Origin of the sequence: Wolbachia endosymbiont of Armadillidium vulgare str. wVulC, assembly GCF_001027565.1 — a bacterium.
Classification (GTDB): domain Bacteria; phylum Pseudomonadota; class Alphaproteobacteria; order Rickettsiales; family Anaplasmataceae; genus Wolbachia.
In genome coordinates, this window is sequence record NZ_ALWU01000002.1 from 1 (window position 1) to 43,553 (window position 43,553).

Consider the following 43,553-nt stretch of genomic DNA (forward strand, 5'->3'; position numbering starts at 1 on the left):
AAAATATAAAAAAAAATTTTTTTGTATTATTATATATTGTTTTTTTGTTTAAAATTTTTTTTTTTTTTTAAATATAAAATTTTTTTTTTAAGAGGGCAGGTAAAAAATTTATAAGTGGGTTTTTTTGGGAAAAAGTGTAATATTTTTTTTAAAAAGGAAATGTTATTAACCCTTTAATTTTGTTTTGTCCCCATTTTTTTAAAAAACAAAACCGTTTTTTTCCCGCCCCCTTTTTTTTTATCGAAGGGAAAATGGTAAGAAAATTTAAAATTGTTAGCAAAGATTTTTCTGTTAATCTAAAAAACTTTTTGTTTAAGATAAAAGTTTTATTTTTTAGTTTGCTCATTTTATTTTTATTTTCGGGAAGTTAGGGGCATTGAGAATTCAAATGGAGATTTACAATAGTTATTTGTTTTGAATAGAATAAATTTATCTTGTTAAATATTGTGCCGTTGGCGAAGCACATGATTGAATTATCATATGCGTTGTCGTTACAAGGACAGTTGTTGGTAAGGTTATAGGTTATCATGAGACGGTGTAATCCCGATAATTATATCCAGAGTGTTCGGATTAGTTAATAAGTGGTCCTATAGTAGAGATAGATGTACAGTATGTGTGGAATGAGTGATTTAAACAGAGGAGTCAATGACAATTTACTTAGTGATAGATTAGTATTATGTTGTCAGATGTATTGATGTGTGATGAGGCAGAAGATATGTTAATCACAAGAGTAGATGTTAATATAATCGTCATGATGTTAGGTGAAAAGAGCAATATGAAAGAGGTTGTAGACATTTGGATACTAAAGAATGGAATGTGAAGATGGCATGCGGTTTTCTTAGGAGAAGATTCAATTGCTGTTAGTATACAAAGTCCAGAGTGATGGAGTCGTAGACATTTTGTTGGTAAAAGAAATAGAAGGAGATAAGTCAGCGGATTTCTGAGAGAATGATTCAATTGCTGTTAGTATAAAAAATGCAAAAGGATTGAGTCGTTTGCGTTTTGATGGTGAAAGCATTAGTAAGGAGGTAGTAGAGGATATGTTAGAAAATGGAGTAATTGACGTTAATATGAGAATGACGGATGAATAAATTCATTTACATTTGGAGGAGGCAGACAATAGTAAAGTTTTGTTCGTGAGCCATTCGATAGATAATGAAGGAGGTTTAGAGGAAGATGTTGGGCAAGAAGGTAATGTCCAGCCAGTTATACAAGAACAAGACCCAGAGGAAGAATCACAGAAGATCAGTGCAGAAGAAGGAAATGATGTTAATATAAAAAATGCAGATGGATGGACTCCTTTCGATTTAGTTGAGGATGAGGAAATAAAAACTCTATCAAAAAGAGCAGTAGAAAAAGCTGATGAAAGTTTAGTTCATGAGCCATCGACAGATAATGAAGGAGGTCTAGAGGAAGACGTTGGGCAAGAAGGTAATGTCCAGCCAGTTATACAAGAACAGGACCCAGAGGAAGAACCACAGGAGATCAGTGCAGAAGAAAGAAATGATGTAAAAATTGAAGCTGTGAAGCCTGATAATGGACGTTCTACTGATACAGCACCTACACAAAATGATGTTAGTCTACGAAGTGAATCATTAACAAGTGAAGAACAGTCGAGCTCTTTCTTTGGTAATTTGTTTAGTATACTTATGAAGCCTTTTTCTTTAATAGGATCATTTTTGGGTGGCTTTTTTTCGTGGTTGTTTGGATCTGATCAAACAACTGAGCCAGAACCATTGAGTAATTCAGGAGGAGATGAATTATCAACTAAACTTGATCAAACAACTATGCAAGAATCACTGAGTAACTCAGGAGGAGAGGGGCTAAAAAACTATCAAGAGGGTGACAAAAATTCCTTTGATATTATATAAAAGAGTATCTTAAAAAATTCTGCGAAAAGTTAGAGGTTGTCCATAAATTAGTAGAATTAAAGAAAATTCCTCTTTATCATAACCCTAGTCATAGGGAGTGTTAAATAAACCATAGGCGTCAAGTTAAGGAAAAGTGGCATAAGAAAGAAGAGAAGCGGTAAAAATTATTTTAGACATTAAACGATAAAATTAGTAATTTATAGACTCTTTAAAAAAAATTATCTTATTTTAGATCAAGATTTCTTAAAAAATAAATATAACAAATAAACCTTAAATGGTTGCTATATTGGGTGTATTCTCTTAACTTGATGCGTATGCTTTTTTGAACATTCCCATCTATGGCGCTTTAATTTTAATTATAGCCCTTCTTATAATAGTCCGAACGTGGGTAAAAACGTCTTTATAGCTATTGTAAGCCAGGAGGCCAGCAGTGTGTTATTATGATCTGTTCGGATTATTGTGAAAAGAGCTATAGCTTGCCGAGTAGCTGAATTAACGTATAGCTCTTCTCATAATAATTCAAACAAGTTAAGACATGGACTTATGGTAGTGGGATTTGTATGCCAGCAGAGTATAGTTACGACTTAAGGAAAAAAGCATTGGATGAAGGAGAAAGTAGAGCCCAAGAGATTTAAAATTGGAAAAACGACTCTATATGAGTGGCAGAAAAGGCATAAGGAAACGGGAGATTTTCAGTCAAAAAAGCCTGGAAGCGTAGATAAAATTACCGACTGGAATGTTTTTACCAAATTTGCAAAAAACCATGGTGGCAAAACTCAGTCAGAGATGCTGGGGCAATATCAGTCGACAAACGAGCACTTAAAAATATTGGATTTACAAGACCTGCAGATATAAAGAAAGAAATGAAGAAAAGCGAGCTCAATTTTCAAAGGTTATAGCAACAAAACGTCATGAAAATCTTGTATATATTGATGAATCTGGAATAGACAATACAGAACATACGGATATTGCAGAAAAGGAGAGAGGTTTCATTCACAAAATCAGGTAAAAAAACTCAGCGCGTCAGTATAGCTCTAAATAAAAAGAAAATCATTGCTCCATTGACCTTTACTGCAATAAGGATGTTTTTGAGGCTTGGTTTGAGCAGTTTTTAACTCCAATTTTAAGGTCTGGCCAAACTTTGATAACGCTACCTTCTATAAATCTAAAATAGATGATCTTGCTAAAGGAGTTGGTGCTGAACTTCCTCCATATTCTCCAGACTTTAACGAAATTAAGCATCAGTGGTTTGCTATAAAGAACAGAGCTAGAAAAAATATCCCTATTTTTAAGTCTTTCCGTCAAGCTGTTGTTTCTGCTTTTTTATTCTGACTATTATGAGAAGAGCTATACTTGTTTCTTTCTGATAGCTGAGCAAATTTTAGCTAGGCCGAATAATAGGGATAATATTCTGCATTCTTTATGCACACTTCTTATATCATAAGTTGCATCTTCTCGAATAGAACGAATGTTATACTTATCACTGATTTCCTTTAACATATCGCAGATCGATCAGAGCAACACCACTAGTATGCTTATTGCTTTCTTATCGTTTGTGTTTAAAACAACGTATAGCTTTCTGTAACCATTGTATTTTCTTTCTCGAATATTAAGTTTACTATGGCCACCGTTGTTATTGTAGATACTAACTCTCGTGCTATCTATGGCAATTTCAATACTTTTCCAATCACATTTGTTGATTCTATGATCATCAATTTTCAAGTTAAGCTTTTTGAATCTTCTAGAAGCTTGAGTATAGCTAATGACTTTGAAGTATTTTCCCATTTGCTTTATACAACCTTTTACAAAACCAACTGCTTGTCTCAAACCAATCCTAAAAAAATGAACCACTATGTGTATCAAAATCACAACCTTGTCACTATAAACATTCTGCCATTTTGGAACCATTTTCGTACCAATTTTCTATGGCTTCATTGACGAAATGAAAAATATTTTCCCTTTTTTCAAGGAATTTGTTACACTTGTTCTAGTTACTGACTTTTGTCCTTTGTGGCATGATTTTTCTTTAAGCAGTTAAATGGTTATGTTATAATAAATTTTGTTAGCAGCCACCGGATTTTTTTGATTGCTGTGCAACAAGGCCCTTTTCAGTAGCCTTAGAGAGAGTATTAGGAAAAGTTTGGAAATTTAATGATAAATTCTTTTAGATCCCATAGTAAGCAAATTCGTGAACCATTTAAAGATATTGGGAGTTTTCTCCCACATAAAAATAGTTACATATCTCCTGAAAAAGGCCGAGATAAGGAAAATTGTGCACCAAGTGTAAGTCCTAGTAAGTTTACTCATAAAACTTTGGAAGAAAAAAATTATGAAGAGCTATTGAAACAAGAAGATATTGCTCGTATTGCACGGCTTAAGTATGGATGGCATGGAGGCGGCAATATACTGTTTGAAGTAATTGGATCAGCAAGTCATTTAGAAAAGCAGATACAAGGCTATATTAAGTTGAAAGTTAAAAAGCCTGCTATTTTTATAATCAACAAAAATGCCAATCATTGGGTAACGCTAGTTATAAAAACAGAATTTACTGCTTATTATGCTGACTCTTTAGGTTATGATATTTTCTCCTTTCAAGAGAGTGCAGAGAATGTTGGATTTTTTAAGGATAGTAATTACAACAATCTTCAAGAGCTGTTAGAGTCAAAACTGAGTGGTATTCAAACTCAATCTTTTTGTATTGAGCAACAGAAAGATGGTTACAATTGTGGAATATATGCCTTAAAAAATGCAGAAATAATTATGGACAAGAATCATGAGTTAGAGAAAGTATTAAATTACGAGTTAAGTGAGCAGGAGTTAAAGGAAATAAGGATTGAGTTCTCGTGCTTGTTACAAAAAGAAAAATTTGCAGAGCAGAAACCTCGAATCAAAGAAGCTAACAATAATGATGATTATCAATCTAAACCAAAGCAGAAATATCAGCCAAAACCTTCTGTCAATAGTTCAGTATTTTATTGTAACGAATTTAATGAGCACGATTTAGGTGATAATGAAAACCCTTTAAGAAGAAAGTTCAATGCAATAGTTAAAGACTTAGAGGAAAACAACAGTACAAGCCAAGGAAATATAAAGTTAATAAAAGGTGATGGGAATATTGAATATTTTCGAGCTAAATTAAGTGATAGTGACAGATTATTATTTACGAGTACAAAGCATAATGATAAAGATGCTTTTGTTATTTTAGAAGTAATTCTGAGTCATGATTATCGTAAGTCTAAATTTTTAACAAATAAAGAAAAAATAAAAAACATAAAAATAATAAGTGAAGAAGGTTCTGATAGCGCAAATACAGTAGAAATTGGAGATGTTCCACAAGTTAGTTATCTTGGTAAATTTATTACTTTTAATGCAAAGCAGGAAGATATAGTTGAAAGGGTTGGAAAGTTTGAATTACCTTTAGTTATTAATGGAGCTGCTGGTAGCGGAAAGACATCAGTGGCTTTAGAAAGCCTTAAAAAGATGGAAGAGAAGTTCAAGGGAGGAAAAATTCTATATATTACCCAATCTGAATATCTTATAAAAGAGTCAAAAAAAATATTTGAATACGAATATTACGATGAAGATACTCGTGAGTTCAAGATTGATACTCCAAAGGAAATCGAGTTCTTATCTATTCATGAATTTTTTGAAAAGGTAGCAAAAAAAGATGTAGAAGGAAAGAAATCGATCAATAGAAATAAGTTTTTTTCATGGTTCAAGAAAATATGCGAGAAAGGTAAATTTAAAAAGTATAAAAAAGACGGAGATAAAATATTCGAAGAATTTACAGCTGTGATAGGTGGAGGAAGTTTATTAGGAGAAGATGGAAAAGATAGATATGCTAAATTAGGAAATAGACAATCTATATTTCCTATAGATAAAAGGAACAGTGTTTATGATTTTTTTGAAGAATATAGGAAATTTATAGAAGGAGATCAAAAGTATTATGATCCTAACCTTATTGCTCATAAGTGTACTGAAGCTAAAGAATACGATGCGGTTATTATAGATGAAGTGCAGGATTTGACTGAGAGCACATTGGATTTAATATTAAAAAGTTTAAAAGATGAAAGTAAGGGTAATTTTTTATTATGTGGTGATGTTAATCAAGTGATACATCCAAGTTTTTTTTCTCTGTCTAGGTTAAAGTCTTCTCTCAGTAATAAATATGAGAAGAATCAAAAGTTAAAACTTTGTAATCTTGAGAAGAACTATCGTAATAGTAAGCAAGTTATTGAATTAGCCAACCGTATACTACACTTTAAGAATTATTGTTTTGCTTCAGAAGATAAGATGACAGAAAAGGAAAAAGAGCTTTTTTTTATGGAGAGTGATAAAGAGAACGATGGTAATGTCGGCTTTGTTGCTAAGGATAAAGAGCAGGAAATGGCGGAAAAAGTATCTGGCTCTACAAATTGGGCTGTTTTAGTTCTGAATGATGAGAATAAAGAAGATGCTCGTAAATTATTTGATACTCCACTTGTGTTTAATATACATGAAGCCAAAGGCTTGGAGTTTAGGAATGTGATTCTTTGCGAGTTTACGTTCCATAAAGCTTATAATGAGATATGGAATATAGCATGTCCTGATAAAGATGAAGGGAAGATTAAAAATACTATTAAGGAAATCCGTGATTTGTACAATGCAAAGAATGCAAAGACTTCAAGAAATAAGAATAAGGAAGATAAATCTTTTGAGGAATATAAATTTTATATAAATGCTCTGTATGTCGGAATTACTCGCGCTATTGGTAGTGCCTATATTATGGATGATGAAAAAAAGTGTAATTTATTGAAAGTAATAAAACCGAAGAAAATGGTTAGTGTAGATATTAAGAAAGAAGAATCCACTCCTGAAGAATGGAGAGATATGGCACTAAAGTTAACAGATGAAGGAAATGTAGAGCAAGCTGAAAATATAGCAGTGAAATTGCAACTCAAGGAAGAAAAAAAATATGCTCAAGAGATCACAGATGCATTAAAAGCTAAAAAGTGCCGTATGGGAGAAGTAACAGATGGTGTAGTACAGTCTCCTTTAGACAATGATAAATCAAATTCAGAGTTAAAAATTGATATAAAAAGTAGCCAGAATAAGGCAGTAGAGTTAATGGATGAAGGAAACAAAAAGCAAACTAAAAATATAGCGATAAAGGCTCAAGAAAAGCTTTCTTTAGACAAGAATGAATCAAGGCGAACAGGAGGGAACGTTTTAAAGAAAGACTGCCATAAGGCAAAGAATAGTTATGACAAGGATATTAAGGGTCTTTTTGACGCTATTGAAAGAAATAACCTGAGACAGGTTAAGAATGCAATAAGTAAGGTGGGTAGTAAACATGGAGGATGATGTTGATGTTCAGAGTAATGATGGTTCTACTCCTTTATCGGCAGCAGCACAGGGAGGTTGCGGTGGTGTAGTTAAGCTTCTTCTGAAGCATGGAGCTGGTGTTAATGCTAAGAGTAATGAAGGTCTTACTCCTTTACATGTAGCAGCACAAGGAGGTTATGATGATGTAGTTGAGCTTCTTCTGGATCATGAAGCTGATGTTAATGCTAAGAATATTCAAGGTTTAACTCCTTTACATGCGGCAGCATTGAAAAGTTGTGATAATGTAGTTGAACTTCTTCTGGATCATAAAGCTGATGTTAATGCTAGGGGTGATGATGATTTTACTCCTTTGCATTTGGCAGCACAGAGAGGTCACGGTAGTATAGTTAAGCTTCTTCTGAAGCATGGAGCTGATGTTAATGCTAAGAGTAGTCAAGATTTAACTCCTTTGTCGTTAACACTAAATGATTGTCCTGAGGTAGCTAACCTTCTGTTTGCTGACCCAAATATTAATGTTAGTTGTGTAAAGATTTTGTCTATTAAAAAGAAAGAAGACAAAGAAAAATTTCTCCAAAAATTATCTCAAGATAATGAGTTGTTTAATCTGATAAAACAAGCAGCAGAAATAGATGAAAATAAGCTAGATAAATTGCTTAAAAAGATAAAAGAGCTACTAGAATCAAAAACTGAGTACGGTTTCAAACCAAGCTTAAACTACTCTCCAGATGGTAAGGATGAAGATACGACTATTAAAATTGCTATTAAAGTTGGTGGAAAGGTATTGCAGCTCTTACATGATTATGCGGAGAAGAATATAGATACAGACACTGAAATATTTAAAAAACTAAAACATGCTAAAGAAAACTCTCAGTTTAAGAGAGATCTTTGTAATGTTTCTGTCTCTAATCATTCTACTTTAGCTCAAAGCTTCTAATTTGATAGTATTAACTTCTTAACTCTTTAATTTCATCTACCGAAAGGCCAGTGATTTCAGCAATAACATCAATAGAAACACCGGCCTTGAGTGAGTTTTTTGCAACTTCGATTTTCTCTGCTTTTCTGCCTTTTTCATGACCGATTTGGATGGCTTCTCTATTTATAGCTGTGGTATTGTGTAGCAGATTATCCAATCTGGTGCTTCTCTGCCATTTTCCCACTTAGCAAATCTCATCTTTTCCTTGAGATAATATCCCTTATAAGCTTCCACAGCGCTGCTACATTTATACTGATCCGGGCAGTGCTTGTATAAAAGCTTGCATATCAGTTGATTGAAAAATGAGTAAATCCTTATTACTATCACACCAATCTATTACTTCCTCTGATTTATGTTTTCTTTTGTATCGCCAGGTGTACTCTTTACATAATTCTTTTCCATATCCTATCAACCAATAAAAATTTCCTTTCGACTGTCTAGCCCATAGAGAGCAAGGATGGTTTTTGTGAGTAAGTTTATATGGAATTTCTATATTTTGGTCTGTAATGCTGACTAAAGGATTTGGCGCTTTTAATGCTATTGAAAAAACACTGCTAAGTAATTGAGCAGTTTCTAATGGCATTTTCACTATATGCTTATCGCATAACATTTGTGCTGCAATTATAGGATTTTCGTCTAATACAAAGATATTCATCCAGAGATAGAATTAACCTAGGCCTTTAACTTCATTAACCGTAAGACCAGTAGTTTGAGCTATGACATCAATAGAAACCCCTGCTTTAAGTAGATTCTTTGCAACTGCTATTTTAGCTTGCTTTTCACCCTCTGCTCTACCTTTTTCATGGCCGATTTGGATGCCTTCTTGTCTACCTTCTTGTCTACCTTCATGTTTAGCATCATCGAGTTTTTGTTCCAAAATAGCCTTCTCTTTCTGTACACTCAATATTCTTTCCTCATATGCGATCAAATCTTTTTCATTCCAGCGAAACCTGTCTAATTCATCATATGCTAACTTTATTATCGGAGCTTCTGCTGCTATCTTTTTCAAATCTTCTTCAGTTGTTTCTTCTGCGTATTTAAAAAAGAAACACCATCTCTCTGTAGTATTCTCTAATTGCTCTACCTTATTTTTTGTAAATTTAGGCAACTCAATAAAGACAAATTGTAGATCTTTTAAGTAATGACCATTGGTTTTGATATCGCGTATATTATGAGTAGAAATATAGTCAACTTCTTCAGGCAGAAGGTTACAATTGGAAATAGCAATAAAGAAGACTTTCTGAAGATCAATGTAATTACCAGATTTATCTAATTGCCGTGAGTAAGCCTTAGCAGCATAAAGTTGAGCACGTTTTTCAAAGCCTTTATCACGAGCGAGCTGCATTTCGATGACAAATCTATTACCAATAGAGTCCTTGCAAAGAACATCAACAATGCTTTGCTTGTCAGAGGCAATTTCAGGGTCCATAATAGTGCTGAGGAATTCAATTTCTATTATTTGATCAGAAGTAGAAAAGTCCAAGATATTGTTCAGGAAGCAAATGAGGATATTTTTATTCTTTTCAGAGCCAAATATTTTCTTAAAGCTAAGGTCGTTTTTTGGATCAAGAAATTTAGAAAAAGCCATGACGAATTAACCTAGAAAGCATTAATAATTATACACAATTCTGTAGAGATATTCAACGTTTTTGTGTTTAGTCTATTAAAGTTAGCAAAATTTCAAGAATTGGCAAAAAACTACCTTCATAGATAACCCTAGAATGCTACTACGTACCTTAGACGCCTTTTGTAGATCTTTTCTATCAATTCTTCTATAAGGCACATTAAAAGGCCAACAACATGATTTAGCAGCCTCAAAGATACCTATTTAAAGTGTGAACTTCTCGTTTTAGCTTGTCACAGCATAGGCATTTAATATACTAGTTTTCAACAAAGGTCTAGCAAAATTTCTATCAAAACTTCTAAAATGGCAGGCTACGAAAAAGAATGACCGTTAGCTATACTAATTCTTTAGATCACGAAGTGGGAGAGAAAGTAAGAAGTTGGAGGTTAAAGCGAGGTTATACTCAAAAGGATTTAGCAGAGAAAATCGGTGTAACATATCAAATAGTACTACAATATGAAAAAGGAACACGTAAAATTTCGATTAAAAAGTTGTGCGCTATAGCAAAGGTGTTATCAATTAATATTACGGATCTTATTCCTGTATCAAATGAAAAAATCTGTTTTGAAGATAAGGGAGAGGAGATATTAAATCTAGTAAGAGAATATAAAAAGATTAATGATCAGGAGTTACGTAGAATGTTTTGTTTGCTAACCAAATTTGTCCAAGTCAGTGAAAAAAGTAGTAGAAAATCGGAAAAAATAAAAATTGCAAATGGTCTGGTTAAAGCAGGAATTTCTGTTGATATTGTTTCACAAGCAATTGGCCTCTCTGCTGATGAATGTATTGAAGAAAAAACGGGTTCTATCTACTACAAAATAGGAAAGAAGATAAAAGAATGGAGGCTAGTGAGAGAGTATACTCAAAAAGATTTAGCAGAGAAAATGAATACAACACGTCACGAAATAAGCAACTATGAACAAGGAAGGACTGCTGTTCCACTTGATAAATTATATGAAGTGGCAGAAGCATTATCGATTAATATTACGGATCTACTAATAGAGGAAGGGAGTAAAGTGAAAAATGAGCTACCTGATTTGATTAAAGAATACAAAGAAATTGAGAGCCAAGAACTACGCAATGCACTAATAAGATCTTTATTTGAAGGCATAAGGATTTGTGAGGAGAAAGTGAGAGAGATAGAAAGGATTAAAGTTGCAAAGGATCTAGTAAAAGGTGGAATTTCTATTGATATTATTTTGCAAGCGGTAGGTTTACCTGTTGATGTAGTTTTAGATGGGTAGCTCATGAAAAAATTATAGCAATAAAGTTTTTTTCTTAAATGGAGGTATATGTGTTTGTTTCTGCAAGCAATGTTAGCTATGGAATAGGGCAAAGAATAGAAAATTGTAGGTTAATGCAAGGTCATACTCAAATAGGATTAGCAGGTCAAGTAGGTTTAACATACCAAGAAGTGAACAGCTATGAGAATGGTTATACTCCTATTCCAATTGGAGTACTATATGTAATAGCAAGAGTGTTGTCAGTTAATGTTGTAGATCTATTACCTAAACCAATAACAGTAAGAGAGTATGAAGATGAAGACGAAGAAATACTCTATCTAACAAAAATATATGAGAATCAAAAGTTAGGCAAAATAGTACCTTCATTAGTCAGGTTTGTTCATATTAGCGAGAAAATCAATCAAGAGGAGGCAAGATTAGAAGTAGCAAAAAATCTAGTTAAAGAAGGAGTGTCAGTTGACATAATTTCCCAGGCAACGGGTTTATCTATTTACGAGTATGATAGTACAGAGAGAGAAATCTGCACTGATTCTATATATTACAGAATAGGACAAAGAATAAGAGAATGGAGATTGATAAAAAGGTATACTCAAAAAGATTTAGCAAACAAAGTTGGTTTAACACTCAAGGAAATACACGAATATGAAAGAGGGTATACTGCTATAACATTTGATAAATTATATGAAATATCAGATGCATTATCAGTGAATATTAAAGTTCTGCTACCTAAAACAAGAGAAAGCAAAAAGCTATTGAGTTTAATGGATGAGTACGGAGAACAAGAATCATTAGTCAAATCTCTATCTGAAGATATGAAAAGTGGCAAGGAAAAAGTTAAAAAAACAGAAAGGATCAAGGTTGCAAAAAATCTAGCAAAGGCAGGTGTTGCTCTTGATATTATTGTGCGAGCAAGTGACCTAACTGCTGATGAGTTGAGTGATTGTGAAAATTGAATTGTATTTAAGATATAAGTAAGAATAGTTAATATATTATCTATTCCAAACCCTTGTTTAGCTCTGCAGAATTTGCTAACCAACTTTTTTGGCTCAGTTGAATTTTGCTTGGTATAAATCAAGATATGAAATCGCAAAGTTTATCTATTAATTTCTGGTTATCCTCTATCATTGCCTTTGCCTCTTGCTGAAGAGATTTGATATTTTTTGATGTAATATTATCCATGTCGGGTGATGCTATTTTTAATTGCGATTGTATTCGTATATATTTATCACCTATAACTTGATTAAGTTGATAGTTTACTGCATCTAAACTTGAAGCAAACATCACATTCAGTAGTGGTTTTATCCAGCCTATTTTTCCAAATCTCCTTGAATTAGCTATGCTCCTATCTGTTCTGCCAGTACCTATTGATAACAGTATAATCTCATCATTTGGAAACAATTTCTTACCACTTGCATATGCACAAGCTGCTGGATTATTTGCAAAAACCCCGCCATCCACTAATACCATTTCCTTGTGGTTGATTTTAAGATATTTAGGTGTAAAGTAAGTAGGTGCAGCCGTTGCAGCTCTGAGTGCATCTTTCAGCTTAATATTACCTTCTTTCCAGCTTTTAAAGAAAAATGGGCAGTGATTCTGAATATCGTAACTCGTAATCAACACATTACTTAAAGTGTTTTTAAGGATATCATCGCCAAAATATTTATCCAGTACAAATTCAATATTTTTATGTGGGTATTGTGCGCAATTAAGCCAAGAAAATACTGATCTTCTCAAAAATGAAGATTTAAAAATATATGACCCGTATTTTTGGTAAAGCTCGACTAAATCGTTGGCTGAATATTGAGGGTTTCCTTGTTTATCTTTTTTACATAATCCTGCTACAACAATTCCACCGGTTGAGGTTCCTGCCATTAAGTGAAAGATTTCAGCTATAGTTCTTCTTGTTCTTTTTTCTATTTCTGCTAGTATAATAGCTGGTATTATGCCTCTTATGCCTCCGCCGTCAACTGAAAGGATGTATTTTTTCATATTTATTAGTTCTGTTAACTTGCTCACTTTTATCAGGTTGTGTTTCTTGCCCAAAAACTACAGTTTGCTTCACACCTAGAGAAAATTGTGCCGAACAAATAACCAATGCTATAGATCAAGCTCAAAAATCCATATTAATTCAGGCATATCAATTTACTTCAAAGCCTATTGCACAATCTTTAATTAGAGCAAAAAAACGTGGTGTTGATATTAGGGTTATCCTAGATGAATCACAGGTCAGCTCAAAATACAGTGTCATCAATGAATTATTTAGGCAAAAAATACCGATATACATAGACTATAAACCTGCAATTTCACACAGCAAAATTATGATCATTGATAATCAAAAAATCATAACTGGATCTTTCAATTTTTCTGACGCTGCGCAGAAAAGAAACGCTGAGAATCTACTAATTATAACAGGAGATCCTCCATTAGTTGAGCAATACATCAAAAATTGGAAAGATCGTCAATCTCAATCTGATTCTTACACACCAAAAGTAGAAGAATGATTACTTGTACTTCAAATTGTTATCTAAGTGAGGAAAGTCACCTCTCCCCACTCGACTTCAAAACCGGACTTGATAGTTTCCCATCATCCGGCTTCTCTCTAATTTGGCGCTTTTCATGCATACTCCCATGTAATTCGTCGTGACAATGCCCATGCAACAAGGATAAATTTTTGCTCATATTATTACGTCTATTCCGGTCTTTATGGTGTATCTCTAGGATATCATCATTTTTGAACCAAAGTTGACATTGATCACATTTACCTTGTTGCAACTTCATTAATTTTATTACTCGTGGTGATTTTCCTGGAACTTTACTTAAGCGATTTGCCCAATATAACCAATCTCCGTCATATAAAGATCTAGATCCTTTCACTTTGATATGCCTTCTTATGGCATGATCTACGTGCCTAACAAGCAGTAAATTGTTATTCGTCATAAATCTCCAATTATCGTTATCTTTCTTTCGAAAGTATTTTCTCTTAATCCAATGCTTCCCTTTGTTACAGTGTCTAAAGACTGCCCATTTCCAAAGCTTTCCATGCATATCATGATCTAAAGAACTAAATACTTTATGTGACACTACCGAAGAGTAATACTGACTCCATCCTCTAATAACTGGATTAAGGTTTTTAATTACTGCTTCTTGAGGTGCTGCACGCATTTCTTTAAGTTTTTGCTTAATGATTTTAGCATGTTGTTTTATAGAGAGGCGACTTGGTTTAATTAATAATTTATAACCTTTCTTACTTTGTTTTGTTAAGTATTGTCGTATTGTGAACCCAAGAAAATCAAAACCTGGTATTTGTCCTCCATAAGTTTTTAACGTATGAGATATTTTTGTCTTTGATGGCTTTAACTCTAATCCAATGGTATTTAACCATCTTTCCGTTAGATTTTTTGCCTTAAAAACAATTTCCTCATTTTCATGGAGAATCACACAATCATCTGCATAAGTAATCACACTTAGTGATTGACCAGCATGTTTATGTGAAGCTTTACCATATTTTTTCTTTTGATAATCAAATAGTTCCTTTCTCAATGCCATTTTTAGGTAATATTCTAACCCATGTAGAGCTATACTTGCTAACAAAGGTGAAATAGTTCCGCCTTGTACTGTACCACTCTTTGTGGGTCTAAACGCTTTACCTTCCATAACTCCTGCTTTTAGCCACCTTTTTATAACTTTAGTTAATGTTGGTGTGGTGTTAAGCTTTTTTTTGTAATGCATTATGGTTGATGTTATCAAAGCACCCTGAAATATCTGCATCCAGTAAAAATGCTGTTTTCTGTTTTAGTGCTATGAATATAGCTTCAATGGCATCATGACACGACCTACCAGACCTAAAACCATATGTGTTTGGCTCAAATTTTGCTTCCCACTCCGGTTCTATCACCATTTTTACAAGTGTTTGTTTTGCTCGATCTGATATTGTAGGAATACCAAGCGGGCGATACTCCGATGGCTTGCCAGGTTTTGGAATCCAAACTCGTCTCGATGGTTTTGCTTTTTCTCTTATATCCAAAGAATATACTAATTGTAACCTTTCTTTTTGATTAAGATTCGCTTTTCCATCTATACCTGCAGTCTTTTTTCCTCTGTTATCCTGAGTTACCTTTCTAACAGCGAGCGTTCTTGCACTTGTTGATCTGAGTAACAATCTCTGAAGATTATGCATCTTTTTGATATCATTACATTGTGAAGCTCGGTAAATTCGTTTTTGTAGCTTAAATGAAGATTTCTCCAGCTTGCGCCAAGGAATTTCATTCCATTCATACCTAACATTTTGTTGGCTCATAACATATTCACTACTATTCACAACTTTACCTTCCAAACTACAGTGTCTACGTTTGCATATCCTAAACATTACCTTAGGCATTAGCTTCTTAGACAATCCCTCTACATAGGAGCATTCGGCTGGCTACCTTCTTAGCTATCCTTTTGAAAATAAAGAATAATAAGAGCTTCCATGTGGTTACTCCGTTCCATAAAACCGTTTCTCGTTAAACTTAGGCTCTTACTATCTGCCGGAAGGTTGGAAGCATCTTAATCAGGAAAAGCCGATCCTAATTACCCTTTTCTTCATACCTTTTGGTATATGCGTATTCAACCTTATTTCGCATATTTGAACTAACGACAGTTCAAACATAAGTTTCTTTTCGTAGCCATATCTAACTCTTCTCGAGAGGATTTATCATAAGGTTTGATATTACTCCCTTTTGATCCATGCTTACACCATGAGAACTTGCCACTTTCTTAAGGTGTGGATCATGATTTTACCCAGATGCTATGGGAGATGGAATTTAACCATCACGACATTTATGACCTTCGGGCCGCACAGCTTTAAGTTCATCCAATTCCTCAGAAAGATTTTTTACCCTTTCCTCAAGTACTAACACTTTTTCCATTAAACCATATTCAATGAGTTTATCGTGAAATTGTACCCTTGAGTCTAACTTGGATAACCACCATATCAATGCTACGGTTTGGATTAATATGGTAATAATTACCGTAATTGGGATTTTTTGCTTTTTCATGTGAAAATATTAACTTGTTATGGATAGTTTTAGAAATTTATGTATAGATTATAGAAAACTTACAGCTTTAGTGATTACTTTTTGTTGATTCGTATTGATCCTCTGCTTTAGCAAGTAGCTTTATTATTTCTCTGTAAGGTTTATCTTTGTTGTGCCTTGATTCTATTACAGCTACATCCCGAGGGTTTTTTCCATCTGTATCTCTAATATTAGGATTAGCACCTCTTTCTAATAAGAACTTAACTATCTCTAAATTGCCTCCGTATGCGGCAGAATGTAATACTGTCCATCCTTTATATCTACCTGTATCATTTATATCAACTCCTTCATTCACTAGAAATTTTACTAATTCTAGACATTTTCCTTCTGCTGCACAATGTAGCGCTGTTAATCTAGGAATTTGTGTGTTAATGCTCAATAGGTTCTTTACTGAAAACTTTACTACGTCTAGGTTACAATTTTCAGAAGCAATGCGTAAGATTGTTTTATAATTATCTGTAGCTTTAGATTTTTGATAGCAATATGTAATAATGACACATACCATTAATATTATAAACCATACAAAATGTATTTTATTCTTTTCATTATATTTTAATTGACTCATATTCAGTAGTTTCTTTACATTGAATAGACTATGTACTTATTTTTCCTTAACATTACTTACTCAAAGATGCTGATAACATAGTAAGGTAACCCGAGCTATTTAAAGTATGCTCCGCTCTATTAACTATCCACTCACCATCTACTGCTTGATTAAAATCTATAAGATTAAGTTTAGCTTCTGCAAATAACTCTGGATTACCAGGCATAGTTATATCTAAAGTTTCATTGTTACGCTTCAATTGTTTCAACTTGGCATTTGCTGCACTCAGCGCTGACTCTGCATTTGAGTAAAGTTCCAGCATAATATAACTTGGCTCGCTACTACCAACTGTTTCTTTAATAGTTTCGCCCTTTTCATAGCTGTGCCATTTTGCCACTACTGAATTATACTTATCACGTACGGTAAAATGCACTTTCCAATTAATTGTGTCTTGAGGTCTAATAGTCGTTGTTCCTAAAGCTTTTCCTGTGGCTGATTTTGCCATATTTTTTGAAATAAACAATATATACCCACCAGCTAACTTTGCCATTGCTTCACGCTCTGTTGCAATCTTTGTTAACAGACTTATATCACTTTCATCTACCTGATTAATGTGGGGTATTAATACATTCTTAAATTCCTCAGCAACTTTATGTCCATATCCATGTTTTTGAGCTATTTCTTTCACTAAGTTTTCTATGGTAATTTGATGCCATTCTTTTGATACTTTTGCCTTCAAAGATATTCTTAAATTTGTTGCATGAGCTTTGATTAGTAGAGTCTTAGGTGGACCTTGTATCGTAACTTCGTTGACTGTATATATACCCATTGGAAAGATTCCAGTTTTCTTATAACCTAGTGCTATGTTCAATTCATTTGGAACTTCTACATTTTCATTGCCATAATCAACGCATACCTCTGCAACATCATCTATAGTACCAGATTCATCAGTAAGATGCACTGATATTACATGATCTTTTATTCCTTCAATGCTAAATTCAGGTTTCATTTATTCCCACACTTTTAACTTCGATTTTCTTAATTGCTCTTGTATTAAAGGCAGTTTAATCCTTAACCCAGATGGCAAAGAACCACTATACTCTGCAAGACCAGGATTAGCCTCTAAAACTACTTCCACTACTCCTCTAGTTGCTCCATAATGCCTCCAGCAAATTAGATCTATCATCTCTCCTTCCTTACTCCAGTAATATGTTGCCATTTTTAGTTAAATCTCCTCAAACTTAAACTAAACTCAACCTTTTTTGGTAATCCACAAGGAAAAAATGATGTTTGTTTTTTCTCTATCCGTACAATCACAAACCTCCCTAAAACATTACCTAAACTGTCTACTAAAGTATGTGGTTCTTCTGCTTCTTTCATACTTTTTAATTGATTTAAATCATTGAGATTATGGAAATAAATTACTCCTTCTAAGTCTATATTTTCTGTGCCTTGGCCAATATTTTGTAATGAAGGTATTTTACCAATGCACTCAATAGTACTCCAACGATTTTCTTTACTGTACCTTACTCTTGTTGGAGAAAGCTTATGTTGACCAAACGATAGCATTAGTAAATCGGCTCTATTGAATCAAATAGAACGTCACGTGATTTTTCCCTTATTCTTTTTATTACTGCATCAGCAAGAATACGTACATCTTGGTTAGGCTCTGCTTTAATACTTATATTAAATGTAAAAGTTTGATTGAAAATTTTTTGTTCACACTTTTCACAGTCTTTTAAAACTTTCTCTGAATTATCTGCTACAGAACTTTTTTCTGTAATCACACTTTCAATAATATTCGTTCTACTATTCGAAATTCTACTAAAAGCATTATTATTTAATAAAGGATTTCCTTTACTAAAAACATTTCTATTTTCACTAGTTGCACTGCCTATTTTTGCTTCTACTGGTTTCTCTAATGCTTTTATTGGATTATCATTAAACAATTTTCCTATACCAATCCAATTTTCTATAGGTTTTGCAATTGATTTCCAGATACTTGAGAAAAAGTCCTTCACCTTTTGCCAATTAGCGATTACAAGTGCTGCACCAACTGATAGTCCAGCAATAGCAGCTCCTATAGGATTGGTTAGCGTTAAAGCTTTCAGTCCCATGATCACTGCTGGAATTACTCGCGCTGATAACGAAGTTAATACTGGCAAAAGTGTTCCCTGCAAAATAGCCTTAAAAGTTAATATTCCACCTCCAGCCAATGCAAATGCATAACCAAAACCTACCACTGCAATCTTACCAACAATAAGAGCTGAAATTATGCTCATAACTCCTGTAGTCAAAATTGGACACTTCTCTGCGAACCAAGCTATACCTGTAGATATAGACCTCAAAATCTTACTTATCCAATTTAAAGGAGGTAGCATTACTGAGCCCAAGTTCATTCCTAGCTCTGCTATTGTATTTTTGAGTAGCTGCAAATTATTTGCTGTAGTACTTGCACGATTATTAAATTCCTTTTGCATAGATTTGTTATACTTTTCTTTATCAGCCACAAAACCTATTGCTTTTTTATATTCTTCCAAACTTCCAACTATCAATGCAATATCATCTTGATATTCTTGACCAAAGAGATTGAGAAGGATTTGTGAACGTTCCTGTTTATCTACTTTTTCTAGAGTTTCAAAAAAATAAAGTAGAGCGTTTTGCCCGTTTTGAGCAACCTTTTGTGACATTTCCTCTGCAGTGATACCTATCGATTCCAATGCTGCTTTGAACTCTTTTCCTTGTCCCTCAGCAGTTTGGAGCTTAGAAAGTAAAGCGTTTATGGCAGTTCCTGCTTTTGCTGGTTGTTTACCTAAACTAACGAAGGCATTTACTAAACTACTTGTCTGATTAATATCTAAACCAAATTGTTTTGCGGTACCACCAACTATTGCTAGAGCTTCAACCATATCTTTTGCTTTGGCAGCAGTGTTATCTGAGAGGTGATTTATAACGTTGCCAACTCCTTCCATTTTTTCTTCTGCAATTCCATAAATGTTAGCGAGTTTGGCAATAGAATCACCAGCTTGTTCAGCAGACATGTCAAATGCTGTAGCCATTTTAGCTACTGTTGTTGTAAATCCAATTAACTTATTTTTTTGAATCCCAAGTTGGCCACCACTTGCAGCTATTTGTGCTAACTCTGCAGCTGATAGCGGTATTTCACGAGATAATTCTTTTAGCTTCTTAGCAAACTCAATAGCTTCATTTGTGTTCTGAGTAAAATTTACTACCTTCTTAACATCAGCCATAGCACTTTCAAAGTCAATAGCAACTTTAATCGGCGCTGTAAGTGAAAGCCCTAGCCCTACAGTCTCCATTACTTGTGACCTATAGTACGCTTTTTTTGCCAAAGCATTTTGCTGTTTTTGTATTACAGATCCTAATTTACTGTATTTCCCTTTGAGTACTTCAACAGATGAACCAAGTTTAGTTTGATCTCTCACTAAAGATTTAATATCCTTTCCACTTTTCCTTATTTCTTCATTTAATGTGTGAAGTGCATCTCTCTTTTTAATATAAGCCTCTTTTGCCTTTGATGCCGATGCTTTCAATTTTTCAAATTCATTTTTTAGTGCTTTACTTGGTTCTTTTTTTTCCTTTTTTTCTTTAGCAATTGCTGCAGCTGATTCTTTTGCTTTCTTCTCCGCTTCCTTCCAATTCTTCATGGCTTCAAGGGCATCATGATTTAGTTGCTTAAATTTGGAAACAGATTTCATTGACGAATCAAGTTGCCTTATACTATCACCCAACTTAGAAAGCTTTGCTGCACTACCTGTCATTGCACTATTAAAACTGCCATCTAACGTTGCACCTATTTTTATTGAAAGCATTGACATTTTTTTGTTACTCCTTCACTTACTTCTAACCACTTTAGAAACTCTTTTGTACTCATATTAATAATTTGCTCAATTCCACTTCCTGTTGTTGAGCTAAGTTTTAAAATATTGAATCTTAACTCCTCTGTTCCAGCGGCGACAAAAAACCTTTTAGCACCTTCTGTATTTCTACATAATCTTTAATACATAAATCTTCAACTACTTCTTTTGGTACGGATGCTAGATTAGCAATTAAAGCTACTTCTTTCAAAGCTTCTCCTTCTATGCGTTCTATAGCAAGTAAATCTCTTACTTTAGGTTCACGCATCGATAATTCTGAGACAGAAATACCATCAACTGTTATTGGATTATCAAGTTTTACTGTTGTCATACTTTCTCCTAAAAAATAAAATTCTAAAATCTTTTTAAAACTAAACCTAAATACCTAAGACCGCTTGTAACAAAGCCATCTGATCAACACCATTTATCTTTCTAATCATATTTTCAGCATCGATTTCTATTAATTCATTACCACCTATAGTAAGTTTGTAGTAATAGGCAGCTACAGTACACTTCAGCGTTGCTTTTTCAGCAGGTTTCCAGCTACCAAAATCAAATTCTTTGAATATTCCTCTGAGGTTGATAATTACTCCTTCAATATCATTGCTACCACTTCCTTGCATTCCTCCACGGAGCGTCAAAGATACTGAGTTTCCATCTATCAAGCCAAAAAGTCTAAATAGTTCTGAATCATACTCAGCGAAAGTAAAGTCTGCTTCAAGCTTTTCCATGCCCATGTCAATATTTATTGGGATATCCATACCACCAGCTCTATATTCTTCAGTTTTTATGGTAAGCTTTGGTAGGGTAATTTCATCTATTTTTCCTGCGTAACCCCGACCATCTACGAATACGTTAAAATTCTTTAAAATCTTCGGTAACATTTTTTCCTCTTTTTTATAATATTGTACCACTCACAAGATGTGACCTGAAAGTAATCTGTTCTGCTGGATATGGTGGTGTAAACTCAAAGTCAAAGTATACTTTTCCACTTGCAATGTTTGTTGGTGTATTGAGTTCTGGGGTTGCATAACATTTTCCGCTAATAATCGCCCCTTGTGCTTTTAAACTTGCCAGATAAGAATTCACCCCCTCAATTACATCATCTATATAAGTTTTGGTGATATTGCGATCAACTGCCCATAAATGAGCTCGAAGTAAACTATCATTGATTAAATCTGCAGTCCTTCTCACTGACAGAAAAGCCCATTTTGAGTCATTTGAACATGTTCTATTTCCCCAAAGCCTATAGCCATTTTGATGAATTATCGTTGTTACTTCATTTTCATTCAAGTGGTTTGCTCTACAATTTGTATTACCGAGCGTAAAATCAATAGGCCTGCTTGTTCCAACAATACCATTTATCTCTTTGTTTGAAGGTGAATGCCAAAATCCTTGGCTCACTATCTACTTTCGCTATTAAACCAGCTACAAATGGGCTTACTGGCAAAATTTCTTCTTTTCCTTCAATAAATACCTTAACCCAAGGATCAACTACGTACACTCTTGAGCTGCCTACACTTTTTCTCCATTTTATTACTTCTTCATCATTGGTATTTGATCCATCTGCTACTATTATTGCTCTTAGCTTTTCTGCTATAGGAATTAAAGCGCTAACCACTGGATTTCCAGCATCTCCAGATAATTGATGAGTAAACTGAGGTGCAATTAGTATTCTTGGCGCAACATGAACTATGCTTTCACTACTGAGGAATGCCTCTATCCCTTGATACTCTCCAGTCTCTTTATCAACACCGCCAATTATATTTTTCAGCGTCTCTTCTTCTTTTAATTTTGGATCGCTGTTTTCACTTTCTTCAACTCTAATTACTACTATTGTTGCACCAATTTGGGAAAATATTCCGTTTATTGCAGAAGGTAAACTGCCACTCTTTCCAAGCTTTGCTGCTTCCTTCAAGCTTCCTGCAATTAACACTGGTTTATTCAGTGGAAATTTTTGCCCATCTGCTTCAGGTGCGGTACCAATTACACCTATCACTGATGATTTAGCTGTACGTACTGTTTTTGCCCCTGAGGTTACCTCTATAACATTTACTCCGTGTAAAAATTCTTCAGCCATTTCTTTGTATCTTTTGTTTAAAATCGTTTAGTAAGTTCTCTAGCTCATTTTTACTTTTGGCTTCTGCAATTTTCTTCTTGGTAATGTCTTCCAACTCTTCACATTTAATTATTTCTTTTACTGCTTTTTTTGCTTTTTCTTCAATTATTCTTGCCATTTCAATAACTGTAATACCACGGACTTTTGCTAATGGTTCTATAATTTCTGTATCCTTTTTACTTATAGACTCTGGTGCTGCTAGAATGCTTTTTGCTGCTTTTTCTTGTATTTGATACGATTTAGCTTTTTGGTGAGAATTTCCAGCGTATTCGTTAGTATAGTTATCATAATAAGCACGAAGATTAGAAAGTGCAGAAAACTTCGCATTTTCGAGTAATTCCACCTCCATATCTTCTTGACTACGCTGAGCAATTTCTCCTCCTTCTGTTAGACAATAACTTTTTTGCCAATCAAAATTCTTTGGCGCCTCGTACCAATCATTTCCAGTTGGTTTACTTTCAAGCGTTGTTGTTTCAATTTGTTTGTGATCTTTAAATCTTATGTAAATTGGCATGTTTTTCACTCCTCATATTATTGCCATAACTCATAGGTATTTGTAAGTCCTGGACACTGCCAAGCCCTGAGCGTCCTTTCCACATCTACTTCAAGTCCTGTAGTTAGAAAATTGCTACGTATGTTATAAATTCCCCACTGAATAAATTGACCATAGGTGTACACATCACCTGAGAGCACACCTTCACTAACTTTTGTTCTGGAATATAGATAAGATGATGTATAAAGTAATATTGCAACTGTTTTTCCTGCTGGAATTTCCACATTACCAGATCCGGCTAACTTGCCACTAGAACTCGTGTATTGGTAAACATTTTTCCATATTATTTTCGAAATTCTTGATTTATTAGTATTATCAGGAGTTCCCACAAATAATCCTGCACCACCATACTCTGTACTCGAATACGATGATCCAACAAATTCTATTGCTTTATTTATGTTCACATTGGTTGTATTTTTTACAAATACTACTCCAAGTGCAGCATATGGGTAGTAATATATTGAATCATGACTACTCGAAAAACTGTTTGTATATAACTCTCCGTAAATAAATGTTCCTTTATTTCCCTCTATAAAACTTAGTTGTCTTGGCCGATAAAAACTAACGTAATCTGTATCGTATATATGGCTACCTGCTAGTAATTGCAACATATAGTCGGTTTTTGTTATATCACTACTCCACTTTCCAAGCTCTGTCATAAAAGTTCCGTGGCCAAAGTAATTATTTTTTCTTCCAAGTACACCAAATAAGAAAGGTAATGACCCTGATTCAACCATGTTGCGCTTTCTTATTTCATTTATAAGAGACGCTTTTAACTGTTCATCCCGAGTTTTTACCTCATTAGAGATGTTTTCAATTCGAGTTTCTATTTCTCCTATAATTGATGAGCCAGGTGGTACATTATTAACAGCACGAAAATCTTCTACTAAACCTTTAAGACCATCTTTATGACTGTTACTAATGCTATTTATTGCTGCAATATTGGCATTCTTTCTCGTATCAAGTAGCGATATGTGCGAATCTGATGATGCTTTTAAAGTATTTAAGGAATTATCCCTAAGCTTGTTGATTTCATTAACAGACTCTGTTTTTACTGCAGTTATTGCTGATATTGAGTTTGTTTTATTGCTGTTTATATCATTTAGGTGTTTTTTTGCACTATCAAGAAGTTCTTTTAGCTTACCATCAGTCATTTGCACAATTTCAGAAACCGCACTTTTGTCGATTATTGATTCCAGTGCTTTAGCAAGATATGCTAATTGATCTGGAGTACTGTTTGCTACTAAATCCCTAAGCCTTTCTTGTAGTGCATCAATTATTTCTTTTACTTTAGTCATTTGCGCAATATCAGAAATAGCTTTTTTACCTATCATCGATTCCAATGATTTAGCAAGGTACGCTAATTGATCAGGTGTGCTATTTGCTGCTAAATCTTTAATTCTTTGATGCAATGCATCTATGGCTTCGTTAGCAATGGTCATTCCACAAATTCAAAAAAGTTTCAAAATTCAGTCGTTCAAATGCTTTTTTAAGCTGATTGTGCTCATTTTCTCTTTTAGCGATATCTTCATCTATTTTCTCAATTGTGGTACGGATACGAACAACATCTTCCACCGCAATATTCTCTGGATGAGGTAGTGAATATCCTCTGCTTGTTTTATCATTTGGCATTTTCTTACGTTATAACAATCCGCAAGTTTTTTACCTTTGGCCGATAGATAACCGTACCACTCAAAACTAATTTTACTCTAGTCTCACTAGCATTAAAATTTGATAGTACATGAGTTCTCTCTACCCAATTTTCCCCTATTGGTTTTCCCGAGGTTAAATTTACTAATTGCCATTCTTTGACGCTTTTCTGCACATATGCTTTTACGTCTGCAGTGCCAGGTATTAGCGCATCATATGTTATGGTAATTTTAGTATTAGCTCCTGCTGTAATGCTCCTTGTAACATAATCTCCGGACTCTGAAAGATTACCCATAACTAGCTGTAACCCAGGATAGAGAACAGGACTTCTTTCTTTTGACCCTTTTAAATTTGCCTTTACTGTTAACTCTCCGCTGATTCTTTCACGAAGTGCTAATGGCAAATTATCAGACAAAAAGTTTTCTTTTCCTTCTTCATCTGTTAAAATAAATTCTACATTGGTATCAAATGCTACTTTTTCGACGTTCGTCAAAACAATTAAATCTGATACGTTATTTGCAGTAACCTTGCCAAGATCAATAATGTGATAAACTTCGCTAAATTTTGCAGCCAAAAGCCGAAACGTTAAATCTAAGTTCTGATGTGGAGTCCAAGTACTTGCGTTGCTAGATGAGAGTAATACTCCTACTTGATATGGCTGGCTTGTTACCCAACGGCTATTTACTGCATCATATTTGCCAAGCTCTGCTACCTTTACTGCAGTACCCGGATCATCAGTAAGTAGTACTATTGCATACTCCTCTCCTGTATGGCAAAACACTGGTGACCACTCTATACGTGTTGCTGTGCCATCTATCTTTATATCTTTTGGCTCAATATAACTTTCAGCAATGACAGTCTGCGAGGGCATTCCCACTGCTGTTGCTCTAATCTGCACAACAACACGTTTTTTGCCGCTATTTGTGAACCATATCTCTACACCTCCTATGTGTCTGCTTTCATTTGGTGTAAATGTCTGGGCTAACTCTTCTTGCTGCGATAACTCTTCTTCTTTCTTCTATGGTAATAGTTTTTTTACCAGTATAAGTTGCTTCTCCATAACTACCTTTATCACCGAAGAACTGCACTAACTTAGTTCCAGCAGGAATGTTTCTTGGTACAGTAAATCTTCCTTTTATTTTTCCTCTGTTATCAGCAATAAATGTTGCGATCATGTTTTTCTTTCAAATATTTTCTATGCTTGAGGTTGAATAAAAATTCCATCAAACTTTATCTCTTTAAGCTTCTCACTTGGCTCAAAACCTTCGATCTCAAAATTCTGTATTGCTTCTCTCATAAATTCAGTTTCATATGAAGTACTTGACAGCAGCTCTGTTGTTTCTTTAACATTAAATACTCTTGTTACTGGACTTTTCCAATTAGTGGTAACCTCTGTCCAGTGGTCTATATTTTTATTTAGAGTAATTTGTGCCGGAACTGGATCAAAAGCTTGATACGGGTTAATCTTTTCTCCTTTAGTCTGTAAAAGCTGCTCCAGTACTGGCTCAAGTTCATACGGCAAAAGATATCTTTCCCCACCTTTTTCAATATCTGCAACTTCTACATCTATTGGCAGAACTAGCTCTCTATTTACTATCGCTGCAGACTGCGAAATTCCTTGATCACGCATATCATCATCAAAAAATGAATCTACAAATACTCCTTTTTTGGTGGTAGGTTCTCTTGAGTTTGCATCACTGCGTAGACGTTCCTCTGCAACCAGCGCATAAAGATCATTTATTCCTTTTTTCATTGCTTCAAGCTCATTCATCGGTACAGCATGAATAGCATTATTCACTATTTTTACCCCTTCGCCTTTTTTCCACGTCTGATGAATGTAGCAGAGCAAAAGTTGTCCGCTAGGTGCTTTAGGCATCGATGGTCGCCAAGGGTGAGAAATTCCTTTTATTCTTCTTACCACTCCTTTGCTATCGATAGTAATTAAATCAAAGCGTGGCATTTTCCAGGTGTAATCAATCAAAACCAGACTGTTATCAACTGCTCCTTTTACTTTGCATCCCTGTTCACTTATATCTTCAGGGCTTACATGAGTACGACAGCGATAGGTTATCAGGTAACTACTTCCAGGAGCTGGCTCTTTACCTGGTAATGACCAATCGACGTTTCCTGCGTTTAATTTGTAATCTATACTATTTTCATAAATAACATTGCCTTGTTTAATTTGAATAATCTCAAGTACTGCAGAGTCAGGTATTGGATCAACAGCTCCTGAGTATGAAACGTGAGTAACAGTAATAGTTTTTTGAACAGTTATATCTACTTTTTTAATTTCACTGATTGGAAAATCATTAACCTTCAGTTCCATTACCCTTTGGCTATTTGGCTGAAAAGTATGTGGCTCTGATTCAACTGATTTTATATTCGGATCTTGATCAAAAGAAATGCGAATACTGTGAGGTAACTCAATTTCATAACCATCAACATGAGCTTTGCCTTCATTAATCACGAATACTTGTTTTTTGCCCTCTTCTTCCTTTTGCAAAAACATTACTTCTAGACCGTTTACTACGTAAGATCCATTTGCTTCTTTGTCATAACGAGCAAGAGCTGTAGTTACTATATTTGCTTGTGGTGGCGGTGAATGTTCTATCAATACTCCATTTTCAATGTTATAGATTGGATAAAACTCCCCTTCAGAAAAACGTGGAAAAAAACCTTCAGATTGATAACCCCAAATGGTGGAAACTTTAAGTCTTGCTGCTCCTACTTCCTGATAGTTTCTTGTACCAACAGCAGGATCACGAAGGTTTTCATCCTCAAGTTCTGTAATGGTAGATTCTACATAATAAACACCTATGCGAACTATAGTACTCAGTGGAATAGTAAATTCTTCTTTTTCGACTTTTCTAACTGCTCCACGAAGATAGATTTTTCCTGATTCAAGCGTAACTTTACCAGTTTCTCTATCTATAATACAATTGCTTCCTGTTATAACATCACCATCACGAAATATTGCATCGCCTATGCCTTTAAGCTTAGAGAGAGCATACTCCTGAGTCTCGTTTAATTCTGCAGACTGTAGACCTCTTCCTGCAAGAAACAAGCTTTTTTCGTATTCTTTATCAGGATTAAAGCGGTTATAATAACTATTTAAGGTCATTTTGTTTCAAAAAGTTACAACAAATGAAAAAGTCTCTCTTGTGGCAGATGTTCTAATAAGTGGTACTGTATGTTCTAAAACTAATAAGATCCCTGGGTCTTCTATATCTTGAGGTTCAAAATATCTCTGTCCAGGAGGCAACTTTTCTTTTACCTTTGTACCAACCATAACTCCTAATTCCCGTATAACTTGATTTGCTGCGTCCGTGAAATCGAAAGTAAATTTAAGGTATAAATTATTGGTTGGTACATTTGAGGACCTAAACCTCCCTGTTGGAGTCAAAAGCTCTCCATTCTCATCACCTGTGCAAAAGAGAACCTCATCTGCAGTACGTCTGCCAAGCTCATTGAGCAGTTTTTCAGAAGTTATCAGCTCTGGTGGTGTGCTTTCAGTATACTCTATAGTAACTGCACTATTTGCCGTGATAGAGCTATTTTCCGTACGTTTTATTACACCACTACTGCTATCAACTATATAGTCAATACTGGATTTATACACTGTTTGTCCTGTAAAAACCCTTACGTCTTTAATAGTGTGGTGATCTAGAGCTATTTCACCCTCAACAAAAACTTTTTCGACCTGATGGCTACTTCCAGAGCTTGAATCACCACTTCCCCAAGCAAGATGTAGAGATTGCTCTTTTATGCTGGCTGCTATTGCTGCTCTACCTGATTGTGTAAGAATTGACATTTGAAAATTTGACTCCTGTATATATATTCACCAAAATTACAAAAACTGTTCAGTTTTTTTAGGAAAATTCTTCTTTTTTTCATAATAAATTTTTGTTGACTAATCTTTAATCTATTTTAGACATAATATATTTACTTTTAGATATATGATAGCTAGTGAGGAGTTTTGGGAAAGCAGTTTAGAAATGCCAGTATCCTTTTTGCTTAAGGACTTTCAAAATCCAAGTTTACGTGAAAGTTGGCTTGATTCTCTTTCTGGTAGACAATTAAGTGTGATCTTTAACCATTACTTTCAGAATAAACAAAACAGGCAATTATTTAAAGACTACGAAAAATGCGATGATATTTCAACTCAACAAAAACGCAAGATGCTTATTAAAATTTCTGAATCTCTGTTTGATTATTATTTAGTCAATCGTTTTAGTCGTACAAAATCAGAAACAACTATAGCTGAAGTAGCACAGTCTGTATTAGGCCAAGATCTTCTGAAGTCATTTCTGCTACAAAATAACAAATATGACAAAAAGTCCTTGTTGTTCACTCTCTTTATAACTAATCGTAACTTACTAAAACAAATTTTCTGCTTTAATCAAGTACAGAAAAAAGGGTTTTTACCTTTCATATTAAAAAATCCTCCAAGACAAAAGGCCACTTCATTTAAGGATTTTTTATCAGAAAGTACAATACAGCAAATATTAAAACAGCATGATCTATTTGAAAATGATAGTTTTGAAAGTCAATTTCAAGAACTCTTTTACTACCAAAATAGTATTTACTTATTTATACGACGTGCTAGTAAAGATGAGGATTTATTAATCAGTTCAAATAAGGTAATACACGGTTATAAACCTAGTAGAATTATTATTGACTTTGCTTTAAACGCTAACCAAGTAAACTTATCTATTCAAAGTTTTGATCAAGGATTAAAAATAGCAAATAGAATAGTAAGCTGTTATTTTCAGCGAGAATGTTCATTTACTAACATGCGCCACCAAAATACAACAGCACAAGTGAGGACTTTTTTGAATGACTGTGTAAAACAACATGTACCTGATATTCACCTATTTGAATTGAAATTTGGTCCATCTAAATCTAAAACTAATCTTACGTTAAACACAGATAATATTGAAGAGTGGTTACAGAAAATAGAGCCTTCGGTTGGTAGTGTACTGCATGATATTTCGCTTGTTCAGCATATCAAAGTATTGTTTAAAAGTAAAAAAGTTACTTTATCCTTTCAGACAGACACGCAATACGCAAATTATATAGAAATTGATTACTCAGAATATGTTCTCAATAGAAAAGAACGAGATGATTTTAAGTCTTTAATTAGAGATAGCTATGGAATTACCGTTTTGTCGAAAACACTCTCAAGATATTGATACTATGTTAGTAAATAGGTCCTGGGTAAATCCTAACGAGAACTATATAAAGGCTGCAGAGCATCTCAGTCAGCTTGATTTTGTTAAACTTGAGAAGTATTATTTTGTTATTTGTGCTAATGATTTAGATCTTGATTTTCCAAATATACAAAATCCTTATTGCAAAAATGAGGTTATCATTTCTCATGATTTTGATGAAGATTGTGATGATCTAGCTTGCGAGGATTGTGGTCGTGATATTTTTCCTGATACTTACAAAAAACAGAGTTATCTTGTGCTTTCAATTAAACTTAATACAGAAAAAATTATAAGTTGGTTTGAAAAACTATTAATAGGACTCATATGGGAAAAGGCGGCAAATGGGATATATCATATAAGCTTTAAAAGTAAAATAGTAAGCATTATAATACCAACTTTATGTACTGATAAGTCATATTTAACTGTAGATAGGTTAAGAGCTAATGTTGCTGTTCTTATAACTTTTGGAAAGGAAGACTTAAAAATATTGTTAAGCCTATATACTGTTTCCATGGCTGATTTAATTTGTGAATATCAAACTCTAAATCAAATACTAAGCGAAGCAGTTGAAAAAGGAGTACCAGAGCTATTACCTAATGTTTCTTTTCAAGCATTCCCTTATGTTCCACTGCAAGAAATAACTCTTCCAGAAAAAAAGATACTGCGATTAAAAGTTGAAGATAATATTATTTATGTTAATGATATTGAAATTATAGGCAAACAAGCAACTTCGAGCATCCGTATTTTTAGAGTGTTACTTAAACAATTTTTGCGTGACTTGGAAGCAGTTAAAGAATATAAATTTCTTAGTATCATTCAAATAGCAGATAGTTTAGGTATTGAAGACCCAGAACAGCAAGTACGCAGACCTCTTAACAGAATGCAAAAAACAATAGCAGAAAAGCTAGCTAGCACCTTGGGACTAAATATAAAACGCGATGATGTGATACAAGCGTGTAACTGGTCAGGCTATCGGCTTAATCCATCTACCATTAACTTAAGTGCTAGCTAAGCTAATGTTGGACAGAAAACGCAGAAGGATACTTCTTTACAATATACCGATACAATTCTTCAGCGCTTTTTTTGTCACCTGCAATGAAGGTAAAAAATTCAACTACGTCTTCTTTAATTTTAGCTACAATCTCCGGCTCTTTCTCCTGTTGTCTCAACTATTATTTTATCTCCACGTGAATCTCCAATGTAAAACTTACTTTTGTAAAACTCACCACCAGGTAGTAAATAGAGTAGGTATTCTTCAATTCTATCAATTACTAACGCTTTTATTTCTTCTAGAGATCTATTCATAAAAGGTGCCCTCCAATAATTTATGATAAAAAAATGATTCTTTTATTTACTTAGAAAGGTATCCAATCAAGCTCAGTATTTTGATGTTGCTCTGGGATAATAACCGTAGCAATCTTATTTTTTTCTCCATATCGATCAGCTTCAATACCAACTTTTGCAGTAAACTCTAACCCATTAAAATCAGCTATAGAGTTGACTTTTCTAGCAATAACTGCTTTTTCTGAAGTGTCATTTGAATGAATGTTCCGTGCTGACTCTAAAATACTTCTAAGCATAGAACGTCCAGATTCTCCCCAAACATCTTCTCCTTCAACGCTTGCTTTGCCACTTTTGACACCTATAATCTGAAAAATCTTGCGTTTTGCATATGGACCTTCAGTGACAGTAAATTCAACGTTTAAATAGATGCTGCCAGTAGTGTAGCTTTTAATGAACCAATTTTCATAATCTCCTGGTTTAATTGCCATTTTTACCTTGACTATTGTACCTTTTGGTATTAAATTACTTTGTAATTTTGCAGTATTAAAATCAGTTAAAAAATCTGATAACATATTGTCTCCTATAAATTAAATGAAAAAAAGAAATCAACTCCATTGGTCTGCAAGCTTCCAACGACTATCTATCTTATCAACAAGCTTACTTGCTACACGTTCACCATTACGAAGCTCAAATACTATTTGACGGACAGTGCTTTCCTCATCATGAGCAAACATCACCATGCCAGTACTATAAAATCCCCTCAAAGAACCAGCTCCGCTTAAACCCTGAAATGGATCTTCTTCCAGCATCTTTTTTGATAATTTTTTTGTATGATGAGTGAGTACAATGCAAGCATCTGGATTGACAGCACTGCGTAGCTTTTCAAGAGTCTTTTGCAGAAAAAACAGCATAGCACTGTTATCATTTTCATTTCCATACTCACTGCTAAAGATGTTACGCAATGGATCTATGGCCAAAACATCAGGTTTAAAGCGTTCTTTCACGATTTCCTTGATTTCACTTATTTCATCATGATTAAATGATAAATGCACTTTTGGCGTAATGATTAAGTTGTTAGCAGCTACATTCAAAAGTTCGTTATCAAGTTGAAGTTGTTGCAACCGTTCTTTCATATATTCATATTCAATTTCAGTTTGCATGTAGAAGATCTTCAAAGGTCTACTCGGCGTCATGCCAAGAAACGAAACTCCAGCAGCCATGTGGACAAGCCAAGAGATCAAAAAGTCACTTTTGCCGATTTTAGGTGGGCCACCCAGTACCAACAAACCTCTTTTAGTTAGAATTCTAGGGGAAATTATGTCCTCTGGTATTGGCGTTTGATCACTTAAATACTCCTTTACGCTGAAAAAGGGGATTTTTTGACCGATATTGAAAAAGCTTTGTTCCATATCACTCCTTTTAAAATTAAATTTAGGCAACAGAAGCCAAGGTTTTGGCTTTAATTTTCGCAAGTAATTTACCTAAATGCGGTTCTTCAACCATATTCAGGCAGCCACTGCGATCTTTAGCGGGATATCCCCAAGAGTTAATAGTCTGACAGACAAATGAACGTTTCTCTGTACCATCATCTTTCTTGATTCCAACCATGATAATTACTTCATCAACAATTCCAGGGAGTTCACTGGCAGTTTTAGCCCCTTCACATTGAGGAAGCCAGGTTGGACGATTGAAATCATCAAGATACTGACCTAAAGTGCCAACTATGATGATGTCTTTATCCCGAATATGTTGAAACTGATTGAGCCATGCCATCATCTCCTGAGCAAGTGTTCCGTAAGCAGCTCTCATGTCCTGTTTCCCTGATTTCTCAGAAAAAGCTTCAGGTTGCATCTTTGCCCAAAGTAGACATAAACGTGATGCAACGGTTATACTGTCGATAAAGATAGAGCGGTATTTAGAAATCTCCGAAAGAAGATCTTTGTACTTACCAGATACATGCTCATAGTGTCTTTGACTATATGCTTGATCAGATTTTAATGCAGGGTTTGGACCACCAATAAGGCAAGCTACATCCCGTGCTTCATTCCAGGTACGAATACTGATAGAATCCCCTTTCCACTCCTGAACGGCTAAAAGTCCTGCTTCAAAATCAAGGCAAAGTGTTGTTGACTCATCAAGAGTTTTAAGTAGACTGGTTTTGCCAATTCCGTAAGGTCCAAAGATTACTATCTTCACACCTGTTACCATTTTTACTCTTTCTTCGCTGTTTATTATTTTTAAAGTCATATATCGTGGCCCTCCTATAAGAGTTATACTAGAACTGTTACTTATTGTTTGATTTGCTAAAAAAAATTTTTTATGTGCCGTCTTATTCGTTGCAAAGTGTTATAAACCGTTGTGCGTGGTATTCCATTTATTTCAGCTATTTCTGGAACACTGAAAAATTCCAGTTGTCTGCATAGTACTTGCCATTCTTGGGGTAGTGTTGAGATAACGTCGTTCACATCAATACGAGTTGTTATTTCAGTGATAAAACGACATCTATCATCGACCACTTCATGTAGCTCATCAGGATCAACATAGAATATACCTTGTCTGCCGCCGCGTTTTTTGCAGAGTTGCTTATTGATTAAATTAATAGCTCGACACTTAATAAGTTGACATACAAAGGTAGAAAAAGAGCTTCTACTTTCGTCATATTTCTCAATAGCAGGCCAAATCATACAGAAAAGTTCTTGCTCAATATCTTCAAGGCTTTCATGAACAAAACACTTTAAGTTTTTTATACATTTTGCGTAATGTCTAACGTATTTAACAATTATGGGATCAATTCCCGAGCAAGAATTCTTTGATTTCATAACTTTTCTTGAATAATTAACTTCTTCAAGAATGGTTGTTTTCGGAAACTAATTGTAATTGCGGAGCAAAATTAAATAATTGTGATGCGATTTTTAACTTACTGATATTCTATGCTTTTTTTCTGAGAATAATGGCGATAGCAATTTAAATAATGGTGATGGCGCACAACAAGCAGCAATTACAGTATAAATCATATAAGAAATGATTGAAGGTTTTGAACTATGAATTTCGGTTTAAACAGTGAAAGATTAAAAGCAGAACTATTGTTGCAGATAAGATCGTGTCTTTCGTATTTACTACCTAATGGCACTTTTTGCAGAAATGAGTTTCAAGTAGGGGATATCTGGGGTAATAGAGGAAAAAGTTTAAGAGTAGAGCTAAGTGGCAGTAAAGCCGGGTTATGGAATGATTTCGCAACCGGGGACGGTGGTGACATTATCGATCTTTGGGCGGCTGTGCATAGAAAAAACGCCAAAACAGAGTTTTCTGAAGTAATGGCTTCTATAAGTGAATGGCTTGGCAAACAACACACTAGAGAAAAAAAGAGTATCAAAGATCTAGAACAATACATGACTTGTAGCTGGAATTATTACGATGAGAACAACCAAGTTATTGTTATAGTTTACCGATATGATCCACCTGAAGGAAAGAAAGAATATCGTCCTTTTGATGTTAAAGAACTGAGATTTAAAGAGCCAGATGTAAGGCCACTCTATAACATTCCAGGAATTTTAAAGTCTGATAAAGTTGTTCTGGTTGAAGGGGAAAAATGTGCTGAAGCGCTTATAGAACAAGGTATCACAGCTACAACAGCAATGTTCGGGTCGAATGCATCTCCTGATAAAACAGATTGGACACCGCTTAAAGGTAAACATATTGTCATTTGGCCAGATAATGATGAAGCAGGCAAACGATATGCTGAAAATGCTGCCAAAAAGCTGTCAGATCTTGGTGTTGCATCACTTGTTACTCTTAAGATTCCACAAAATAAACCAAAAGGTTGGGATGCTGCTGATTGTGTACAAGAAGGTATAAATGTCAAAGAATTTTTAGCTTCAACTCCGTTACTTACTATTGATACTCCAGCTACTGATACTTCAAATATGAAAAGTTTAGAAAGATCCACAAAACAGCCACTTAACATTTTAGATTGGAGTGCAGAGCGCTTTGCAGGTCCGGTACCAGAGCAAAAGTTTCTCGTTGAAGGTCTATTTCCTTTAGGTGTTACTTCAATAATAGCAGCAATGGGAGATACAGGCAAAGGTATGCTTCTTCTTGACCTAGCGCTTAAGGTTGCAAGTGATAAGGATCAGATGTGTGGCTTTGGTTCACTTGTTACTGAACATGGATCAGTAGTGATTTTTTCAGCAGAAGATGATGCAGGTGAGGTACACCGCCGCTTAGAACGACTTGACCCTAAATGTGAAAGATTAAAATATAAAGACAAACTATTTATTGTACCACTGCCAAACGTTAGAGGATCACTTACAATACTCAGAAATGTTCGTGGTAAAATCGTCGAAGTTTCTCCTGAATTCGAATCCATAATGAAACAGCTCGAGGAAATTAAAGATCTGAAATTGATAGTATTTGATCCACTTGCTTCATTTATCCATGCAGATATAAATGCTGATCCTGCTGTAGGGGATTATCTAATGTGCTTATTATCTGATTTAGCATGTAGTACTGGAGCTTCGATAATTACTGCTCATCACATGAGAAAGCCAAAAGGAGAAAAACCAATATTAACTGCTGAACAAGCACGCGATGCAATTAGAGGTACCTCTGCTCTTGTTAATGGTGTTAGATGCTCATACGCTTTTTGGCCAATAGAAAATACAGCTAGGCTAGAAATCTTTAAGGCAGTAGGAGAAACACCAAGACAGAATGCTTTATTTCATGGGGCAGTTGTGAAGGCCAATGGGTTAGCTGATCGCACTGTAAGAACTTATCTAAGAAATCAGGAAACAGGTCTACTAGAAGATATAACAATACAACTAACAGTTAAAAATGCTAGTGAAAAAGACCTTAAAATATGTCTTATCGATGCAGTTACACGATCTGCTGCTTCAGGGCATCCATTTACTCACACAGGAAGCACAGGAGTATATAAGCAACGACATAGACTACCTGAAGTTTTTCACAGCATGGGAAGGGATAGACTAGAGCGTATGGTACAGGAACTTTTGCAGGTAAAGCAGTTAGTTAAAGTGATGTCTACAGGTTCAAGAGAGGATAAGTGGCTTGACATTCCAACTGGACCATTTGCTTGTGGTATAGGAAAATTCACTCTTGGAGCTGAAGATTTTAGCTATAGGGAAAATTTAATGTTAGGATAAGTCTTTTTTTATGGGTAAAAATATTTTAGAGTTTACCCAGTTTTCTCTATTGCCCTTTCAATCTATATAGCTACTATCAATTTACATCCACTCAACTAAAACTTAGCACTTAAGAAATAGCACCATCAATGATTGTATTACATTCCTAATTCCTAGGTTCCTAAATCAGTAATTAGAAATCAGGAATCTAAATTCTGCGTGAGAGCTAGCTTTTTTACCTACGTTCCTAAAAGCGTTCCTAGAAATCACATGTCTAAAGTCAGCCAGTGAGGCGGATTCTAGCTTCCTAAAACCCTTATATATTATATATATATAATAGTAATAAATAATAACAGTAATAATAAATATAAAATATATTGGATAAATAGAAATAAAGAAGACCTAGAGAGATTACCACAAAACATTACTTAAATTTAATGAAAAAAATACAACTTTGAGACAATTGCATTTAGTGCGGATTTAAAGTGATTACACGACTCCAGGGTACAATTTACTACTAAGACCTAAGTTACTTATGTAAGGTAGCTTAAAACTCGATTATGAGGCATTTCTAAATTATCTTTTACCTTAAATTTTTACTTACTACAAAAAACCCTCTTTCATTTTATCATGTTTTTTATTCGTTGTAAAATATTTTTTCAAAATAATAAGCTAGATGAACTGCAAAGTAGTTGTCAACTGATGTTTGAATTACGTATGCTATTCCATCAAAATATAAATCAATAACTGCTGGCATATCAGAGGCTTATAAATAAAGATTATGGCCAAAAGTTAGATGCAGAACGTTCGCGTAGGTATTCTACAATTAATTTATACGGAAGGGACGTCTATATACAATAAATTCGTTCTGTCAGGCATTTGAGAATAAAGCAGGTCTTGGTAGTCAACATTCGATCCGTGAACGTATTGATACTTTAGCTACAAAAGGCTATGTAAAATTTAATAGAGAAGGTAAAAATGGAGCAAGAACTAGATATGGTGTGCTTTGTGTTGCAGGCATGGAAAAGAAAAGTACGGTATTTGATCATCAACTGAATAAAGAAGTGACAATTTATGAAAGGATTTTACCGACCGACTATAAATCACTGGAGAATGGTAGCATCTTACCAGTTGAAAATCCGAATACTTGGGTTCATCATAGCATCTGCAATTAATAAAGTTTTCATAGAAACTATGAGTTACTTCAGTCTTCGGATTTGCTCAGTTTGTCTTCAGAATTTGCTTAGTCTATGCAGACTGAATTTAGTGAAGGCAAAAGAAATGCGAGATTTTCAATAACTTAGAGGGATTGTCGAATTTTACAGCCGCAGACTGAATAATAGGGGAAAAAGCCAGGATTATAGAGGGTTTTGTTCGACTTTCAGTTTTCAGAATAACTCCTATTATTATATAATAATATAGTAGTATGACTTTAAAACATACTACTCTGTTCCGTTTCTCTTTTACTTACAATAATAAGCTATGGAAAGCTCTCTTTCAAAGTTATCTGATTAAAGAAATGAAAGACAAAATGGCCTGTAAATTGCGTTTTAAGACGATTATATGATCTGAGATACCATCCTGAACTAACTAACGCTTGTAACACCCTTTAAAACTCGAATAAAAGGCACTCCAAACAATTCTATTGTTGTAAAACAAACTTACGCGTAAGTTTAACGTCATTTTTATTCATTGTAAAGAAAAAATTTGTATGAAGGTCTTATTTAGAAAACTCACTTTGCAATAGCTTTACTTCTACCATAAGTTTAACAGGCTTCAGAAGGCTCTTACTCTCATCTTTTTTTTATGCTGATAAAACTCAAATAAACACTGAGTTTGGTCAGGTCTCCGTGGAATACTCAATAGCCTCTTGGTATCTGATAGCAAAAAAAAGAAGTGTAATCTGAGGTGAGCTTTTGGTGAATTGAGAAATTTTCAATTCTTTCAAACGACTTATTGTTTTTTCAAATCTAGCTCATATCAACTTTTTGGAAGAAATAACTTAACTAAAACAAAAAATTTTAGTGCAAATCAAATTTCTGACCTCATTTCTAGTATATATCTGTTAAGAGGTGGTTGAAAGAGCTACTATAACGTAGACAACCTCGACCCACATACTTCTTAGGGGTAGCACATGATTCTTGGATTTCCGTTGTTGGCCAATAAAAAAACTATAAACCGCTTTTTGATAGTACATTTTGACAGAACCAAACGATATTTAGGAATTAGTGCTACTTATAGTTTTAAATAATAGCAAATGCTAACACTAGACCTCGGCAAACAAACAGGCTGGGCTATTCTCAAAGACGGAGTAATTCAAAGTGGCAGTGAAAACTTTCATGGTAGCCGTTTCAGTGGAGGTGGCATGCATTTTTTGAGTTTTCGCAATTGGCTTAATTCCTTGGAGCATAAGTTCACTGCGGTTTATTTTGAAGAAGTAAGAAGACATCTTGGAACTGATGCAGCGCATTGCTACGGTGGTTTCCTTGCCGTTCTCTCTGCTTGGTGTGAGGAGAACAATATTCCCTACCAAGGTGTTAATGTTAAAACTATCAAACGCTTTATAGCTGGTAATGGTAATGCAAGCAAAAATGAAGTTATTGAAGCGATACGTGAAAAAGGTTTTTCACCTCGAGATGATAACGAAGCAGATGCTTTGGCATTAATGTTCTACGTTAATAATTTTAGTAAAGATTTTAATATGCTAGATAGCACATAGGAAGTGGGTCCTTTCGGCCAGGCTGGCGGGTTTGGTGGGTTCGACCCCAGGCCTTCTCTAGCGTCAGATATATTTTGAATATTAACTTTTTAATTATTAAGATATGAATTTAGCAATCCACTACTATCCTACTCGAAACCTAGTTGAATATGAGCGTAACCCACGTAAAAATGACGATGTGGTCAACAGAATGTGTGCTTCTATTCGAGAATTTGGCTTTCGTATACCAATAGTTGCAAAAAGTGATGGCACTGTGGTTGATGGTCATTTAAGACTTAAAGCAGCAAGAAAACTTGGTATGGAAAGTATACCAGTGGTCTTAAGTGATAATTTAAATGAACCACAAACTAAAGCTTTTCGATTACTGGCAAATCAATCAGCTAATTGGGCAAAGTGGGATGATGAGCTTTTGAAAGTAGAAATTCAAGAGTTAGAAGATTTACAGTTTGATCTTAAAATGACTGGATTTGAATTAGAAAAAGTTCAACATTTCCTTGATGATTTAGATAGTGAAAAAGAAGATTTTTCTGACTTGGTTGGTGATGACAAAAAAGTAACAAAACCAGGTGATTTTTGGATTTTAGGTGATCATAGAATCTATTGTGGTGATAGCTCTGTAGTTGAATCATATAAAGCGCTGTTAGATGATAAAATGGCAGACATTACTGTTTGTGATCCTCCATATAACGTTGATTATGGTAGCAGTCAAGAAAGAGAGGATAAAAAGATACTAAACGATAATCAAGGTGAAAAGTATGAGCTTTTTCTCTATGATATTTGTACTCATATTTTAGCATATACTAAAGGTGCAATTTACATCTGTGCATCATCATCAGAGTTTTCAACGTTGCAAAAAGCATTTGAGGAAGCGGGAGGAAAATGGTCAACTTTTATCATTTGGGCGAAGAATCACTTTACGCTAGGAAGATCAGATTATCAAAGACAATACGAAGCAATGCTTTATGGATGGAAAAGCGGCAATAAACGTGAGTGGCATGGCGGTAGAAATCAAAGTGATCTGTGGTTTTATGATAAGCCAATACATAACTCACTGCACCCAACAATGAAGCCAGTAGAGCTAATGGAGAGAGCAATAGTAAACAGCAGCAGATCAGGAGACATAGTACTTGATCCATTTAGCGGTTCTGGAAGTACACTGATTGCATGTGAGAGAACAGGAAGAATTTGTAGGACAATAGAGCTAGATTCAAAATTTGTAGATGTAACCATAAAACGTTGGCAAGTGTACACAGGTAGGGAAGCAATTCTTTCTGGTGCTGGTAAAACTTTTTCAGAGATTCAAGAAGAAAAACAGTAAGAAAAAAGTGGAAAAGATAACGCAAACAGAAATTTAGTAAGCCTTGGTAGTTGTAATATTAATTTACTGGTATATACCGTATTTTAATGAGTTTAGCGTAACAAATAACTTTGGATTAAATGTGGTGTACTCAATGAATCAAGAAAAGACGTTAGCTGGAGTAGTAACGTCGCAAACAAATAATGAAGCATCGTTTTCTGAAGAAGTAGAAAATAATGTTTCAAATTCTACACTATCTGTTAAGGAGAGAATTGAATTGTTTGAAAAAGGTACGAAGCAAGAACCTGACCTGAACACTGAATGCAAACTAGCTTCTTTAAATGTGATTAGCAATAGTAGCGATAGCAGTATTACAGCAAAAATAGACGAAGCAGGTGCTGATTTTTCAGTGAGTTGTTCTTCTTTAGTATTTGATGATGGTAAAGACATAGAGGACGAATTTAATGCAGTTTGTGAGGCAAATGGAATAGAATATAACCGTCCGTATTCTCTTGATCAGCTTGAGGCAGCATCCAACACATCTTCCAACCCCAAAATAGACAATACAAAAGAAATGCAAAAAGAGGAAGAGGATAAAGAATTAGGAGATAAACCAAAGCCGTTACCTAGGAATGGAATGTTGGAGAAGGACAATATTAGAAATGTAGCTCCACCTTCACCTAGAACAGCAGAAAATCATCGGTTGAGTATTATTCAGGATATTGCACCACCAAAGCTACCACATTCTTCTTTCCAATTAAATGGAGAAAAATGTGATGAGCAAGAAGCTATAGGAGAACCTATGTATGCAACTATAGACAAAAATAAAAAATTCTCGAAAAGAGGTTTAGATGGTGAAATAAACGATCAAAGTCCGGAGATGGAAAAGTCAAATTCTGAAGAAACATCAATTAAGAAAGGATCAGAAGATATAATTGGTGAACCTGTAGATCTGAATACAAAATTTTTAAAAAAGAGTTTGGAAGGAAGTGATAGTGGAATAGACAATAGAAGTGCAGAGATGACAAGATCAAATTCTCAAGTAACAGAAATGAGTGAGTCTTGTGGCAATCAAGGATGGGAGAATATGTCATTAAATCATGATAGTCCAGTTACACTTTCAACTAGCTCATCAGAAAAAAGTGATAATGAAGAAACCCCGTTAATTAAAAAAGAAAAGAAAACAAATAGAATTTTGCCAAGAGTAAAATATGCAGTGCAGCAGAAGGAATTTATAATTTTCGGTATAGCTGCTGTTGCACTTAGCGTTTCTGCAGCTTTGGTATATTTACAGGATAAAGCACAATTTATTGCATTTTTTGCAAACAGTGTCATCTATGTAACTATACCAATTCTAGCTGTTGCATTATTGGTTGCAATTAGTCCGATATTTTGTGGAATAAAGCAATTTAGAGATACTGAAGAGTGTCAAATAGGGAGAAAGAATGCGAATGAAACTTTGAATCAGGTGCGAGAGTATCAATCAAAAGATAAAGTAATAAAATCAGTCAAACTGGAATACGGCAATGGTACTCATTCGCATTTTACACTTAACGCTTGGGAGGGTAAGAACAACTTCATTAATATTGACGACAAAGTCATTAGTAGAAGAAATAAAGTAGAATCAGTAATCAAAGATAGGCCATTATTTACAGCATTATTAAGCAGTTTGGTTGCTGCAAATATAGTATTGCCTTTATTACTGTATGTAGAAGGTGGTATTACTAGTGTTCAGAAGTTTACCAGAACGCTTTGATTAATTAACGTAGGGTATCACTACTTATAGGCTCGAGTATACTTGCACTATCAGTGATATTCCCTTGGAGTACATTACTACAGTAAAACAAATTGCACAAATCTTGTATATTGTGAGGAAAGAATTGAACCAGAAAAAGTTAATGGAAAGTTCATTGAGGAAACAAAGGAAGCAAGGACAAAAGTGCTTGAAGAAAACCATAGTAAAGATGCTAAATGCAGCAGTTTAACGCTAGAGCAAGTAGTGGTTGAATCTCATAACTACAAAGATGTAATTTATAGTATTAGTTGAAAATAGCCAAATTTCACTATGTAAAAAGAAAGCAGCTATAAACCGGAGTACTTCGCTCTATATTAGTAAAATATCTCTAAGACGCTGGCAAGTATAAACAGGTAGGGAATTGCTGATACTGGCAAAACCTTTTCAGAGATTCAAGAAGAAAATTCGTAGAAACAAGAGAGAGGAGAAAAAAAAGTGAAAATCACACAAACAGAATGGGCAAGAGAGATAGGAGTATCAAAGCAATATGTCTGTTATTTAGTAAAAAAAGGAATAGTTGAGTTGGAGGATGGACTCATTGACCGAGAACAAGCAAACAGGGCTATAGAAACAATCAGAGATCCAAGTCAGCCACTGAGGAGGAAAAATCCAGAAAACGAAAATACAAGTAACCTTTCCACGATGTTGCTAAAAACTAGAATAAAAAATGAAATGGAACGAGGTAAACTGCTTGAGGCAAAGGCAAAAGCTGAGATTGGTGAACTTGTAGCAGTAGAGGAAGTAAAGCGCGAAGCATTTAATGTAGCAAGAGTTGTCCGTAATAATTTGCTTAATATTCCAAATAGAGTTTCAGCACTGCTTGCATCACTGAGTGACACTGAAAAGATTCATATGGCGCTAACTGAAGAGATTACAAACTCATTACAAGAATTATCTAATACTAAATTTCAAATATAAAAAAGATTTTGAATATAAAATGGCTGATAACTTAAGTTTAGAGTTAATAAAATGCCTCATTAATCAACCTGGATTAGATGTTAATGTCAGAGGGTTAAACGGAAAAACTCCACTGCATTGCGCTATAGAGTTTAAGCATGGTGGATTTGTTACTCACGAAGAAGAACATTAATCCTTTTGTGGAAGATAATGAAGGTTCTTGATTACGCCAAAGAAGGGAAAAAAGCAGAAATATTACAAGCACTAATTAATAACAAGTACGGGTCAGAACAAGATAGCTTACTTCATTTAGCTGCAATGATAGGTGAAATTAATGCAGTGAGATATTGATCAGAA

The 43,553-nt window shown here is 34.5% G+C and carries 36 protein-coding genes and 8 pseudogenes; 16 read left to right on the forward strand and 28 right to left on the reverse strand.

The genetic code is table 11. The features are described 5' to 3' along the window. The first annotated feature begins 676 nt into the window (after positions 1-676). The 3 genes and pseudogenes from wVul_RS08510 (at position 677) to wVul_RS08515 (ending at position 3,203) form a co-directional block, all read left to right on the forward strand. The gene (locus wVul_RS08510) at positions 677-820 is read left to right on the forward strand and encodes a hypothetical protein (protein ID WP_153295497.1); all 144 of its coding nucleotides are present in this window, start codon (positions 677-679) and stop codon (positions 818-820) included. A 316-nt stretch (positions 821-1,136) separates the two neighbouring features. Continuing rightward, positions 1,137-1,871: a hypothetical protein gene (locus wVul_RS02850; RefSeq protein ID WP_153295499.1), complete on the forward strand. Its 735-nt coding sequence runs from the start codon at positions 1,137-1,139 to the stop codon at positions 1,869-1,871. Between the two features lie 560 nt (positions 1,872-2,431). Further along, positions 2,432-3,203 (forward strand): annotated as a pseudogene (locus wVul_RS08515) (transposase). Positions 3,204-3,218: 15 nt separating this feature from the next. On the opposite strand, the gene wVul_RS08520 reads toward wVul_RS08515, so the two are convergent. Both wVul_RS08520 and wVul_RS08525 read right to left on the reverse strand, forming a co-directional pair. After that, complete coding sequence (locus tag wVul_RS08520) at positions 3,219-3,371, reverse strand: hypothetical protein (RefSeq protein WP_153295501.1); 153 nt, start codon at positions 3,369-3,371, stop codon at positions 3,219-3,221. A gap of 57 nt (positions 3,372-3,428) precedes the next feature. Beyond that, positions 3,429-3,822 (reverse strand): annotated as a pseudogene (locus wVul_RS08525) (transposase); the annotation flags it as partial. 200 nt (positions 3,823-4,022) lie between these two features. Here wVul_RS08525 and wVul_RS02865 point away from each other — a divergent pair. Further along, positions 4,023-7,214 carry an AAA family ATPase gene (locus wVul_RS02865; RefSeq protein WP_047759106.1) on the forward strand — a complete coding sequence of 1,064 codons (3,192 nt, stop codon included), beginning with the start codon at positions 4,023-4,025 and terminating at the stop codon, positions 7,212-7,214. After that, complete coding sequence (locus wVul_RS08530) at positions 7,204-8,130, forward strand: ankyrin repeat domain-containing protein (RefSeq protein WP_153295503.1); 927 nt, start codon at positions 7,204-7,206, stop codon at positions 8,128-8,130. Before wVul_RS02865 ends, wVul_RS08530 begins: the two co-directional genes overlap by 11 nt. A gap of 10 nt (positions 8,131-8,140) precedes the next feature. Here the strand turns inward: wVul_RS08530 and wVul_RS02875 are convergent. From wVul_RS02875 to wVul_RS02885, 3 genes and pseudogenes are all read right to left on the reverse strand, one after another. Next, a pseudogene (locus wVul_RS02875) lies at positions 8,141-8,290 on the reverse strand (Rpn family recombination-promoting nuclease/putative transposase); the annotation flags it as partial. Between the two features lie 2 nt (positions 8,291-8,292). Next, positions 8,293-8,824: pseudogene (locus wVul_RS02880) on the reverse strand (pyrimidine dimer DNA glycosylase/endonuclease V). Between the two features lie 12 nt (positions 8,825-8,836). Then, positions 8,837-9,757 carry an Rpn family recombination-promoting nuclease/putative transposase gene (locus wVul_RS02885; RefSeq protein ID WP_047759108.1) on the reverse strand — a complete coding sequence of 307 codons (921 nt, stop codon included), beginning with the start codon at positions 9,755-9,757 and terminating at the stop codon, positions 8,837-8,839. 359 nt (positions 9,758-10,116) lie between these two features. On the opposite strand from wVul_RS02885, the gene wmk (wVul_RS02890) reads away from it, so the two are divergent. After that, entirely contained in the window at positions 10,117-11,037 is a 921-nt protein-coding gene (gene wmk / locus wVul_RS02890) for a WO male-killing family protein Wmk (protein WP_047759109.1), read from the forward strand. Positions 11,038-11,075: 38 nt separating this feature from the next. Further along, positions 11,076-11,990, forward strand: coding sequence for a WO male-killing family protein Wmk (gene wmk / locus wVul_RS02895; RefSeq protein WP_047759110.1), 915 nt, complete (start codon positions 11,076-11,078; stop codon positions 11,988-11,990). 118 nt (positions 11,991-12,108) lie between these two features. Here the strand turns inward: wmk (wVul_RS02895) and wVul_RS02900 are convergent, their stop codons facing one another. After that, entirely contained in the window at positions 12,109-13,026 is a 918-nt protein-coding gene (locus wVul_RS02900; protein WP_047759135.1) for a patatin-like phospholipase family protein, read from the reverse strand. Here wVul_RS02900 and wVul_RS02905 point away from each other — a divergent pair. After that, on the forward strand, positions 13,017-13,538 hold the full coding sequence (locus wVul_RS02905; protein ID WP_047759111.1) for a phospholipase D family nuclease: 522 nt from the start codon (positions 13,017-13,019) through the stop codon (positions 13,536-13,538). The genes wVul_RS02900 and wVul_RS02905 overlap by 10 nt on opposite strands. Positions 13,539-13,575: 37 nt before the next feature. On the opposite strand, the gene wVul_RS02910 is transcribed toward wVul_RS02905, so the two are convergent. From wVul_RS02910 to wVul_RS02985, 17 genes and pseudogenes are all read right to left on the reverse strand, one after another. Next, entirely contained in the window at positions 13,576-14,373 is a 798-nt protein-coding gene (locus tag wVul_RS02910; RefSeq protein WP_410543407.1) for a group II intron maturase-specific domain-containing protein, read from the reverse strand. After that, positions 14,368-15,415, reverse strand: a pseudogene (locus wVul_RS10250) (reverse transcriptase domain-containing protein); the annotation flags it as partial. The pseudogene wVul_RS10250 and the gene wVul_RS02910, both read right to left, overlap by 6 nt. A 424-nt stretch (positions 15,416-15,839) precedes the next feature. Next, on the reverse strand, positions 15,840-16,073 hold the full coding sequence (locus tag wVul_RS02915; RefSeq protein ID WP_047759112.1) for a hypothetical protein: 234 nt from the start codon (positions 16,071-16,073) through the stop codon (positions 15,840-15,842). Between the two features lie 67 nt (positions 16,074-16,140). Next, a complete protein-coding gene (locus tag wVul_RS02920; protein ID WP_047759113.1) occupies positions 16,141-16,677 on the reverse strand; it encodes an ankyrin repeat domain-containing protein in 537 nt (178 codons plus the stop codon). Positions 16,678-16,729: 52 nt separating this feature from the next. Then, on the reverse strand, positions 16,730-17,665 hold the full coding sequence (locus wVul_RS02925; protein WP_047759114.1) for a phage late control D family protein: 936 nt from the start codon (positions 17,663-17,665) through the stop codon (positions 16,730-16,732). Further along, positions 17,666-17,875, reverse strand: coding sequence for a tail protein X (locus wVul_RS02930; protein ID WP_047759115.1), 210 nt, complete (start codon positions 17,873-17,875; stop codon positions 17,666-17,668). Positions 17,876-17,877: 2 nt separating this feature from the next. Further along, a complete protein-coding gene (locus wVul_RS02935; protein ID WP_047759116.1) occupies positions 17,878-18,225 on the reverse strand; it encodes a phage tail protein in 348 nt (115 codons plus the stop codon). Beyond that, complete coding sequence (locus wVul_RS02940) at positions 18,225-20,495, reverse strand: phage tail tape measure protein (protein ID WP_047759117.1); 2,271 nt, start codon at positions 20,493-20,495, stop codon at positions 18,225-18,227. Before wVul_RS02940 ends, wVul_RS02935 begins: the two co-directional genes overlap by 1 nt. 115 nt (positions 20,496-20,610) lie before the next feature. Continuing rightward, positions 20,611-20,865: a phage tail assembly protein gene (locus wVul_RS02945; protein WP_047759118.1), complete on the reverse strand. Its 255-nt coding sequence runs from the start codon at positions 20,863-20,865 to the stop codon at positions 20,611-20,613. A 46-nt stretch (positions 20,866-20,911) separates the two neighbouring features. Next, positions 20,912-21,418, reverse strand: coding sequence for a phage major tail tube protein (locus tag wVul_RS02950; RefSeq protein ID WP_047759136.1), 507 nt, complete (start codon positions 21,416-21,418; stop codon positions 20,912-20,914). 13 nt (positions 21,419-21,431) lie between these two features. After that, a pseudogene (locus wVul_RS02955) lies at positions 21,432-22,614 on the reverse strand (phage tail sheath subtilisin-like domain-containing protein). Beyond that, a complete protein-coding gene (locus wVul_RS02960) occupies positions 22,607-23,167 on the reverse strand; it encodes a hypothetical protein (RefSeq protein ID WP_047759119.1) in 561 nt (186 codons plus the stop codon). Before wVul_RS02960 ends, wVul_RS02955 begins: the two are co-directional and overlap by 8 nt. A gap of 17 nt (positions 23,168-23,184) precedes the next feature. Next, the gene (locus tag wVul_RS02965; protein WP_047759120.1) at positions 23,185-24,648 is read right to left on the reverse strand and encodes an SF-assemblin family protein; all 1,464 of its coding nucleotides are present in this window, start codon (positions 24,646-24,648) and stop codon (positions 23,185-23,187) included. Continuing rightward, positions 24,635-24,838: a hypothetical protein gene (locus wVul_RS02970; protein ID WP_047759121.1), complete on the reverse strand. Its 204-nt coding sequence runs from the start codon at positions 24,836-24,838 to the stop codon at positions 24,635-24,637. The genes wVul_RS02965 and wVul_RS02970 overlap by 14 nt, the downstream gene beginning before the upstream one ends. Positions 24,839-24,842: 4 nt before the next feature. Continuing rightward, positions 24,843-26,031: pseudogene (locus tag wVul_RS02975) on the reverse strand (hypothetical protein). Between the two features lie 20 nt (positions 26,032-26,051). Continuing rightward, entirely contained in the window at positions 26,052-27,977 is a 1,926-nt protein-coding gene (locus wVul_RS02980; RefSeq protein WP_047759122.1) for a DUF4815 domain-containing protein, read from the reverse strand. Positions 27,978-27,983: 6 nt separating this feature from the next. After that, the gene (locus wVul_RS02985) at positions 27,984-28,667 is read right to left on the reverse strand and encodes a hypothetical protein (RefSeq protein ID WP_047759123.1); all 684 of its coding nucleotides are present in this window, start codon (positions 28,665-28,667) and stop codon (positions 27,984-27,986) included. Between the two features lie 145 nt (positions 28,668-28,812). Between wVul_RS02985 and wVul_RS02990 the strand changes: the two genes are divergently transcribed. Continuing rightward, complete coding sequence (locus wVul_RS02990; protein ID WP_047759124.1) at positions 28,813-30,048, forward strand: hypothetical protein; 1,236 nt, start codon at positions 28,813-28,815, stop codon at positions 30,046-30,048. Next, positions 30,008-31,078 (forward strand): hypothetical protein, encoded by a 1,071-nt coding sequence (locus tag wVul_RS02995; RefSeq protein WP_047759125.1) that lies wholly within the window; start codon positions 30,008-30,010, stop codon positions 31,076-31,078. The genes wVul_RS02990 and wVul_RS02995 overlap by 41 nt, the downstream gene beginning before the upstream one ends. A 119-nt stretch (positions 31,079-31,197) precedes the next feature. Here the strand turns inward: wVul_RS02995 and wVul_RS08535 are convergent, their stop codons facing one another. From wVul_RS08535 to wVul_RS03015, 5 genes are read right to left on the reverse strand one after another with little or no spacing between them, the layout of a single operon-like run. After that, positions 31,198-31,371 carry a hypothetical protein gene (locus tag wVul_RS08535; RefSeq protein WP_153295505.1) on the reverse strand — a complete coding sequence of 58 codons (174 nt, stop codon included), beginning with the start codon at positions 31,369-31,371 and terminating at the stop codon, positions 31,198-31,200. Between the two features lie 50 nt (positions 31,372-31,421). Continuing rightward, a complete protein-coding gene (locus wVul_RS03000) occupies positions 31,422-31,922 on the reverse strand; it encodes a hypothetical protein (protein WP_047759126.1) in 501 nt (166 codons plus the stop codon). Positions 31,923-31,955: 33 nt separating this feature from the next. Next, entirely contained in the window at positions 31,956-32,759 is an 804-nt protein-coding gene (locus tag wVul_RS03005; protein ID WP_047759127.1) for an AAA family ATPase, read from the reverse strand. A 22-nt stretch (positions 32,760-32,781) separates the two neighbouring features. Further along, positions 32,782-33,597, reverse strand: coding sequence for an ATP-binding protein (locus tag wVul_RS03010; RefSeq protein WP_047759128.1), 816 nt, complete (start codon positions 33,595-33,597; stop codon positions 32,782-32,784). A 56-nt stretch (positions 33,598-33,653) separates the two neighbouring features. Continuing rightward, positions 33,654-34,169 carry an RNA polymerase sigma factor gene (locus tag wVul_RS03015; protein WP_047759129.1) on the reverse strand — a complete coding sequence of 172 codons (516 nt, stop codon included), beginning with the start codon at positions 34,167-34,169 and terminating at the stop codon, positions 33,654-33,656. Between the two features lie 222 nt (positions 34,170-34,391). Here wVul_RS03015 and wVul_RS03020 point away from each other — a divergent pair, with 222 nt between their 5' ends. The 6 genes and pseudogenes from wVul_RS03020 to wVul_RS08540 form a co-directional block, all read left to right on the forward strand. After that, on the forward strand, positions 34,392-36,509 hold the full coding sequence (locus tag wVul_RS03020; protein ID WP_047759130.1) for an AAA family ATPase: 2,118 nt from the start codon (positions 34,392-34,394) through the stop codon (positions 36,507-36,509). A gap of 2,236 nt (positions 36,510-38,745) precedes the next feature. After that, positions 38,746-39,207 carry a crossover junction endodeoxyribonuclease RuvC gene (locus wVul_RS03025; protein WP_047759131.1) on the forward strand — a complete coding sequence of 154 codons (462 nt, stop codon included), beginning with the start codon at positions 38,746-38,748 and terminating at the stop codon, positions 39,205-39,207. A gap of 103 nt (positions 39,208-39,310) precedes the next feature. After that, positions 39,311-40,525 (forward strand): DNA modification methylase, encoded by a 1,215-nt coding sequence (locus wVul_RS03030; protein WP_047759132.1) that lies wholly within the window; start codon positions 39,311-39,313, stop codon positions 40,523-40,525. 133 nt (positions 40,526-40,658) lie between these two features. Beyond that, a complete protein-coding gene (locus wVul_RS03035; protein ID WP_238580384.1) occupies positions 40,659-42,260 on the forward strand; it encodes a hypothetical protein in 1,602 nt (533 codons plus the stop codon). Positions 42,261-42,734: 474 nt separating this feature from the next. Further along, positions 42,735-43,217: a hypothetical protein gene (locus tag wVul_RS03040; RefSeq protein WP_047759133.1), complete on the forward strand. Its 483-nt coding sequence runs from the start codon at positions 42,735-42,737 to the stop codon at positions 43,215-43,217. A gap of 19 nt (positions 43,218-43,236) precedes the next feature. Further along, positions 43,237-43,544, forward strand: a pseudogene (locus wVul_RS08540) (ankyrin repeat domain-containing protein); the annotation flags it as partial. Positions 43,545-43,553 lie beyond the last annotated feature (9 nt).

Excerpts from the sequence above, each read along its gene's own strand:
- wVul_RS08510 (WP_153295497.1), top strand. The coding sequence starts at position 677 with ATGTTGTCAGATGTATTGATGTGTGATGAGGCAGAAGATATGTTAATC.
- wVul_RS08520 (WP_153295501.1), bottom strand. The coding sequence starts at position 3,371 with ATGTTAAAGGAAATCAGTGATAAGTATAACATTCGTTCTATTCGAGAA.
- wVul_RS02865 (WP_047759106.1), top strand. The coding sequence starts at position 4,023 with ATGATAAATTCTTTTAGATCCCATAGTAAGCAAATTCGTGAACCATTT.
- wVul_RS08530 (WP_153295503.1), top strand. The coding sequence starts at position 7,204 with ATGGAGGATGATGTTGATGTTCAGAGTAATGATGGTTCTACTCCTTTA.
- wVul_RS02885 (WP_047759108.1), bottom strand. The coding sequence starts at position 9,757 with ATGGCTTTTTCTAAATTTCTTGATCCAAAAAACGACCTTAGCTTTAAG.
- wmk (WP_047759109.1), top strand. The coding sequence starts at position 10,117 with ATGACCGTTAGCTATACTAATTCTTTAGATCACGAAGTGGGAGAGAAA.
- wmk (WP_047759110.1), top strand. The coding sequence starts at position 11,076 with ATGGAGGTATATGTGTTTGTTTCTGCAAGCAATGTTAGCTATGGAATA.
- wVul_RS02900 (WP_047759135.1), bottom strand. The coding sequence starts at position 13,026 with ATGAAAAAATACATCCTTTCAGTTGACGGCGGAGGCATAAGAGGCATA.
- wVul_RS02915 (WP_047759112.1), bottom strand. The coding sequence starts at position 16,073 with ATGAAAAAGCAAAAAATCCCAATTACGGTAATTATTACCATATTAATC.
- wVul_RS02920 (WP_047759113.1), bottom strand. The coding sequence starts at position 16,677 with ATGAGTCAATTAAAATATAATGAAAAGAATAAAATACATTTTGTATGG.
- wVul_RS02925 (WP_047759114.1), bottom strand. The coding sequence starts at position 17,665 with ATGAAACCTGAATTTAGCATTGAAGGAATAAAAGATCATGTAATATCA.
- wVul_RS02930 (WP_047759115.1), bottom strand. The coding sequence starts at position 17,875 with ATGGCAACATATTACTGGAGTAAGGAAGGAGAGATGATAGATCTAATT.
- wVul_RS02935 (WP_047759116.1), bottom strand. The coding sequence starts at position 18,225 with ATGCTATCGTTTGGTCAACATAAGCTTTCTCCAACAAGAGTAAGGTAC.
- wVul_RS02940 (WP_047759117.1), bottom strand. The coding sequence starts at position 20,495 with ATGTCAATGCTTTCAATAAAAATAGGTGCAACGTTAGATGGCAGTTTT.
- wVul_RS02945 (WP_047759118.1), bottom strand. The coding sequence starts at position 20,865 with ATGACAACAGTAAAACTTGATAATCCAATAACAGTTGATGGTATTTCT.
- wVul_RS02950 (WP_047759136.1), bottom strand. The coding sequence starts at position 21,418 with ATGTTACCGAAGATTTTAAAGAATTTTAACGTATTCGTAGATGGTCGG.
- wVul_RS02960 (WP_047759119.1), bottom strand. The coding sequence starts at position 23,167 with ATGCCAATTTACATAAGATTTAAAGATCACAAACAAATTGAAACAACA.
- wVul_RS02965 (WP_047759120.1), bottom strand. The coding sequence starts at position 24,648 with ATGACCATTGCTAACGAAGCCATAGATGCATTGCATCAAAGAATTAAA.
- wVul_RS02970 (WP_047759121.1), bottom strand. The coding sequence starts at position 24,838 with ATGCCAAATGATAAAACAAGCAGAGGATATTCACTACCTCATCCAGAG.
- wVul_RS02980 (WP_047759122.1), bottom strand. The coding sequence starts at position 27,977 with ATGACCTTAAATAGTTATTATAACCGCTTTAATCCTGATAAAGAATAC.
- wVul_RS02985 (WP_047759123.1), bottom strand. The coding sequence starts at position 28,667 with ATGTCAATTCTTACACAATCAGGTAGAGCAGCAATAGCAGCCAGCATA.
- wVul_RS02990 (WP_047759124.1), top strand. The coding sequence starts at position 28,813 with ATGATAGCTAGTGAGGAGTTTTGGGAAAGCAGTTTAGAAATGCCAGTA.
- wVul_RS02995 (WP_047759125.1), top strand. The coding sequence starts at position 30,008 with ATGGAATTACCGTTTTGTCGAAAACACTCTCAAGATATTGATACTATG.
- wVul_RS08535 (WP_153295505.1), bottom strand. The coding sequence starts at position 31,371 with ATGAATAGATCTCTAGAAGAAATAAAAGCGTTAGTAATTGATAGAATT.
- wVul_RS03000 (WP_047759126.1), bottom strand. The coding sequence starts at position 31,922 with ATGTTATCAGATTTTTTAACTGATTTTAATACTGCAAAATTACAAAGT.
- wVul_RS03005 (WP_047759127.1), bottom strand. The coding sequence starts at position 32,759 with ATGGAACAAAGCTTTTTCAATATCGGTCAAAAAATCCCCTTTTTCAGC.
- wVul_RS03010 (WP_047759128.1), bottom strand. The coding sequence starts at position 33,597 with ATGACTTTAAAAATAATAAACAGCGAAGAAAGAGTAAAAATGGTAACA.
- wVul_RS03015 (WP_047759129.1), bottom strand. The coding sequence starts at position 34,169 with ATGAAATCAAAGAATTCTTGCTCGGGAATTGATCCCATAATTGTTAAA.
- wVul_RS03020 (WP_047759130.1), top strand. The coding sequence starts at position 34,392 with ATGAATTTCGGTTTAAACAGTGAAAGATTAAAAGCAGAACTATTGTTG.
- wVul_RS03025 (WP_047759131.1), top strand. The coding sequence starts at position 38,746 with ATGCTAACACTAGACCTCGGCAAACAAACAGGCTGGGCTATTCTCAAA.
- wVul_RS03030 (WP_047759132.1), top strand. The coding sequence starts at position 39,311 with ATGAATTTAGCAATCCACTACTATCCTACTCGAAACCTAGTTGAATAT.
- wVul_RS03035 (WP_238580384.1), top strand. The coding sequence starts at position 40,659 with ATGAATCAAGAAAAGACGTTAGCTGGAGTAGTAACGTCGCAAACAAAT.